This is a genomic window from Roseofilum reptotaenium CS-1145 (assembly GCF_028330985.1).
Classification (GTDB): Bacteria; Cyanobacteriota; Cyanobacteriia; order Cyanobacteriales; family Desertifilaceae; genus Roseofilum; species Roseofilum reptotaenium.
The window spans coordinates 1-57,671 of sequence record NZ_JAQMUE010000105.1; the positions used below are offsets into that span (position 1 = coordinate 1).

Genomic DNA, 57,671 nt, shown 5'->3' on the forward strand with positions numbered 1-57,671 from the left:
GTTCCGATGATCCTGGAAGTAATTTTGGTGAACCCGGTTCCGATGGTCCTGGAGGTAATTTTGGTGAACCCGGTTCCGATGATCCTGGAAGTAATTTTGGTGAACCCGGTTCCGATGGTCCTGGAGGTAATTTTGGTGAACCCGGTTTCGATGGTCCTGGAGGAGATCGCGCTCCTGCTCCAGACCCAGATCCGCAAGAGAGATCGCAACCCCAAGCTGGCCCTGAACCCGCAGAAGACCAACCTGGCCCCCGACAACCTAGTGCTCAGGGAGAAGAAGGCCAGGACGCTGGCCAACCCAGCCCAAATGCTCCTGCCGCTGACCGAGTTGCTCGTGTAGAAGGGTTGAGAGAGGCACGAGCCAATGTGCATACGGAGATAGATGCTGGCTATTTCAATGATGCGGTGTTATCCATTGATGGATTATTTAGTGATGAATTATCCGTTTATACTGGAGAAGAATATGAAGTTGATGAGAATCTTCAATCTGTCGAAAAATTCCAAGAGCGTCTAGCTGAAATTGAGGAACTGACTGGCAAAACAACTGTGATTTCTTATGTGATCGCTCGACCCGATCAACTGGATTTAATCTTAGTCACTCCGAGAGGAGATTCAATCTACACCAGTGTTCCAGAGGCAAAACGAGAGGAGTTACTCGAAGCGATCCAAAACTTCAGAGGCGAATTGACCAATCCTCGTAAACGCAATAGCACCAGTTATTTGCCCTATGCACAAAAACTCTATCAATGGTTAATTGCACCCATAGAAGATCAGTTAGAAGAGGTTGGAGCAGATGTTTTAGTCTTCAGTATGGATGTGGGATTGCGATCGCTCCCTGTGGCAGCTCTGCATGATGGCGAACAATTTCTAGTAGAGAAATATAATTTGGGATTAATTCCTTCGCTATTGCTCACCGATACCCGATACCAATCCTTAGAAAATGCCGAAGTCCTAGCCTTTGGAGCCTCTCAGTTTAGTCAACAAGCACCTTTACCCGCAGTTCCTATCGAGCTGGATACGATCACGAAGGATTTATGGAGAGGCAAATCCTTTTTAAATAACGACTTTACCCTCAATAACTTGATGTCTCAACGCCAGTTTTCCCCTTCGGCGATCGTGCATTTAGCAACCCATGCTGAATTCAAGCCTGGATCTCCTCAAAATTCTTATATTCAACTGTGGAATGAACAACTGACCTTAGATAATTTAAGAACATTAGGATGGGATAATCCCCAAGTTGAACTTTTGGTGTTAAGTGCCTGTCGTACCGCAGTTGGCGATCCATCCGCAGAGTTAGGATTTGCAGGATTGGCCGTACAAGCGGGGGTGAAAACGGCTGTAGCGAGTCTTTGGTATGTGTCTGATGAGGGAACATTAGCCCTGATGACCCAATTCTATGATTACTTGAGGAATGCCCAGCTTAAATCCGATGCTCTCCGAGAGGCACAGCTTGCTATGCTTAGGGGTCAAGTGAGTATTGAAGGAGGACAATTACGGGCCACTCGAGGTGGAAATGTTTCTCTACCTTCGGTATTAGCCGATGTGCCAGAGCGACATTTAGCCCATCCCTATTATTGGTCGGGGTTTACGATGATTGGTTCGCCTTGGTAATTGGAGTATTATATTTGATGGCTGAGGGAATGACACAGAGGTGTTAAAAGTTAGCTTAATCTCGAAAAAAAGAGGATAGAATGTGGCATTCTATCCTCAAAGACAGGAATCTATGTGGGTCATCCATCCCTTTTCCGGTAAAATGGGGTCTCTATTCGTATCTTTCCAGAAGATGACCGTTAGCTGACTGAGTAAACAGATGTCTGAAGTCTCTAAACCGGCTGGATCGCTAGTGATTATTGGGGGGGCACTCCGGTATAATAACCATGAAGTTTGGCAGCGAATTGTGGAATTATCCGGGGGAAAAGGGGCTAAAATTGCAGTTTTTCCCACAGCAAGTCGTAATCCTCAAAAGACCAATTATACAGTTAATGCTTTAAATGAACAGGGTGCAGAGGCGATCGCCATTCCGGTGGCGGTAAAAAATCGTGATGTAGATTACCGAAAAGCCGTTTATGACCCCCAACTGTTAGCTCAAGTTCGTGAATGTAATGGAGTTTTTTTCACGGGTGGAGATCAGTCCTATATTACCCAAGCTTTGTATGCAGAATCGGGTGGACATACCCCTATGCTCGATGTCATTTGGGAGATTTATCGTCAAGGAGGAGTGGTTGCAGGAACCAGTGCGGGAGCAGCGATCATGAGTACTACCATGTTTCGCCATCCTCCTGATATTTTAGATGTGATGAAATTTGGGGTTCACTGGGGAAGAGAAATTAATCGAGGGTTAGGCTTTATTGGCCCAGATTTTTTTGTCGATCAGCATTTTTTAGTCCGAGGACGGTTAGGGCGATCGCTCGTCATTATGCAAACTATTGGTTATAAACTGGGATTTGGTATTGATGAAAATACGGCTCTCGTAGTGCAAAATGATGAAGCCGAAGTCATTGGCGATCAAGGGGTGCTAGTAATGGATTTATCAGAGGCCTATGATGACCCCAAAATCCCCGAATTCAATCTTGATGGCATTCGACTCAGTTATTTAGGAAAAGGCGATCGCTACCACTTGCAAACCCAAAAAATAAGCTTAAGCCAAATTAAGTTAAATGGTGATAAAATTGACCCGAACGATCCCTATTTTCAGCCTTATATGAGCGGCGATCGCTTCTACCCCGATTTATTAGCTCATAGCGTCCTTGATGATCTCCTTGCTCACCTTATTGATAGTCAACAACAGGAAGCGATTGCTCTAGCGTTTAACCCCTTATCCTCAGATCGCAAAGCCTGTCTAGGTTTTAAGTTTACATTTTGGAAAGGACAAGATAGTCTAGGATATTACACGGGTGCATTGGGCGTAACGAGCTACACAGTTTTAAACATCTATGCTGCGGTAAAACCCATACAGATGAAACCCGTTTTATATGACGAACTGAAGTCACCTTAGATGTTAAAAAGCCCTTTAGAAGTTGGTCGAATTGCTCAACAAAAAAAACGTCGCCAAAACCTGTGGATCGAATTAGGATTGGTCATTGCTATTGCCCTAATCTTAATGATCCTCATGCCGTTTATCCTGCCTCCCTTTCGGTTAAACCTATTGGGGCGATTTCTAGCTTTAGCTATTGTTGCTCTCGGTATCGATGTCATTTGGGGCTTCACGGGACTGTTGAGTTTGGGGCATGGTGTATTTTTTGCCCTGGGAGGTTATGCGATTGCCATGCATATGAAACTACAAATTCCTCCCGACTCCAGTATTCAACTGCCCGAATTTATGACTCTCTATGGAGTCACAGAACTTCCCTGGTTTTGGGAACCCTTTGGCCCCTTTCCAATCGCTGCTTTAGCCGTTATCTTGGTTCCGGCATTATTAGGAGGATTTTTAGGTTATTTAGTCTTCCGAAATCGCATTCGCGGAGTTTACTTTTCTATCCTCACCCAAGCCTCAACCATTGTATTCTTCAACTTTTTCAATGGTCAACAAAAACTGATTAATGGAACTAATGGCCTCACCGACTTTAAAACTCTCCTGGGCTTTACTGTCAACGACCCGAAAACTCAAGTCGGATTTTATCTGATTACTATTCTCTTTTTAGCCCTAACTTATGCCCTGTGCCGTTGGCTGACAAGCGGTCGCTTCGGTCGTCTCTTAATTGCTATTCGCGATGATGAAAGTCGAGTGCGTTTTTCTGGTTATAACCCGACCGGTTACAAAGTTCTCGTGTTTGCTATTTCTGCTGGATTAGCTGGATTAGCTGGGGCCTTATTTACCCTACAAACCGGTATCATTTCTCCCAAAGCGATGGATATTGCTTTCTCAATTGAAATGGTGATCTGGGTTGCTGTGGGAGGAAGAGCGAGTTTAGTCGGTGCAATTTTAGGGGCGCTTTTGGTTAACTTTGCCCGCAGTGGATTAAGCGAACAATTTCCAGAAATTTGGCTTTTTTTCCAAGGAGCATTATTCTTAATTGTGGTGATGGTATTGCCTAGTGGGGTTGTGGGGTGGTTGAGAACCGATGGCTGGAATTGGATACAAGCACGTTTGGGCAACACAACCGTCGTGACTTATCCCAGTTTAGACCAAGACCCGGAAGTGCAAAGAGAGCGGGAACAGTTTGAAGAAAAATCATGAGCAACGCTATTCTAGAGATTGAAAATTTAACTGTTGATTTTGATGGCTTTAGGGCGCTGAATCAACTTAATTTTAGTATGGAACCCGGGGAACTTCGGGTGATTATTGGTCCGAATGGAGCGGGAAAAACTACGTTTCTAGATGTGATTACAGGCAAAACTCAGCCCACAACCGGACAAGTTCATTTCAAAGGTCTGAATACTCGCCGTTTAGCTGAACATCAAATCGCCCGTTTAGGCATTGGTCGCAAGTTTCAAACCCCACGAGTTTATCTGAATCTCACCCCAAGGGAAAACCTGGAACTAAGCTGTAATCCTAATAAGAACGTATTTTCGACGCTCTTGAGTCGTCCTCCAGGGAGCGATCGCCAGCGCCTGAATCACCTGCTCGATATTACCGGACTTTCCCTGAAGGGCGATATTCAAGCGGCTCTCTTATCCCATGGGGAAAAACAACGCTTAGAAATTGGCATGTTAGTCGCCCAATCCCCCGATCTTTTATTAGTCGATGAACCGGTTGCGGGGTTAACTGATGAAGAAACGGAACAAACCGGAGATTTATTACTGAGTTTAGCTGAAAGTCACTCTATTATTGTCATTGAGCATGACATGGAATTCGTCCGCCAAATTGCCCGTAAAGTCACCGTCTTACACCAAGGTTCTGTACTTTGTGAAGGCTCCATAGAAGAGGTGCAAAACGATCCACGGGTGATTGAAGTCTACCTCGGACAATCAGAATCAGACGATCCGAAGTCAATAGATTCGCTATAAAGCAGGACATCACAGATCATAGGCGATCAATCTAGACAGTTTCCCCATTACCCCTTACCAGCTTGAAGCACTATAATCATGAACCAAGACCTATCCTCCCAACCCATTTTAAAGGTATCTGGCTTGAATGTTTATTATGGAGAAAGTCATATTCTACGGAATGTGGACTTAGGAGTGAAACCGGGCCAAATGGTCTGTTTAATTGGTCGTAATGGGGTGGGGAAAACGACCCTGCTCAAGACCATTATGGGAGTGTTAAAACCTCGCAGTGGCGATATTTATCTAGAAAAGCAAAGTATTGTCGGTCTGTCCCGCGATCGCCGCGCTAAACTCGGTATTGGGTATGTGCCCCAAGGTCGGGAGATTATCCCCAGAGTCACCGTCAAAGAAAACCTGCTCCTAGGTTTGGAGTCTGGACGTGCAGGGAAAAAGAAGGAGATCCCCCCCTATATTTACGAGCTATTTCCCGTCCTAGAGAGCATGTTATGGCGCATGGGAGGGGATTTGAGTGGAGGACAACAACAGCAATTGGCGATCGCCCGCGCTCTCATGGGCCGTCCGCAACTCCTGGTTCTTGATGAACCAACTGAAGGCATTCAACCCTCGATTATCCTCGAAATTGAAGCAGCCGTGCGTAAAATTATTGAAACGACAGGGATCTCTGTACTCCTGGTTGAACAGCATCTGCACTTTGTCCGTCAAGCTGACTGGTATTACGCCATGCAGAAAGGGGGGATCGTTGCCTCCGGGCCAACTGAAGAACTCAGTCAAGATGTGATTCAGGAATTTCTAGCCGTTTAGAGAAACGACCAGACTAAAATGGCGATCGTCACTATAAACGCAATATGATTAATCCAATCATCAGAAGTCCAGTCTTTAAACATAATCAGTCTTCATTTAAGGTCTAGAGTCTACAGCGTAGATTATAGCGCTCTGTGATAAGTTAGGGAGGAGATCCTCTAGCAATAGGCAATAGGGAAAATCTGATTTTCCCCTTTTCTTAAACTCCTTAATATTATGGCGATTGAAATTGAACGCAAATTTCTAGTAAATGGGGAAAGTTGGCGTGGATTAGGTACAGCCACCCACTATCACCAAGGTTATATTCGCACTCAAAATCATCAGACCGTTCGTGTGCGGATTGCTGGCGATCGCGGCTACTTAACCCTGAAATCCTTAGCCTCTGGGTCTTCTGGCATTCATCGCTTAGAATATGAATATCCAATTCCCTTAGAAGATGCTCAGGAAATGCTAGAGTATTTGTGCGATCGCCCCCAAATCGACAAAATTCGCTATACCCTAAATTGGGGTGGCATGGTTTGGGAAATTGATGAATTCGCTGGAGAAAATCAAGGATTAATTCTGGCAGAAGTTGAACTCGCCGATGCCAATCAAGACATTGAATTACCCGAATGGGTCGGTCAAGAAGTTTCCGAAGATCACCGTTATTTTAACTCTTATTTAGCGAACCATCCCTATAGTCAATGGAAACCTTAAGGAATACCCTAATATTCCAAGTTTTACCCGACTCGATCGATCAATAGTATGCAAGCGGAAAAGCCTGAATCTCACTTAGATGTCAAGAGGGCACGATCGCAGTGCATCAAAAAGCCCAGAGAACGGGGTCATATTCTAGGTAATCTGTAACGGTGGAGCCGATCGCCTCAATCTCCTCTAGTTCTGCCTCAGAAAGCTGTATTTCTGCGGCGATCGCGTTATCTTGCACTTGTTGGACATTGCGAAAACCGGCGATCGCATGGGTGCGCGGTTGAGCCATGACCCACGCCAGAGCCAGTTGTGCTAAAGTACACGCTTTTTGAGCAGCGATAGGGCGTAATTGTTCTAGGGCCTGTTGTACTCGTTGGTAGTGATCTCGATTGACAAACAGCTTGTTTTTCGCCCGATGATCGCCAGGAGGAAATTGATGATCCGGACCGAATTTACCCGTGAGTAATCCTTGGCAGAGGGGAGAATAGGCAAGAATTGACCAATTCTGCTCGATGCAATAGTTTTGAATTTCCCCTTCAATGGCGCGCCAAAACAGGGAATAGGGGGGTTGTAAACTGTCAATGGGGCCATATTGCCGTGCTTCTTCCATTTGCGCCACAGAAAAATTAGACACCCCGATCGCCCGAATTTTGCCCTGTTGCTTTAACTCGACCATGGCTTGCATCGTTTCGGCGATCGGTACGATCTCACTTCCCCAACTGCCAGAGGGCCAATGCAATTGATACAAATCAATATAATCCGTTTGTAAATTCCTTAACGACTGCTCGCAGGCCGCGATCGCTGCATCATAGCGAAAATCACTCACCCATAACTTAGTCACAAAAACCATCTGATCTCGCACATCCCGCAACGCTCTGGCTACCAGACGCTCAGAATCCCCATTCCCATACTCGGATGCCGTATCGACCGTCGTTATTCCCGCCTCGAAACCCGCTCTTAGCCCTTCAATCAGCTCCTCCTCATCCGTACCGGCCCACATGCCTTTATCCGCTTGCCAAGTCCCCAGAATAATGGGTGTAATCTCAATCTCCGTATTGCCTAAAACATAAGTTTGCATGATTCTCCCTCCTTCACTAATTTAGAACCGGTTGTTTTCAGCAACTATGTCCTTCATTGTTGTGCTTTAGCGCAGCAACAAACCTAGTATTCTTAAGCGCGAGAAGCCCTCAATTGCCCACAAGCAGCATCCGCCTCTAAACCCCGCGAATAGCGCACACTCACCGCAATATGGTGCTTCGTCAAAATCTCCTGAAACTGCTGAATGCGCTGGCTATTGGGACGCTGATAATCAACTTCACTAATGGGATTGTAAGGAATTAAATTAACATGATTTTGAAATCCCCGTAGGAGGTGGGCCAATTCCACAGCATGTTGGGGCAAATCGTTCACGCCTCCCAATAAAATATATTCAAACGTAATCCGCCGGCCAGTAAGCTTAACGTACTCCCGACATTCATCCATTAATTGGGGCAGCGCATATCGCAGAGCGCTGGGAATTAATTTTTCTCTCAACGCTTGATTTGAGGCGTGGAGACTGACGGCGAGGGTAATTTGCAGTTGAGCTTTGGCGAATTGGCGAATCCGTTTGGCAATACCGACCGTAGAAACAGTCATTTGTCGTTGGCCAATCCCCACATCTTTATTTAAACAGTGGAGCGATTTTAAGACAGAATCCAAGTTGAGTAGGGGTTCACCCATTCCCATAAAGACAATATGACTGACGCGCCGCCCAAAGTCATTTTGTACCGTTAAGACTTGATCGACAATTTCGTGGGATTGGAGATGGCGGACAAATCCCCCTTTACCCGTAGCACAGAAATCGCAACCCATGGCACATCCAACTTGGGAGGAAACACAGACGGTGAGCCGTTTAGCAGTAGGAATACCGACGGTTTCAAGAATTTCTCCGTCTTGGAGTTGCAGGAGATATTTAATCGTGCCATCGGGGGCGATCGCCCGATAATGGAGCGTAGAACGACCGATATTAACCTGAGCCATTTCCTGTCGCCAAGCTTGGGGAAATACCGTAATTTCTGGCAGCGATCGCGCCCCTTTTTGATAAAGCCACTGGTGTAATTGGCGGCCTCGATAGGCAGGTTGCCCGCGATCTTGAACCCAAGTGGTGAGAGACTCTAAGGATTGACCGAGTAAGGGGGAGTCTAGAACAGGAGATGATATAACTGGAGAATTGATATTAGATGCTTTCGGGGAAAGAGACATTGATGATTGGTCTTGAGATTGGGTGGAATAGTTCTATTTTGCCCTTAGCCTTTGAATTTGCCTCTCCTGGCCCGATTATTTTCCAAATTGGTAATTTGGCGATCCGTTGGTATGGCTTGTTAATTGCTTCGGCAGTCTTGTTGGGAGTAACCTTGTCCCAGTATTTGGCTCAACGTCGTGGTGTGCATCCCGATGCGATCTCAGATGTAGCGATTTGGTTAGTGCTGGGGGCGATTCCTGCGGCGAGACTGTACTATGTGTTATTCCAATGGCCCAATTATGCTGACCGTCCAGGGGAGATCTTCGCTATTTGGAAAGGGGGAATCGCCATTCATGGAGCGATTTTAGGAGGACTGTTGGCTGTATTGATTTTTGCACGACTGAACCGGATTTCGTTTTGGATGTTAACGGATTTAGTTGCTCCGTCTCTAATTCTGGGACAGGCGATCGGGCGCTGGGGTAACTTTTTTAATTCAGAAGCCTTTGGTAAACCGACAGATTTACCCTGGAAGTTATTTATTCCCGTCGATCGCCGTCCCCTAGAATATGTTGAATTTGACTATTTCCACCCCACGTTTCTTTATGAATCGCTCTGGAATCTGCTAGTTTTTGCTCTGCTTCTGGCACTATTCTTTTATAGCTTAAACCGCAAACCGCCCCTGAAACTGGGTACGATATTTATGGTGTATATGATTGCCTATAGCCTAGGTCGGGTCTGGATTGAGGGACTGCGTACCGATAGCTTAATGTTGGCAGAGTTCAGAATTGCCCAGTTGGTGAGTTTAGGGGCAATTTCTTTGGGGGTTTTGGGCTTGGTTTGGCTTTATGGCTTCGATCGCCCGTTGCCGGATGTAGTGTCTACGACAGATAACAATGCCTAAATTGCAGCAAATGAGCCAAAAAAAGCCCCGGAGGCTAACCTCCAGGGGCTGGATCAGGGTGCATCTACCATTTCTTTATTCCCTTGAATCCCAAAACCGATCCGGAAGACTTGACCGATTTTTGTTCATTTGTCTGTTCATAACCTAGGAAAAGAGCACGTGGAATTCTTATTACGTCTATCTCGGAATATCGATCGCCTGAATGAGCGCATTGGCAGAGCGGCCTATTGGCTCACTTTGGTGATGGTCGGAGTCGGTTCTTGGAATGTCTTTGGACGCTATGTGGGGCGGGCAGTTGGGCAAAATCTTAGCTCCAATGCCCTTTTGGAAATTCAATGGTATCTGTTCGATTTGGTGTTTCTTTTAGGCACAGCTTATACCCTGAAACACAATAATCATGTACGGGTGGATGTGATCCAAAGTCGCTTAACTCCGAAACAAAAAGCCTGGGTAGATTTAGTGGGTTCCCTACTCTTTTTAATTCCGTTTTGTACGATGATTCTCTTCTATTCTACTGGGTCAGTTGTCAACTCTTGGAAACTGCTAGAAAACTCCCCCGATCCTGGTGGTTTGGTGCGCTACCCGATTAAAACCATGATTTTGGTGAGTTTTGGTTTACTGATTCTACAAGGAATTTCCCAAGCAATTAAAAACTTAGACTTTGTTGTCAACCACTCCGACAAAACCGACTAATAACCAGTTTTCCCTATTCTCGATTACCGATTACTAGCCCATTTGATGATAGGGTATTCACATTCTGTTTCCCCTCATCTGACATGGCTTTGGATTGGCTTGGCCCTCTTATGTTTGTCGGAGCGCTGTTTCTGCTGGCGATCGGTTATCCGGTAGCTTTTTCCCTTGGCGCTACTGCTCTTCTGTTTACCCTCATCGGTATGGCAGTGGGGACGTTTGACCCTATCTTGTGGTCAGCGATGCCCGAGCAGATTTTCGGCATCATGAAGAATTTTACCCTGCTGGCGATTCCCTATTTTATTTTCATTGGTTCGATGCTGGAAAAGTCCGGTATTGCCGAGAATTTGCTGGAAACCATGGGGATTTTGTTTGGCAGAGTGCGGGGGGGTTTAGCGATCGCCGTTATCCTAGTTGGAGCGCTTTTAGCTGCAACCACCGGAGTCGTCGCAGCAACCGTCGTGGCAATGGGTTTGATTTCTTTACCGACAATGCTGCGCTATGGGTACGATCGCTCCCTCGCTGCAGGAGTGATTACAGCATCGGGAACTCTAGGACAAATTATCCCCCCTAGCGTCGTGTTAGTGGTACTCGGAGACCAATTAGGGGTATCCGTTGGGGATCTATTTATGGGGTCATTAATTCCCGGTTTGTTGATGACCACAGCCTTTTTAATCCATGTATTGGTTATTGCTAATATCCGTCCCGATCTGGCTCCCCCCCTTCCGGCTGAAGTCCGCAAAGCGCCAGGGTTGGGAATGCGCGTCCTCAAAGTGATGATTCCGCCCATTTTACTGATCTTCATGATTTTGGGGAGTATCTTCTTTGGCATTGCCACTCCCACAGAAGCGGGTGCAGTGGGCTGTTTAGGGGCGATCGCCTTAGCCTCTGCCAATCACCAACTCACTTGGACCAGTTTGCAGGAAGTCTGCGATGTCACCTTACGCACCACTTGTATGGTGGTATTTATCTTAATCGGCTCCAAAGCCTTTAGTTTAGTCTTTCGCGGTTTAGGGGGAGAGCGTCTAGTCCGGGAATGGTTTACGAATCTACCGGGAGGAGCGATCGGATTTCTCATCATCAGTATGGCGATCGTCTTTATCCTGGGCTTTTTCATTGATTTCTTTGAAATCGTCTTTATCGTCGTTCCCATGTTTGTCCCCATCGCCCAACAATTTAACTTAGATTTGGTTTGGTTTGGCGTAATTTTGGGGGCTAATATGCAAACCTCTTTTCTCACCCCTCCCTTTGGCTTTGCCCTCTTCTATCTACGCGGTGTCGCCCCCCCAGAAGTGCGAACGGAGGAAATTTACCAAGGAGCTATTCCGTTTATTATTCTGCAATTAATTGTGATGGTGTTACTGATTCTTTTCCCTGGTATTGTGAGCTTTTTACCTTCGTTGAAGTTGTAATCCCATTTCTCTTTAAGCTTGCCACTAATGTATCCTGAGGAAACAAGGGACTTAGAGCAACCTATTAAGGGCATCTTCATAGAGAAATGGGATTAGGGCCAGAACACTAACCGTTGAATATACGGCTGCGCCATTTATTCAAGCGAGCTTCTCCAATAGTGGCGTAGCGTCGGGTTTCAGCAAGCTGTTCTTGCAACAAGGCAATCAGAGCTGATTGTGCATCTGCCTGTTGTTGCAGGGAAGCCGATGTCTCCTCAGAAGCAGAGACCACCGAAGAGCGCCAATCACTTTTGGCTTGTGTTGCTCCGATCGCCGCAAAGGGGCGTAAATCGGCCAATTGCTTTTGCAAGCGATCGATTTCCTCCGCTTGCTCCTGCATCCTTTGCTGCAAAGCCAGGTCGTTAGCGGCTTGCTCTGCTGTAATGCGTGTTGTCGTCATGAACTGATACTTAGGTCTGAGCACCTCTGCCAGGATTTCACTGACATCCTTGACCTTGAGCTGTCCATAGGGCGAATTTTGGATCAGGGCACGGGTCAATTGTGGTTTATTTTGAGTGGCCAAATCCTTATCGCTACTCGAAGCACTCCGCAGTAATTGCAACATATTCGTAAATTCCAGCATCGATTGCCCTGGCTGGGTGCGATAGCCCCGATAATAGGGTACAATGCTTTCCCCAAAGGTCGTCTGATACTCATCGCTATCCAAATAAGTATCAATATCGGCCTCAAACCCGCTCTGGTCCAAAACGGTGCTGTGGTAGCGCATTTCCTCGAAATTATCAGGCGCGCGTCCGAGTAGATGCTTAAAGTTCAGCTCGATTGCCCGGTATCGATAGCAATTTTCAAAGAAACGGGAACGATAGAGATCTGACTTGGCCACCTGGCGGACAAATTCGCGCACACTCAATTGTCCCCGTTTCAGTTGGGACTCAGGAACGGTAAGCCGCTCGCTTTCCATCACATGGGCATTGCCCAACACCTGGCGGTAAACTGCTCGGATCGCGATCTGGGCATCAGTATCCGAGAAACCAGAACACAGTTCAACCGGTGCGGTTTCCTTAAAAGGCTGGTATGCCTGATAGAATTGCGCCGATCGATCCTCTGATGGTGCGATAATCCCCATGGAATTCCTCCAACTTAATATAAAATGTGAATAAACTTTTGTCTGCTTATTAAAAGTCGCGCAAGACAAGCTTAACAGCATGGCATGACAATATCAATGCTTAAAAGCTGTAAGGATCTGCAAAATCATTTATTCTCAAATAAAGCATTCATACCAATTCTCTATTTTGATGAATATCTTGTTTTTAGGTGCGGGTGTCATTTTAGCGTTAATGACGATCTCCATTATCCTCGATCTGGTTACCGCTCGTCGCTATGAGTCCTCCGCTTCCGTCGCCAACACCTACGACCAATAGACAGAAGAAGGGATATTAGAATTTTACTGGGGCGAACCTCAAGGGGTTACAAGGCAGCTCAAAGGTCGCTATAGCGACCTTTTTCGGTGGTATTTTGCTGAAAACATCAACTGAAAGTTGGCGATCGCTAAAAGAGGTAAAGTAGTTATGAGGAGATAATGACTTGAGAATGGGTTTGACAAGATTGGTAAAAGAATCTACCATAGGCGAGAATATTATTTAAATATTTGATGATAGAATACCATATTTTATCCTCTTTTTTCCGGCATTAAGCTAACATTCAACACTTCTGGTACATTGGCTACCAAATTAGATGAGCTTACCCTGTGTTTTATGCCCCGTTTTATCCTTAACTATCTCCCTGTGTTTTTCCGGCAACCATTCCTGAATTTATCCATAACTATTAAATCCTTTTGCTTCCTTAGAATTTGGAACAATTGAAAGACAGAAAAAACTCCAGGACAGACTGATTTTTTGACCTTTAATTAAGTTTCCCCTTACCCACCCTCACAGTCAAACGATCGACACTTGGTTCTAACAATACACTTTACTCTGTACACGAGTGACGTTGCACAAGCATAAGATGTGTAGCTGGGGAATCGAACCCCAGAGCCGCTTGTTGCTCTACCAAGGAGTCCAACTTAACCCAGTTGGAGAGGGTTGTGCCCGCTTCAGTTTGAGTGCTACCAACTTGTTCTATTTTAATTCTTTTGGGTTCATTCGATCAAATCATGAGTCCAATTAGCCTGTTGGATTCTTGCATCTAAGATCCGATACTCCTTGGCTAATTTATCCGCAGATTTTTGGATATCGGCAACGGTAACAGAACTAACAAATTTAATTTCGGTTTTACTATACCGATTAGACGTAGGGGTGGCTTCTGCGGCTAATCTAGTATACAAAGAATGTTTGAGTTTGAGATTATCTCGTTGAGCTAATGCCTCTATCATAGAGAGACCATTGTCCAATTGGATTGCATTATTGGTTTGGGTTATTTTGACGACTAGCTTGCTGAATGCTTTTGCCGTTTTGTCATATTCCTTGAGTAGAGTATTGGGGTCTTCAGCAGGAGTATCTCCTTCTTGATGTTTGGCATTTCGTAGAATGCGATCGCGCAGTTCTTGCAACTGACGACTCAGTGCGGCTCTCTCTGTTAAGGCTTCTGCTAATTTCATTTTGATATCGCTGTATATTTATATATCTTCTGATTCTAGCAAACATTGATGAAAGAGAGCGTTTATAACAGCAAAGAGTCGATCTAAATCACTGGTAATATAAGGAACTGAGTTACGGGTAAATTCATCTCCTTTGAGTTGTCCAAACTCCCAGACTCGACCATTAGAAACAATGCCAATAATTTTCTGTTCCCAATCTTCATTTATTTTCTGAATAGCTACCAATTCAGCCAGACATTGCCCCCACCCTTCCTCAAATTTATCTTGTTTGGCTTCGATAACCAGAAAATAGGGTTTATCAAAAATGAGATGACCTAAAGGATTGAGTCGAGCAACCACATAATCGGGTTGCCCGTAAAGGGCTTCATCATAAGTGAGTGTGGGGTGACTCCACAAGACTAATTTATCATAATAGGCTTTCCAAACTTCTTTTAAGATGGGGTAAATTAAGTTTTCACAAATGGCATATTCGGAATGATAAATGGCTCCATGGGTGAGGATGAAATCTAGGTCTTTGCGAAAACTTTCCTTAACCGTAAAGGGTACCTCTTGTACAAAGTTGGCGATACGATGCTTGATTTGGAATTTTTGGGCGACATCAGCGATACTTTTATATTGGCTAAAAGGCATAAATACAGCCTCCTATAGCGCGTAGCTTCATTCTTGTATCATACCTTGGCCGGCTAACCAGCCAGTTGTCCAAGCATTTTGGAAGTTGAAGCCGCCGGTAATGCCGTCGATATCGAGAATTTCACCGGCAAAATGCAGGCCGGGACAACAGCGACTTTCTAGGGTTTTAAAGTTGACTTCTTTGAGGGGAATGCCGCCACAAGTGACAAATTCTTCTTTGAAAACGCCTTTGCCACTAATTTGATAGTGGTCTTGAGTAAGGGTTTGTAGGAGTTTATTCAGTTGTGTTTTGGAGAATTGCGCCCACTGTAGACGATCGCCAATTCCTCCTTTTTCCAGTAAATATTGCCACAGACGACGAGGAATCGGAACGGGACAATTCGCCCATAGGGTTTTTGCCCCTAATTGGGATTTAACCTTTAGCAGCAGTTCTCGCACATCATCCGGTCGAGATTGGGGTAACCAATTGACCCTCAAAGAGGTTTGATACTGAGTTTGTTTTAAATCTCTTGCGCCCCAAGCGGATAGCTTCAAAATTGCTGGGCCGCTGAATCCCCAATGGGTGATTAAAACCGGGCCGGTTTGGGTTAATTTTAGGTCTGGTAATTCGACTCGCGCTTCGGTGACCGAAATTCCGCTTAACTCGCGCAGTGCCGAATCATTAATTTTGAATGTAAACAGGGAAGGAACGGGAGGAATGAGGGTATGGCCGAGACGTTGAGCGAGTTGATATCCGCTCGGATGACTTCCCGTTGCGAGCAAAAGGCGATCGCCCTTCAGTTCCAGCAACTCTTGACCCGACTTCACCTGTACCCGAAACTGACGATCTTCTATATTCACTCCCAGTACTGGGGAACGGGTATGGATCTCAACTCCCAGGGTTTTCGCTTGTTGGATTAAACAATTGGCGATCGTCTGGGAATCATCGGTGACGGGGAACATGCGGCCATCGCTTTCCGTTTTTAGAGAAACTCCGTGTGACTCAAACCAGGCGATCGTATCGCTCGGTTGAAACCGGGTAAACGCCCCCCGCAAGGCCTTTGCTCCCCTGGGATAGGACTGCACCAGAGCGGCCGGATCGAAGCAAGCATGAGTCACATTACACCGGCCTCCTCCAGAAATCAGCACCTTAGATAACAGGGTTTTGCCCGCTTCCAGGAGCATCACCTCAGTGTGGGGATGAGCAGTTTTGCAGGATATGGCTGCAAAAAAACCGGCCGCTCCCCCTCCAATAATCAAGATCCCATCATTACCCATTAATCTTCTGGTTCAAAATCCTCTTTACCCACACCACAAACTGGACAGACCCAATCATCGGGAATATCTTCAAACGCTGTACCAGGTTTAATCCCACTATCGGGATCTCCTTCTTCGGGATCGTAGACATAGGCACAAACCGTGCAAACGTATTTTTTCATAACTCCCCCTTGAGTCTCTGAATAATCCCGATTCTAAGCCTTCACCATCTCCGTAAACCGAATCTTAAGATAATCTTCCTCCATTTTCGCCCCGGATGGATTTAAAGCGGCCAAAGATTGGGGTAAAACCAAATTGCGCCGATGGTTACCAATGCGTACATTTAACTCATCTCCGGTTTTATTCAACTGGATTTGGTCTTTGGGAATACCGGGTAAATATAATTCCAGGCTATAGTGATCCTTATTTTGTACCACTCGAATCGTATTTTCTTCGTAGTAAACCTGAGTCGGGTCTTCCTCTTTATAGAGTGTTTCCTTCAAGCGCTCCAAGGATTCTAAGCCACACATTTCATCAGAGAATAGAGGCACTTCTTTGACGGGAAGCGGACTAAAATTTTCATGGATTTCTTGGCGATATTCCTGTTGATGAGCTTTCCAACGTTGGAAAAAGGGGTCATTGACTTCATCGGGAATAATGCGATTAGCCACAACCATATCAGTAGAAACATTATACAAACTTAAATAGGCATGGGCGCGTAAAGATTCCTTGATTACCATTTTCTCTGGATTGGTCACCAAGCGTACCGAGGTTTGCTGATTATCGGTTAAAACGCGCTCTAGTTCTTCGATCTGCTCGTAAAATTCATAGGGCGCATCCATCACTTCTTTATTGGGTAGGGAAAATCCGGCGATGGGCTTAAACAGGGGTTCAACAAGGGGTCTAAGCGCTACAGACATCCCCTGCAAGGGCTTGTAAAACCGTCTCATGTACCACCCCCCAACTTCGGGAATACTCAGCAATCTGAGGGCCGTTCCAGTAGGAGCAGAGTCGATAATGAGGACATCATATTTGCCTTCGTCATAATGGCGTTTCATGCGGACTAAGCCAAAAATCTCATCCATTCCCGGCAAAATAGCCAGTTCTTCGGCTTGTACCCCATCTAAACCTCGCGCTTGCAGGACTTCGGTAATGTAGCGTTTCACGGCTCCCCAATTGCCTTCTAGCTCCATCAGAGCGTCGAGTTCTGCCCCCCAAAGGTTGGGTTTGACTAATCGCGCTTCGTGACCTAATTCTAGATCGAAACTATCGGCGAGGGAGTGGGCAGGATCGGTACTTAAAACTAGGGTTTTATAGCCGAGTTCTGCACAACGTAAGCCAGTTGCTGCTGCGACGGAGGTTTTCCCGACTCCGCCTTTCCCGGTCATTAAGATTACACGCATGGGTGGTTTGGCTTTTTCTGAAAATGGTTTACACTTCTTTACTTTACCGGGTTTTACCAGCGATCGCACCCCTTAGCGATAGACAGGATTCATCCAAGATGCGCCCCAGTTCTATTTAATCCCTCTTCTGTCAAACTGGGAAAACACTTGTCTTGACTGAATTCTAGAACTCTTGCCGCATCCGCGATCGCGACGTTTTTTCCTAACAGAAACTCAAAAATCTAGTCAGATCGGCAAATATCTCTGTCTATAAGGGGATACAGCGATCGCGAGATCCGAAAGTGACAGAAGAGGGATATAGTGATTTCAAATTCTAGTGAGACATCAATTACTGAGCACTATGAGCAACTAATCCCATTTCTCTATGAAGTTGTGATTAATAAAGTATCAACCAAGTAGTCCCATCCAATATCGAGGCGATCATTATAAGTTAAGTCTTAGTGTCTCCCTATATCCGTATCTCCCCATCCCTGCGGGAACTGCTATAAAACCTGCACTCGGGCATAGCGTAGTCCATCCACACCTTGTAGGGGAGCGACGGAACCGGATAGGATTTCTGGGGCAATCCAGCCTTCTCGCTGGAGATAATCGAGATAATGCTCGTATTCTTTCCACTCATCATCGGTAGAATAGACAAGGGTGAGCATTCCAGGGGCAGTAATGCGATCGCCAGTTTCTAAATCGACTCCCTTATCAATCCGTTTTTTCACGATTTCATAGCGGGTATCTCGACTCCCTTGCACGTCAAAGATTTTTTCTGTATTTTCATCATGACAAATATCGATCGTCACATCTTGCACTAACACCAGATGGGTAAGCTGTAAGGAAATTTTATCCACTTCATGCAGTTTTATCCCCGTGCGCGCCGCATCACACAGAGCGCAAAGTTGCTCGTAGCGCAAACTGTGCAAATGAAATGCCGTAAAGCTATGATGAATCGATTTCCCCACATAAATCATATGATCGATGCCATCGGTAGATTCGAGATCGCAATAGTGGGGAATAATCGCTTGCATTCGCTTTTGCCAACGCTCCCACGTCTGTAGTAAATTCTCGTTAATCCGATCGATCGTCCGATCGTAGGCTCTACGGGCAGTATCTACTGAATGGCGATCGTTATTGGCACATTTACGATACCAATCGATCGCGTTTTGTGCAGATTCTCCACATTGATAAAAGTAATCAAAATAAATCTCAAAATGCTCTTGAAGATACTGAACTGCCGTCACCTCTGAATCAACCGTTACTTTGCCTTCAATACGCGTTTTGTACGCCTCTAAGTCAATTTTAATCTGCTCAATCAATCGATTTTTTTGACCCTCTTCCACTGCCTCTAAGATCGCCAATCCCAATTCAAATTGTTGAATTAAATCCGCTTGAATTGCCCGATTTCGCTCATTAGAAGAACCGCGAATATCAGAAATGCCAAAGAGGGGATAAACTTTTTCACAGACAATGGGTGCGGGTTCAAAACCCCAACTGCGTCGTTCTGCTTCCTGGGTAAAGCGCCAAGCCACCGCTGGATGGATGGGGTTTAACTGATTGTGGTTCGTTTGCCGCATGGCGCAGGCAAAAGCTGGAATAAGTTCTCTGGCATAATGGCAATCTTGAGCTGTAAAATTATGGGGGCGATCGCTAACTAACCCAATCAGTCTTAACATTTCTGGATGATTTCCCTGTTGCTCATAATCCCATCGCAGGGGAATCAGTAACAGAGAGCGTACCCCCTCCTCCCATAAAGTACGCTCACACTGCTTTTCGCTTTGAGGATTGATTTCTCCCACTCGCAATACTTGGTTTTGTTCCAGAGCCGTTATGAAATAAGGGCTATCTAGCTCCTCCCTAGGAAATACATAGCTCTCTAGCGTTCCACAGACTTTCCCTACCAAAAGGCGCACTTGATTCATATCTACATTTAAAATCATCAAATAGCTGGCACGGAATAGCTCCTGTAACTGGTAATTAATCAATTGCAGTTTATTCCCTTCTAAAAGAGAATCTGGACTGGTTAAAAGTTTAATTAGCCGTTGTTTTCGTTCCGTTTGAGTCACTTCAATCCCTTCCAGGATCAGCTCTCCCGTGACGGTATAGTTTTCTAGCCATTGCAAATCATCAAAAAGATTGTCCCCCATCGGTTGCCGGCTAAATACAGTCCATTCGTCCAGTTTCGGATGAACTCCACTAATTTTAAGTCCTTCAGAATTGAACCACAGTTGTAACCAACCCGGAGCTTGGGAAGGGCGGTTAAATTGAACGACGATAGGAGTATTAACGATCTGCTCCAGCTCTCGAATGTGATAGTTAAGGCGATCGAGTTCTTCCTTCTTGCTGGGGGTGCTTTGCAGTTGTGTGAGTAACTGGGACAGCAATAAAACCAGCAAATGACAAGAATAATAGTGTTGTAGGGTGGAATATCCCGAAGCTGGCAAAAAATCGAAAAAGGGGCGATCGTAATATTCTGTGGGGGGTTCTGAGGTATTGAAGCCAAAACCCTGGGAAAATCCAGAGTTAAATCCAGCTAATGTCCAATTCTCTAAATGGGCAGATTGATGCCCGCTGCATCGTAGTAAGGCTAACATTACCCGCTTAGAGAGGGTTTCATGGGGAGATAAATGATTGTCAAAGACAACCGAAGATGGCGAATCTTGGAAAGGTTGATCCACTGAAGTCATATTGGGTAAGTTCCTGCATCTGTTTATCGCACCCTCAATCCAATCCTAATCTTTACCCGGATTAACGATTTTAATCTGGTATTACGATTTAGGCGAATTTATTCTGCTATTCCTATAGCCCTGTTATGAGTTTAACTGCTGATCGGTGAATAGTGGAGAGTTGATATTGATTTCAGGCTTAAATCTTATGGGGATTCTTTCAAAATCTATGCGTGTTACTACCCTTTCTCTATGGCTGTTAGCGACTTTAGCCTCCTTTAATTTAATGGCGGTTGCTTATGGGGCGAATCCTTCAGAAGTAAGGCTTGCCCAAACTCAAGCGCAACCGAAACCTTCGCCTGCACCAGCACCGGCACCCGCTCCTGCTGCTCCCCAGGGAAATGCTGGCTTATCGGAGCAAGATTTAAACACCCTCAAGGAGGTGATTGAGCAAACGGTGGAGCAGACAGTAAATGAGAAGTTTGCCCAAGAACGTGCCAGACAAGAAATTGAGTGGCAAGCGCAGTTATCGGAGGTAGATGATATTCGATCGCGCCTCAATCAGTTGATGCTGTTAATGGTAGTATTTATTGGCGGAACTGTGGTTTTATTGCGCTTTATGCGGAGCAGTATGATTGGGCAAATCGTTACTGAGGTGAATCGCCGCTTTGAAGATCTCAATCAGCCAGAAGGCCATCTTCAACAGTATACCGACATGGCTCGCCAGTTGGTTGAGGATTTGACGACTCAAATTGAAGCAGCAAAAACCGAGCGTCAACGGGGATACCAGAATGTCAATCAAGAGGTTTTGGAATTAAAAGAGTCTGCTGGAACTATCCAGGAAGTACGCCAAGATTTGGTTAAACAACTGCAAGGGTTAGGAGAGGATCTAAACCGAGAACTGGGTAAAATTCGCCAGGAAATCAGTCCTCGTCCGGTGTCTGGGGTTTCGGAAATTGCTTTTTTAGAGGATTTAGTAGAATCAGATCAGCAAGAGGGAACCGTTTTATCTTTTGATTTAGAGAAGTTGGATGAAAATCAGCTTTTTGTCACGGCTCAAGAGTGTGTAGATCAGGGGAATTTATTGGCAGATGAGGGGTTATATGAGGAAGCTGTAGCCCTTTATGAGCAGGTGCTAGAAACCCAACCGGAGTCTTTTGAAGCGTGGTATGAGCGGGGAAAGACGTTGGTAAAGTTGCATCGTTACCAAGAGGCGTTAACGTCCTATGAGCAGGCGTTATTTTTAGAGTCGGATAATGGTGAGGTTTGGTATCACAAGGGGTTAACGTTAATGCTAACCGATCGCCCCTTAGAAGCGCTAGAGGCATTCAATCGTGCTCTGGAATTGAATCCGGACGGAGCAGAAATCTGGTATTGTCTAGGAAATACGCTGCTGAAGTTAGACCGCCATCCGGAAGCTGTAGAAGCCTATGAGCGGGCGATTTCCCTGCAACCCGAAGATACGGAAGCTTGGCATAATCAGGGGGTAGCGCGGGAAAAGTTAGAGCAGTTTCAAGAGGCGATCGCCTGTTACGATCGGGTAATTGCGTTGGATGGGGATAAAATCGAACCTTGGTTTCATCGGGGTAATGCTCTAGAAAAATTGGAAGAATATGAAGGGGCAGTTGAAGCCTACGATCGCGCAATTTCACTGTATGAAGAACAAGAAGATCGCTCAGAAAAGACGCTCTTAAGCACTATTTGGTTTAATCGAGGCACAACATTAGCTCAGTTAAAACAGTATGAGCAAGGTTTAGAATCCTACGATCGCGCACTTCAAGTTAACCCCGACGATCCGCAAATTTGGACAGCGCGAGGGGAAATGTTAGAGCGCATTCAACGATATGAAGAAGCCGTGGATGCCTACGATCAGGTATTAACGTTAGAGCAACATAAACATCAAGCTTGGCGACATCGGGGCATTTTATTGGAAAAGTTACGCCGGTTTGAAGAGGCAATTTCGTCCTACGATCGCGCAATTCAGTTGGAAGAAAATGATTATGAAGCTTGGCGCGGGAAAGGGACAGCTTTAGCGGAATTGCAGCGCTACCAGGAAGCAATTTCTTGTTTTAGCCAAGCCTTACAGATTCAACAAAATTTGGGAATTACGCCCACAGAAGAGGATATTATCCAGCCCTTTTCTCCTAGGTTAGGTTAACTGTACAGCGCTTTGCGCTGGGAAATAGGGAATAGGGAATAAGGAATAGGTTGATGGTACATGGAGAGAGAGGATTCAAGCTTGTGTTTCATAACGCAAGCAAAGCACTGTATGAATTGATTAATTATTAATTGGATTGGCTAACCTGTCCTCGACTAAATGACAGGCAGCCCCATGTTTGTCTGATATTTGTGTCCAAATGGGTTCAACGGTTTTACACCGAGATTCAGCTACGGGACAACGGGTATGAAAACGACAGCCAGAAGGGGGATTTACCGGAGAAGGAATTTCTCCCAAAAGGCGAATGCGCGATCGCTCATCATCGGGATCGAGGGGCGGAATGGCTGACAGTAAGGCTTGCGTATAGGGATGACTGGGGTTAGAAAACAGTTGGTGTGTGGGAGCGATTTCCACAATTTGCCCCAAGTACATTACCGCCACCACATCACAGAAATGGGCAATCACGGAGAGATCGTGGCTGATAAACAAGAAGGTTAAATTCATATCCTCTTGTAGTGCTTTTAACAAATTAAGGATATTGGCTTGAATCGAAACATCGAGGGCTGCTACTGACTCGTCAGCGACCAAAAAACTGGGCCCGGAGACTAGGGCGCGGGCGATCGCAATTCGCTGTCGCTGCCCCCCTGAAAACGCATGGGGAAATCGTCGCAAATGCTCTAAATTTAGCCGACAACGCTCCGCAACCTCTCTTACCCTCTGATTCGTCTCTTGGCGAGTTTTCGTCAGTTGCATGGCTTCTAGCGGCTCGGCAATAATATCCCGTACCGTCATCCGAGGAGAGAGCGCCGCATAGGGATCTTGGAAAATCATCTGAGCCTCGCGGCGCAAGGCTTTCAATCGTTCCCCTTCCAGCTTGGCGATACTTAAAGGCAAATCTGCCACCTTAAACGTAATCTCGCCCCCCGTAATCGGAGCCGCCTTCAGAATCGCCCGTCCTACGGTTGTTTTCCCGGAACCTGACTCTCCTACTAAGCCAAAAATCTGACCGGGCATAATATCAAAACTGACCCCATCCACCGCTCGCACGATTTTGGGTTTACCATGCAAAAATCCCCCGCCGACGGGGTAGTGAACTTGTAAATTACGAACCGATATGAGTGGAGTCATGATTCAATTAAAAATTACAATTAGAGATTTCCTTAGACATCTTCTTTTCATTTGATGTTAACATACTACTATCGCATTTTATCTAAAATGTAAAAAACATTAATTAAAAACAATGAAACAAGAAATGAAGTTAGATTTTTTTGAATTTGAAAAATTGGAAATAATTGTTGAAGATTTATCTCCTTGTCATCAAATTGCTTTTTCGGCAGCTATGTGCGAAAGAATGTTTCCAATTTATGAAGTTTTTTCACAAGAAGAAGGTGTGGGTAGCCCCCAAATTTTAAGAAGATCATTAGACGAGATTTGGAAGATTTTACACGGGAAGCTAGCAGAAGTAGAACTCATTAATACACTCATAAAGGAATGTGACGAGGAAGTTGTGGCTTCAGAATCAATAACAAAATCTCAATTTGATCTAGAGCAGATCTTAGCTATTGAGGTCATTTGTGTTACTTTAGATTCATGTCTTGAGCCAACTACAAAAAAAATAGTTCGAGTTGCTGCTTGTGTAACAAATGCTATCTTTGCTTTTTTTCAACTTAGACAAGAAGAAGCAGATCCAACCTGGGAACAAAAGTCCTTCATAGAACAAAAAGAATTTATAGTTAACCATCAACTTACCCAGCAAGAAATACAAAAGCAAGAAGAAGACTTGCTGAAGTTACAAGATTCCAAAACTTTGGATAATGAACTTTTAGACTGGCTTCGGAATTCTTCTAGTAATAGATGCATAGTTGATCTCTCTTGGAATTTAAATTAAAAATAGCATTTTAATTCAGTAAAATCTGACCGTTTTCAAGGAGTTAAGATGACACAAATCCTTACCCAGACCCTTACACTGCAAGAATTCTTGCAGCAGCCAGAAACAAAACCAGCGAACGAATATATTAATGGAGAAATTATCCAGAAGCCCATGCCCAAAGGAAGATATAGCCGTTTACAAGGTAAACTTTGCGCGACGATTAATCAAGCCTGTGAAGAAGCACAAATTGCCTATGCTTTTCCAGAATTAAGGTGTAATTTTGGCACGCGATCGCTCGTTCCAGATGTCTCCATATTTCGTTGGCATCGAATCCCCTCTACCTCTGATGGTGAAGTTCCCGATAACTTTAATCTTCCTCCAGATTGGAGCATTGAAATTCTTTCCCCCGAACAGCGTCCGAATAAAGTCTTGGGTAATGTTCTGTATTGCTTAGAGCAGGGCAGTGAGCTAGGCTGGTTTATCGATCCCGGAGATCGCAGTATCTTGTGTTTCATTCCTCAGCAACAACCGATTTTATGTCAAGGCGATCGTGTGATTTCGGTTCTACCCGATCTCAACATAACGCTCACAGTTAACGAAGTGTTTAGCTGGTTAAAAATGGTGTGAATAGATCTGCCGGTTAGGCACTTTCTTCTAACACTTTTTCTTCCAGTAAATGACAGGCGGCGTGATGGTTAGGATGGGCAAGAGTTGTTCTTGGGACATGGGTTTGACAATGGGTAGTAGCTTGGGGACACCGGGTGTGGAAGACGCAACCAGTGGGACGTTCGAGAGGGCTGGGGATATCTCCGGGAATTGGCATGAGGGGCGCATCGCGAGCATCTAATCGAGGAATAGCTTCAATTAGACCTTGGGTGTAGGGGTGTTTGGGTTTCCGGATAATGGAGCGCACGGGACCAATTTCCATGGCTTTACCGAGATACATCACCATCACATCGGTGGAAATCTGGGAAATTACGGCTAAGTCATGGGAGATAAAGATAATTGCCATGCCAAATTCTTGTTGTAGTTCTGCCAAGAGGTCTAGAATCTGAGCTTGAATGGTAACATCAAGGGCTGTGGTGGGTTCATCAGCAATGAGTAAAGCCGGACGCATGACTAGAGCAGAGGCAATCATGGCGCGTTGGCGCATTCCTCCAGAGAGTTGAAAGGCATATTGGTCAATTCGTAACTCTGGGTTCGTCATTCCTACGCGGTCTAACATGGCGATCGCCATTTCTCGCGCCTGTTTCCGATTTACCTTATGATGGAGACGAATTCCCTCGATCATTTGATTGCCAATAGTGTACAAGGGCGAAAACGCTGCTGAGGGTTCTTGGAAAATCATGGCAATTTCACCGCCACGAATTTGATTTAAAGTCTTGCTTTTTTCCGGCAGGTTGGCAAGATCAAAGGTTTCTCCCTGTTTATTGCAGTAGAAGATATGGGAGCTGAAGTCAATTTCTGCATTTCCTGGCAGTAGGCGCATCAGGGCTTTGGTAGAAACTGATTTACCCGAACCCGACTCGCCCACAATACCCAGGGTTTGACCCGGTTTGAGGGAGAAGGACAAGTCATCAACGGCGGTTATTTTACCTTCATCGGTGCGAAAGTGGATGGAAAGATTAGAAACAGTGAGTAGGGAGTCAGTCATGGTGTTGGGGAATGGGAGAGTGAAGGATAGGGAGATAGGGGGATGCGAGAAATTACATTACCTATTACCTAATTACCGTCGAATGCCAGAATAGGGGTCTGCGGCATCTCGCAAACCATCACCGAGGAGGGTGAAGGAGAGGACAGCGACGACGAAGAAGATTAGGGGAATGAAGAACCAGGGAGTAAGTTGAATGGCTTGAACAGTAGTCATTTCTTGCAGGAGAACGCCCCAGGACATGGTTGGTCGTCGCAAACCTAGGCCGACGATGGAAAGGGCAGTTTCATCGAGGATGCGGTAAGGGAAGTTAATCACCAGTTCGACAATAATGTAACTGGCAAAACCGGGAAGAAGATGACGGGTGACAATGCGCCAACCACTTGCTCCACAGAGTTGGGCAGCCAGGACGTATTCTTCTTCGCGGGAAGCAAGCAGGTAGGAACGGATACGCCGCGCTAGGGTGGGCCAGTTAACCAGTCCCATGACTAGAGTCATGGCAAAATAGACTTGTTGGTTTGACCAGTCGCGGGGAAACATGGCGGTGAGGGCCATATATAGAGGTATGGGAGGGATGACGCGCACTAAGTTAGTAAAGGCTTGAATGACGGTATCTACCCAACCGCCAATATAGCCAGCCACTCCCCCAAAGAAGAGGCTGAGAATAAAGGAAATCATGATGCCTAAGAAGCCGATGGTGAGGGAGGTGCGGGTGGCAAACATGACGCGACTGAAGAGGTCGAGACCGCTAGAGTCTGTACCAAAAAGATGCACTTTGCCTCGATCTGTGCCGAAAAGATGGCGATCGCCCGGTATAATGCCGAAAAGCTTATATTCGCCTGCCTTGTGAAAGAAGCGCAGGTTACGCCGCACGGGTTTTCCGTCTTCTTCAATAATCTCAACGATATAGCGCTTTTCCAGAACATTGTAGCCACTAGTCATATCATGGACAAACGGCCAAGCTTGACAGCCTGCACTGTCGCATAATCGGATCAGTTGGGGCGGACCGGCGGTATAGTCAGAATTACGGTCATTTGCCAGTCCGGAGTAGGGCGCAATAAATTCGGCAAATAAGGCAATGAAGATAAAGAGACTCAGAACTGCTCCCCCCAAAGCTGCCAGGCGGTTGGTCTTAAATCTCGACCAAAAGAGTTGCCATTGGGACGCGGTATAGTAATCTTCTTTTTTCTGTTTAATGTTAGTTATCGGTTGATTCATCGTCCTTTTAACCTCACCCTAGGGTCAATGGCAACTACCAGCAGGTCAGAGAGAAAATTAGCAGCGATAATAATGCTGGTGACACAAACTAAAATTCCGGCGGCTGTATTTTGGTCAGCATCCAGGAAGGCGAGCAGGAGTTCTTGACCAAGTTCTCCTAAAACGAGAATAGAGGCCACGATAGGAAGTTCGTTAAAGGAACGGGCAAAGTCGAAGCCAATAGTCGAGACAATGGGCATCACCGCATGACGAGCCGGATATTTAATTAACATGGGCCAACCCGATAATCCTTTCGCTCGTGCAGCCGTAACGTAGAGTTTGCCCAATTCATCTTTCATTAACCCGCGCATGGTTTGCAGTTGGAAGGCGGTGGTAGACCAACCCAAGACCAGCAGAGGAATATAGGCATGGCCGAGGAAGTCGAGGAATTTGGCCATTGACCAAGGTTCATCGCGATAGGCTTGCGAGACTAAGCCGGTTACGTCTAGGTTAAACACAAAGGCATTAAGCATCAGGAGGACAAGGGCGATCGCAAAATTCGGCAGCGCCAGTCCCAAATAAGACAATAGAGTCACCAGGCTATCCGCAATTCCCGATTTTCGAGTCGCGACCCAAATCCCGACAGGAATAGCGACAACATAGGAAAATAACATTGCCCCTACGACCAGGACAAAAGTATAAAGAAACTTCCCTTGAATCAGCGTATTAACTGACGTTTCCACCCGAAACGCAGGGCCAAAATCGAAGCGCGTTACCACATTCCACAGCCATTCCCCATAGCGGACTAAAAACGGTCGGTCTAATCCCAAGTTCGCGCGCACTTGGTCAATTTCCGCTTGGGTAATCGTCACTCCCGTCCCCGAATATTTGCGGAATAGCTCCCGCTCGGCATAGTCTCCCGGCATTAGCTCAATCAGAGCATAAATCATAAAGGAGACCGCCAATAACGTTAAAATTGCTACAATAAGCCGTCCAACCAGAAAGCGCCAAAACGCCTCATTGTTCGCACCAGATAACAGCATCAATTCTCAATAACCCTGTTCGGCTTCGTCTCAGACTCCTATACATTTACCGCACGAGTTTAAACAGAGCGTAAAGAAAAGGTTAATATTAGGCTTTGGTGGGGCAATGGAAGGTATAGATAGGTTTTTGGTTTCCACTCTAATCTAAGATACACAAAGGTTTTCCAACAGTGCGCGATACTATGGAAGAGTCCTTAGCTGAAGAGCTTCATCCTTTCATCCATGGTCAACTCAACCCATTCTTCTCCCTCTCTCTCTTCTGAAACCTTTTCTGAAGTCTCCAAGTCTCTCTCTCCCCTCATTCTCGAGGAATGGCCGGTTTTAGACTCTGAGCAATTATCCGAAAGCCAAACAGATTTAGAGGCAACGATCCAATATATTGCCAGTCGTACAGAACGGACAAAAGCTTTAATTCGCCGCCATTTAGCGGAACTTTACCAGGTTTGGCAAACGGACTCGGCTAACGGACAGGATAACCCTTCCACCTCAGAACCCTCCAAATCTCCAGTTTTATCCCAGGTCGATCAAACCCTGAAACTCTTGGAAAAACGTACCGAAAAACTGGTTGCTCAATTTGAAGAGGATGTTCTCCCGAAGGTGAGTGAAAAGGCTAAAGACCATGTGGGAACCAGTTTATTAACCGCGTTGGGTGTTGGGTTTATTCTGGGATTACTGGTCGCAGGGGGTGGGCGTGGCCGTTCATGAACTCTTAGATGGTCTGCATGTTTACCTTACTCGTGGGGTCCGTTTGCTGCGAGTGCTGGTTGACATGCACCAAGACCTAGCTGTACGGGAAGCGACCCAAGAACAGCAACGGTTAATTCAGGGACTGTTGATCTTGCTGGTGGGAACCGGCCTATTAATGACTGGAATTGCCCTATTGCAAGTGACCGTTGTGGTGACTTTACAGCATTTAGGACTGGGTTGGTTGGGTGCTATTGCTCTGACGGCCTTGGTGGACTTGCTATTTGGCCTGATCTTAATGCAATGGGGGTCTCAAAGATTACAAGGTCCCTACATGCGTGAAACCCGCGATCGCCTCCTGAAAACGACTCAAACGTTACTGCAAGATGACCCGGATGCCGGCCATTTCTAGTCCTGTAATGGGCTGTCTTATCTAAAGTAAGGTATGGGGTGCGCGATTTGTTGTAGGGCTTTAGCGCTCTGAACACTTTAGCGCTAAAGCCCTACTCTCAGAAATCAGTTTAATTACAGACTTTGTACAAATTTACTTAACCGCTCCATGCCTTTTTCGATCGAAGTCATATCCGTGGCATAGGAGAGGCGAATATGATCGTCTGCACCAAAGGCAACACCGGGAATGGTCGCTACATTATAGTTATCTAGGAACTGAGTGCAGAAATCGGTGGATTTAAGACCCGCTTCGCCGATGTTGACATAGACATAAAACGCGCCTTTGGGTTCACGTACTGATAACTTGGGAATGGCTTGAATGCGCTCAATAATGACTTTTCGGCGTTCATCAAAGGCAAGGCGCATTTTTTCTACACAGTCTTGGGAAGATTCCAAAGCGGCGATCGCCCCATATTGGGCAAAGGTACAAACGTTTGAGGTACTATGACCTTGAATGGTATTGCAGGCCTTAATCAGTTCCACAGGGGCAGCCAAATAGCCAACTCGCCAACCCGTCATGGCATAGGCTTTAGCAAACCCATTACTAATAATAGTGCGCTCAAATGCTTCTGGACTGGCAGCGCCAATACTCAGATGAACGGCTCCATCATAGAGAATTTTTTCATAAATCTCGTCGGAGACCACCCACAGATTATTTTTGACCACTACTTCCGCTAAAGCCTTGATTTCTTCTGGAGTGTAAACCATTCCTGTAGGGTTCGAGGGGGAGTTGAGAACAAATAGTTTGGTATTGGGGGTAATGGCGTTTTGAAGTTGTTCTGGCGTAATTTTGTAGCCGGTAGCTGCATCTGTCGTGACTAAAACCGATTTTCCTCCGGCTAAAGCGACCATTTCTGGATAACTCACCCAATAGGGAATGGGAATAATCACCTCATCTCCCGGTTCAATCAAGGCCATCATCAGATTATAGAGAGAATGTTTCCCCCCATTGGTGACAATGATATTTTCGGGTTGGTAGTTGAGATGGTTATCTTTCTTTAACTTTTGGGCGATCGCCTCTTTCAGCTTGGGTTCTCCTGATGCTGGGCCATATTTGGTTTTCCCTTCATCAAGAGCTTTTTGTGCAGCCGCTTTAATGTGGTCGGGGGTATCAAAGTCTGGTTCTCCAGCACTAAAGCTACACACATCTAACCCGGAAGCTTTCATTTTCTTGGCTTTAGCGCTGATCGCTAAGGTTAATGAGGGGGTTACTTGTGCTACACGAGATGCTAACTTCATAGTTGCTCCAGATCCTTCTTTTATGTTGATTAAGGGCGATACTCCTGCCCAGTCGCTTCGCGACCGCCAACTGTCTATTCTGGCAGAGAATATCACTTTGCCTAGAGAGATTCAACTTTTTTTAGCCTTTGAGTTTGTAACGTAATTCTTACATTCGGTAATCCAAGTTACTAATACTTGTGTGAAGTTAATTTAAATAAAAACTGGAAACGCAAGGTTTTTTGAACTGATGTGTGGAAAGTCCCTGAACTGACCCAATTTGCTGCACACTATTGTTTATTTCTCGACAGGAGTTGTCGTTATGCGTCACTTACATCACTGTTATGAGATTTTAGAAGTGGCTCCTAACGCTAGTTTGGAGGAAATTCACCAAAACTACAAGGATTTAGTGATGGTCTGGCATCCCGACCGTTTTGTTCATAATCCCCGCCTTTATCACAAAGCCCAAGAAAAAATAAAACAACTCAATGAAGCCTATGAGCAGTTGAAGTCTCAAAGAAATTTAGTGATGGCATCAGTACATCAGAGCGATCGCGCCTGGGCAAGGACGAAACCCTCTGCACCAAACCCTTATGAGCCATCTGGCTTTTCCCAAGCTAGAAGAGAAGATTATAACCGGGCATTAGATGACTATATTCGTCATCATAGCCGAGATATGCAAAACTGGTTAGATTAGACTTCGTGTAAAAGTCAGGCAATAGAGAGGGAATAGGCAAGAGTCTATTCGTAGCGCAATGGTGATGTCAGAACTCTGGGTAACGATCGCAACGGAGAATGTAGAAACCTTAAGGGATTTTTATCGTTGTGTGCTGAACACTCAAGCACAGCGAGAAATTCCAGGGGTGTATGCGGAGTTTATCATCGGGGGGTTGCGCTTGGGATTATTTCGACCCCGCGATCGCCAAGAATTTCACTCTTCTACCCCAGGATCCATGAGTTTATGTTTAGAAGTCGAGGATATTGAGGACGCGATCATCGGTCTGAGTCATTTAGGCTATCCTCCTCCTGGAGCCATTCAAACTGCTTCCCATGGCCGAGAAATTTATGCCTATGATCCCGATGGAAATCGACTGATTATTCATGAAAATCGGTAAGTCAAAAGGCAACAGGTAAGAGGCTAGGTTAGGTTTTTGGAGCATTGAGTAAACGATGTAACACTTTTGTGGGTTGGTTTGAGATCTAAGTCTAGTTCGTGAGCTTTCAATAATGAGGATGAGGATTGAGATAAGTAAATGAGGCGATCGCCCTTAGTCGATATGATTCTAATCGAGTGAAAAGACCTGGCCTGCGAGCGAGAAAATGTTTCACCGAAAGAAGTCAGAAGTTACCTCCTGAAATCGTCTTAATTATGAAATTGAAAAATCGGGCTATTGAGAAAAGTCCAGTTTCAAGCTAGAATTGTTATATAGTCGGTGGGTAATATTCACCTGATGATTCTAGGGAAAAGTTTGAATTAGGGTAGATTACACCTTAGTTGCAAACAAACGACAAACACAACGAGGTCAACACTAATGAGTACAACGCCTTCTATAATCAATGGAAGTTTTTCTTGGTCATCTAAAACTATCAGCGATCCGGTCATTGAGATTTACTACCAGTACTCGAACAAGCTCTTGATTGCTGACAGTAATGGGTGTGTATACACAAGTTACTTCTGGCTAAAAAATTTACTGCCTATTCCCATTGTATTGGATTCAGTACAAATCACCACAGGAGAAACTCCAACAGAGCCTATTGTTGATACTGAACTTCTCGTTCCCTCCACTACTAATTGGGCAGACTTTATTGAGTTCACTAACTTGGGCAATATTTCTCCGGGTTCCTGGAGTCGTCGGTGTCAATTTACCATGAAAATCGTCCGTGCGATTGAAGGTCCTCCACTGCCTGATAATTACACTAATAATGTGTATTTCTTCCCCAAATACACCGTTGACTACAAGAACCAGCCTACCTTCACGTTTGACACTCAAGTTGTCAAAGCGTAGTTCCTAAAATGCTTGTAGAAAAGTGGTTTGAGAAAAAAATGCACTTTTGCAGGTAACTGCAAGTGCATTTTTTTGTGTATTTTAACAAGAACAGACCTCTGGCCGAGAAATTTATGCCTATGATCCGGATGGGAATCGCTTGATTATTCATGAAAATTTGTAAATTTCCTTAAGAGATTTGGGGGCGATCGCACCTACAGATTAGTTTTTGCACTTTAGTAAATGCTGTAACACTTTCTGACCAACCAGGCTGGGATAATCAACTCATACCTAATCCTAAAACATAGGTTCGGAGCGATATTATATGTCCACAGAAAATGTAGAAAAATTGCTCGAGGCGGGCGGACAAGATCCTAAAATTCGGGAAGAATACGACAAAACTCAGAGTAAAGATGAATTTGTCGAGAAGGCCAACAAGGATGGATACAAATTTACAATCGAGGAACTGAATCAGGTACTCAAGGAGTACGGCAATTCCTTTGAACTTTCGGGCTTCCCGCCCCGACGATTCATTTGGTTGAAATAACATCGAACGATTTGTCCCCCCTAAAGACTGGCTTCTTAAACAAACCTCAGTTTAATACCGCTTTACAGGAAGCCGCAGGGACGATAGCGGTGGAAATTGGGTTAATGGTTCATCAAGATCTGTAATTTTCCTTAAGACATTGGCGACCCAACACTCTTACAATTGAGTAAAACCGTGAATCTAGCTCCCTTTGATTAAAATGCCCAATTCTCCTGTCGTCTCTTATCAAATTCTCAGCGATCGCAGTCAGTACAAACCGTGTAAGATCAATGTCCCCGATCTTGATCGTCCCATTGCTGCCATTCGAGTCAACCAAACCTACTATAGTCTCTTTCAAGTTATTCAAGACAGTGAACGCGCCGAAACCATCGCCGAACGCCTCACTAAGCGAGGAGATGAAGTTATTATTACTCCTACTCCAAAAGGAAGTGCCCTTTGGGTCAAAGAAGCTCAAGGGTCTCCCGTTTCCCGTTCTACCCAAAAAGCACAGAACGCTCAAACCCCTGCCAAGCCTCCAGAGCCACCCTATAAAATTCTCAATTCTCCAGAAGATTATCAACTTGGGTATATTCAAGTCCCTGACTTAAACGATTCCCTAGAAGCAATTGAATGTGAGAACCAATATTACAGTCTCTTTAAGAGCTTTCCTGATATTCATCAAGCCTCAGAAATAGCTCTGCGTCTAGCCAAGAAGGGAGATAAAATCTTGATTATCCCCAACTCTCCCCAATTTACCCTTTGGATTTTAGAGCCAGATGCCCAGTGGTTAGCTTCTCGATAGACCGAGTCAGCTAGAGTAGACGCAACCTTTAACTATCCTCTAAAATTCCCGGTAATACTTCTCCTACTTGGGTATTTAGCACTTCCATATCCTCTTGATCTTTCGCACTAAAACTGGTCTTAAATTGCTCGGGTGCTTGGGGCCAAGTGCTAGGATCGTAGGCTGGAAATTGTCCGGATTTGCGTTTATTCACTAACTGGGTGACTCCCAAGGGTTCCCCATCTTTGGATAACACGGGCATACAAAGCAAACTAGACGTTCTATAGCCCGTTTTTTTATCCGTTTGTTGAGCAATTTCCGACCCCGGATAATCATATAAGTCAAAGGGAATATTCAAGGGTTGTCCTGTCAGGGCAACACGACCAGCAAACCCTTCTCCCATGGGAATGCGAATATCAATTAAGGAGCCATCGCTTTGAGGTAATTTAGTCCATAGCTGTTTATTGACTCGATCGATTAACCAAAGGGTAGAGCGGTCAGCATCAGTTAGGGTTTTTGCGGCTTGCATTACATTACGAATAATCTCTTCTGCGGAACTACTACTGCTTTTAATCAGATTAATTGCGTGAGTTAATGGATCAACGGTTAGACCCGATTTTCTCAAGGTGGGGATGTCAGTATAGAAGGATTGGAAGCCTTGGAGAATGGGGGAGATTAATTGGGTATACTCTTGCAGGCGATCGGCATCGGTACGGTTAAAGCCTTTGGGATCGAGACGACCTTCGGTCTGTTTGTTAAATAAGCGAACGACTCCGACGACTTCCTTCTGATCGTTGACTAGGGGAAATAAGAATAACTGGCTATAATTAGCGATTTTACCAGCTCCTTGAATGACTAAGGGATCGGCTAAATTTCCCAGTTTATTAGTTCCTTTAAAGTCTTGGCTACTGACGATGGTTTTGGCTAACCCTTGCTCTGTCGAAACAGTAATCAATTTAGGTTTTTTCTGGGCATCTAAAATGGCAGACCAGAGGTTATTCCGGCTAGAATCCAGAATAAATAATGTGGCTTTGGCTACTCCGATCGCCTGTTCTACAGAGGTGTGCAGAGGTTGGAGAAAATGAGCTAAAGAATGGTAAGCAGCTTCCTGGTTAGATGCTCGATCCAACTCCATTTGACTCAATAAAACTAAGCTTTGCTGGGTTACCTCAGTGGGATCAATTTGCGCTTGTTTCTTCAAGTTTTCATGGCTTCTAATAAACTGGAGTAGTACCGCTACCCGTTCATTAAATAACTGCATAGTTTGTTGATCGTTGCGGTCAAAACTGGCTTTTAAATAATCAGGAACTGCGGGCCAATCTTCTTTGTTATATTCGGGATGATTGCCTGGCTTACGCTTATTGACTAATTGGGTAATACCGAGTAATTCACCTTCTGGACTTTCGATGGGCATACAGAGTAAACTACACGTCCGATAGCGAGTTTGAGAATCGGTGCGTTTTGCATTTTCAGCGTTGGGGTCATTGTAGAGGTCAAAGGGAATATTCAAGGTGTGCCGGGCTTGGGCAACTTCACCAACAAATCCTACTCCGATCGCACATCGAATTCTCCCTTTTCCGGGTAACTCTGTCCATAAATCCCCAGCTTGAGGGTCATGTAACCAGAGGGTGGAGCGGTCAGCATTCATCAGTTTTTTGGCCGTATTCATCACCCGATGTAATACGGTTTGAGTATCGAGGTTAATCTGATCGAGCGATCGCGTTGCTTCCGTAAGTGCCGCCGTTGCCCGTAACTTTTTAGTCGCTTTATAGGATGATTGACACGCTTGCAGAATCTGACGAATGGGAAGCACACATTTAACCAAGCGCTCTAAATCTTTGCGGGTAAACCCTTGCACTGGACGCGAGGGACTATTGGGAGTTTTGGGTGCAATTTTATTGAGCAGTTGAATCACCGCTACCACATTCTTTTGCTCATCTAAAATTGGAAAGGCTAAAATATTGCGAGTGCGATAATTATACTTTTGATCGTATTCTTTCACCAACTTACATCTCGGATCGTCATACACATTGTTGGGAATATTAATTACCCGCTTGAGTTGGGCAACTCCTCCAGCAATGCCTTCGCCAACTCGGACATGAATATCGAGGAATTCACCCTGTTCATTTTGAGCTACCAAAGACCATAACTCTGTTTTCTCATCATTAAGCAAAAAGATGGTAGTCCGCTCGGCCCGGAGCAACTGCCCCACCGTAGAAGTCACATCTCGCAGCACCTCATATAGGGCTTGGGCTGATTGATGGCCTTCTTCGGGGGTTTGTCCTTCTGAAAGGAAATCTACTTGAGAAACCAGTAATTTCCGCTCCAGTTGGGTAAAGGTTTTCAGGAATTCGGTTTCATCGACTTCTAACTCGGTTTCAATGGTTTCGATCGCCTTCTCGACCCATTGAGCATTAAAAATTCCGGCATAGATACGGTTATGGATTAATAAACGCCCTTGTTCGCGCATCGCTAATCCCATAGTCCGTAACTCGCGCTGTTCCGGACTCTCATTAGCCGGTATCCCTTCGTCTGCCAATACTTGTTCATACAATCGAAGCAAGTTCAAGGTTGCCGGTTGGGGTTGTAAGAGGCGATCGCGAATACTGCGTAAATGTTTTAATTCTTCATTGTTTTCCCAATTCTGAATTAATTCCCTTTGCACTAACTTAGAAATCCATTCTTCTTCGCGACCCACGATGGGTGCATCCTCAGAATCTGCGATCGCCTGGCAAACGGCTATTGTCAGCAGGGGGTGGGCAGCCGTCCAGAAAAATATCGTCGAAATCAGAGTACGATAATTTCGGGTTTTGGCTTTCATTCCCCTGGCCAAATCCAGGCCAGTAGCGTATTTTGAAGAAGGAGTCAGGGAGTAGCTCTCGTTGGCGATCATATCGTGCAACCCGATCTGAATGGATTTAGCTATGCAATCAATCTCAATGATACCCTGATTGTACAAGGCCTTCTTTTGGCGAGAGATTAAACCCATGCAAGAGATTCAAGGAACCACCCGTTTACTGGGTATTATTGGCGATCCGATTAAGCATTCGCGATCGCCGGTGATGCAAAATGCTGCCCTTTCCCATCTAGGTGCTGATTATGTCTATGTCCCCTTTCCGGTTACCCAAGACCAATTGGAGGTTGTCCTAGAGGGATTTCAAGCGGTTGGGGTGGTTGGGTTTAATGTCACTATTCCCCACAAAAGAGCAATTATGCCCTACTTATCCCAAATTTCCCCAGTTGCCCAAGCCGTGGGTGCAGTGAATACAGTTTGGCGAACGGAACGGGGATGGGAAGGAACCAATACAGATGTTTTGGGATTTATTGCTCCTTTGAAAGAGGAGCATCAGAAGTGGTCCAATGCACAAGTGGTGATTTTAGGCAATGGCGGATCGGCCCGAGCAGTGGTTGCCGGTTGTTTGGAGTTAGGGGTTGAGCGCTTGCATGTGGTGGGGCGTAATCTTGAGCGTTTGCAAGCTTTTCAACGGAGTTGGTCCAATCCTGTAATGATTCATGAATGGCATGAGTTACCGGATTTGTTACCTGAAACCACAGTATTGGTCAATACTACACCCATCGGTATGTCTCCCAATGTCAATGAGACTCCGGTAGATGGGGAACTCTTGGCTCGTTTGCCTCAAGGAGCCATATTATATGATTTGATTTATAATCCTCGTCCGACTCGTTTTTTACAATTGGGACGGGAGATCGATCTGCTCACGATTGATGGTACAGAAATGCTCGTTCAGCAAGGAGCAGCCGCTCTACAATTGTGGCTTGATGAACCCACTCCCGTTGGGGTGATGCGTCAAGCACTTTTGGATGCGCTGTAATATCAATTAATAATTAACAATTTTCATGTCGGCGACAGCCGAAACAATTAACAATTATTTTAAGAGGACTGAGTATGACAGTTGCTACTGTTGCTAAAGTCTGGACAGATGATGAGTTTATGGCGCTATCCAGTGATGGGCATCGTTACGAGTTGGTGGATGGGGAGTTAGTCGATATGGGAAATTCGGGAATGGAGCATGGCTATGTGGCCTGTCTTTTGGTAGCCGAATTGATGGCTTTTGTACGCCAAAATAAATTAGGGGCAGTGTGTGATTCGAGTACAGCGTTTACCTTAAAAGAGGGTAATCGGCGATCGCCCGATATTTCTTTTATCAGTCGTGACAGATTGAAGGGATTAAGCCGTCCGCCCCGGGGATTTTTTCAGGGATCGCCAGATTTAGTGGTGGAAATTTTGTCCCCAGGAAATACAGTAGAGGAAATGCATACCAAGATCGTAGAGTATTTCCAGAATCAGACGCGCCTGTTGTGGATGATTCATCCTGATGAACGGTATATCTTGGTTTATCACTCTCCTGAGCCTGATCGTCTCTTGCGGGTAGGAGATACACTTGATGGAGAGGATGTGATAGTGGGGTTTTCGATGGCAGTATCAGATTTATTCGAGCCATGGGATTTTGAATAAAGTTTTAGAAATTGTGAATGTTACGAATAGATGGAGAAACTGTGTAATGAGGTACAGTTGGAAAAGATTCTCTCATCTCCCCAAAAAGCATGGGGAGAATCCCACAGTCCTACCTTTTTGAAGGAGGATGGAAATGTACCTCGAAAAGCAATGAATAAAGATGCCCTAAATTATTCCTTAAATAGACTCAGTTGTTGGTAGCGATCGCCCTCCGACTCCTCTACCTTAGTTAGATCGGGAAGCGTCAACGGGATGCGAGGATAGGTATTTCGATCCGTGAGATCGCGCTCTAACCATTGCTGAAACACTTGTTCTCTGGGATCTTCAGGACAAACTAAGCCATAGATGCGTAGGCGTTTTTGCGAACCCTTGAGACTCGTGCAACGTTGATATTCTAGACTATAGCCTAAGAGGTTAATGAAACGGCGCATAATCATAATTCCAGAGGAATTTTTCGCTAGTCCAATACCGAAGAGCGATCGCACTTCCTGACGGTTCGAGAGAGCAATGTCCTGTAACTGCTGCAAATCGATATCGGTATTCATAAATACGCGCTCTGCATCGGCAATTAAACCGGGAATGCCTAAAAGTTCCATCGCACCAATCTTTGACCCCAATTGAGAGCCGTTGAAATCGGGTAAAAAGAGACCACCGGATCTCCGTGATAGTAACTCCCGTGCCATAGCCGTATCGCGATCGGCTAAATAGGGACGGCCGACGGTGAGAAAATAATGATACTGCAATTGCTCGTACCAGCCGCGATCGTCTAAGCTGACTAACTCCGGAGTCACGGGAATTCCATACTTTTGCCACAATTCCTGATGGCGAGATCGGTGTCGTTGATCGGGGGTTTGACTACTGCGATGGCACATCTCTTGCGGGGAAATCACGGAAGTCAGTTGAACCGTGGAATGGGCGATCGCTTCACATTCTGCCTGATAATTTTGCGCCAACACGCGATCGATCATAGTCTTTAAGCTCGGTTCGCTCTCCTCTTCTGGCGCTTGCGTCTGCTCTACTGCGGGTTGACAAACATGACCTTCAGCCATTAATCCGCCGATCGCCGCTTCGCGATACCGCGCCATTCCCCCATTAAACCGTACTGCCAATTTGGCCCAAGTCATGAGGGACTCTGCTTGAAATCCTAAGTCTAAACCATCCAACTGGGTAAAATCGGACTGTTGCAACAGGCGAATATTCATCTGAGTTAACCGATGTTCGCAACTGAGTAAACTGGCAAGAGAGGTAGATCCATTTCCCACCCGGTTAAAGCCATAGGGAGCCACCCAGAGATATCGAGGCACAGTTTCCCTGACTCGTGACAGAGCTTGGCGGACAGAGTTCTCGGCTTGGATGCCTTGGGCGATCGCCCACACCGAGGTAAAATGACCCCGAAGATCGATACTCACGCCGGTTTCAATGGCTGGAGAAGCCAAAACGCCATCATACTGACTCAACAATTCATCTAAACTCTGGCCGCGATCCATACAACCATAAGCGGGATGAGTTGGATCGGACAACGTTTCCGAATCAATGCGCAAAAACCGATGCTCAGGAAATCGCTGCTGTAGATAGCTCTCTAGGGTAATGGTTCCCCACTTACTGCCCCGTTTCTGAGCCGATAAACAGACCATTGGTCGTCCCCCAGCCGCAATATGATGGGCTAAATCTTGGACTAGGCGCTCTGGGGTTTTATCCTCATAGCTATATACCCGCCAAGCCTCTTGGGCGCTCGGTTTCCAGGTATTTTCCACCACCGCTACATCCGGGTCAATTCCAGAGAGGGCAATCAAATAATCTAGGGCAATATCACTTAAGTCTGCATCGGCTACCCAAACTTGACCGCTGCCCCCTAAAACGTTTTGGATTAAGGTTTTCAAGGTATTGAGAATAGCCACCCGGTGACGACGACAGGTGCTGGAATTTAAACCATGCCACAGTACTTGCTCGATTTCATCAATCACCACCAGGGCATTTTGCCACTCTTGGGGATTAAACTGGGCGCGGGAGTTGGGATGCAGCGAGTCAATGCACAGCACCACCCCCGGATCTGGAGAGGCTTCACCCGCAAGCGTTGGAAGGCCAAACCGAGTCGCTAAAGATTCTACCAGTTGCACCCGATGACTGATGACAAGGACGGGTTGTCCTGCGCGTTTGGCTTGATTAACGATGGTTTCGAGTAGTTGGGTTTTCCCGGTTCCTTTCGCAGATTTGATCGCTACCAGTTGGGCGCTTTCCGGTAGGGGAAGAGTGGCCGGAAAATAGCGGTCATTGAGGGTGAGGGTGCGGGGATAGGTGAGCTGTTGGGTGATGGTGGCTTTCCAGCGCTCAAAGGGGATGGCTTGGCTGTAGGCTTGGTGAAAGCGGGCTGAACTTTGGCTGGCGATCAGATCGTCTACTCCTTTTCCCCATTCTGGGTTCCAGGTGACGATCTTGACTTGACATCCGGCTTGTTGCAGGAGATACCCCATGCGGCGAATGGCGGTTTGAACGGCGCGTAGGGTTTGGGGTTTGGTGTCTTGGTCGAAGACCATATATATGGGTCGGTTGGCAGCGATAAAGGGTTGCAGTTCAGGGATAAGATGGGGATGACCGATGCGCCGACCTTGGTTATTTTTGGGGATACGATAGCCACTATGGATACCGGGAAGGGCGATCGCTCCATAGCCTGCGGTGAGCAGAGCGCCGGCTTTTTTGGCTCCTTCGGTAATGCACAGGGGAAGGCTGGGATTATCTTTTACCCACTGCCAAAAGCCGCGATCGGAGTGTTCGGGCTGGATCTGTTCGGGGGTGAGGGGGACGTTTCCCCGGTTGGCGATCGTTTGCCAGATGGACTGGGTAACTCGCAGGGCAAAGAGTCGGGTGGGGGTTTTGGGGGGATGTTCGTATTTGATCGGTTTGCCATCTGCATAGCGCGGTTGAGCGGGTTTGAAGCATCCCCAGTCCTCATCTTCTCCAGTAATGGGGTTAATACCGGAACACCACCATCCCCCTTGCCGAAGATGTTGATAGCGTTGCATAATGGTAGCTCGCAACCGGCCATCTTTACGGCGGGGCAGGTCGTCTGCGTACAAGAGATAGTCGTAGGGGGTTTGTCCTTCGAGGGGGATGACATTCAGGCGGGTAAGCTGGAGATCGACTCCACTGGCTTCCCATTCAAGTAGGTGGTTCACGGCGGTTGCGTTGGCTTGACTAGAGATAGGGGTATTTATCGTAAACCACACTATCTGTAGTTGGCAAGTCAGTTAACGAAGATTTATGACTCTAGATGTAGGGGGCGTTTGGCGATCGCCATAGAGAAAGGTAGCGAGCAAGATGCTCACACTGCTCTATGACCTCATTTTTAGCTGTGTCACGGCACTACTGCTATGGTGAATATGGGGGCAATGAATCGATATTTCCTAAAGCAAAATTCAGCATTTCTTCCCCCTGAGATACCAGTTGTTCCACATCAGTTTCTGAAATATCGAGTTCGGTGTTGTAATCAGCTCTTAATCGGATTCTTTCCGCATCAATGAGATAGCGATGTAGCTCAACCGGAATGCGATTAGTGCGAGCAAATATCCTACCAAAAGCGGCGATAACTGCTGAATGTTTAGAGTAGGACAACCCTTCGCCTTCTAAAAATGCTGTGGCAATGTAAAACATAGCGTAGTAAGTGCGCGATGCCGCAAAATCGGGAAAACCTGTACGGTTTAACTCTCTGGCAGCTTGTAGACTGCGATTCGCTTTTTCCAGCAATTTTTGCTGTTCTGGTGTCATAGGGGTATTCCTTCTCGGCGGATGTTACGAAAGAAGCTATTGTTATACTCTTGGAATTGGCGACTACTGGCTAAAGCACAGCTTATCAAGGTATTATGTTCTAAGCATAAATCGGCAATAGTTTTGCTAATTCTGTTGCTCTCTTCAGAATATTGAAAGTCTTGTTTCAGAATGATTAAAATATCGATATCTGAGTCAGATTCTGCATCCTCTCTTGCTTGAGAACCATAGAGAATAATTTGGTCAATTTGCTGACCATATAGGGTTTTCAGTTCTTGACAGGTTTGGTTTAAGATAGTGTTAAGAGTTTCTTTGGTCATCTTTGATTTCAACCGGTGATCTTTCCAATTGTTTATCATTACCGTGCAAAGCGCTATAGTGTTTAATTACGGGTTCTAGAATCAACTGGAGGTGTTTAGAGTCTAGAGATTTTTGAATAAAGCCCCGTTTTCTTAAAGAGTAAATGGTGGCTAAAAGATTGAGGTCTGAGGGAAATGGTTCTGAAGGAAGGTTAGACAGATCGCTGATGTACTCTTGATGAGCTAAGTAGGATAATAGAGATTTTTCAGAAGCAGATAAACGCTCATAATGGTCTCTGATAATAATTTCTATATCGCCTAAAAATAGCTGAGAATAAGATAGGAATTGGACGACACTACCATTAAATAGGTCTTGGATCGTAGCAGCAATAATGTTAAGCCATGAAGGATTTTGACTGTAGCGGTTGATGAGTTCTAACCATTGCTCTGGATCGTTTAATCCTCTATTTTGTAAGATCTCTTGCGCTAGTTCGATAGAACCGGATAATAGGAGACTATGACCAGGACGATTTTCGGCTTCTAGGGTGGCTATTTCTGGGGGTTGTTCCCAACTGAGGAGCAGTATGCAACTGTTGTGGGGCGATCGCCCAATATCTTGCAGCAGTTTACCATAATTCTGGTATTCGGGTAAGTAGCGACCAACGAGTTCCCCAGGGGTGAGGGTTTCGTGGAAGTCGTCAAGGATAATGAAACAACGGTGCGATCGCAAGTAGTCCAGTAGTGAGCGATGTTCGCTTGTTTCTCCTTGGGAGAGGAATTGGATTAAGCCAGTTGTGAGGGCGTTAAGATTGGGAAAGGTGCGGTGACTATACCAGATTAGGCGATCGAAATGCTCTGCGATCTCGTCTACGACTTGGGTTGCAAGGGCGGTTTTTCCCATTCCCGATAATCCATAGATGGTGATAATGGCGCTATTTTCGTTGAGTATCCAGTGTTTGAGCGTGTTGAGTTCCTCTGTACGGTGGGGATAGAGGCGATCGTATTTGGGGATGTGGGTGCGATCGTGAATTTTATTGGGTTGATTGACTATAGAATGTAATTCCTTTTTTCCATTTTTATCAGAATTCCCACTTTTACTACAAAGATGGATCTCACTTCCAAAAATTTTACTTTGTGCAAAATTGCCAACGCTTGAATTGGAAATATAGTATCTTTCCATTGCAGCGCGGAGATTAGATTTATTAACTTTTTCCTCCAACTCTTCCGATAAAAACTTGTACAACTCACCCGCCACCCTCTTCACATTCGCTTCCGTACAATGATATTCCTCCGCTATTTCCCGATACTTCTGGTTATTCCACACCCCCGTTAACACTGCCTGCTCCAGATTATTAAAATGCGATCCCGTTTTCGCCAGCATTAGCTCATCAGCCCAGTCAACAATTTTTTCGACATCCATTACAAACTTCACACATAAAATTTTGTACATTCTACCGCTTTTGTGATTCCTTTACAACTTTTCTTGACTAAACTAGACTTTTATATCACAAAATAAAACAACTTAGAAACTGAAATTATATTCTATAATAGTCTTTTTTTGACTTGAAAAAAGTTGAATAAAGTTTACCATAAGATTGAAGTATTAAATACAACGATATCCTAGCTTAGGGTTCGATAGACTATGCATTACATTGCAGTAGCTGAGAATGCACATGATTCTTGTATCACAATTGCCAATGATTGCAATATTATTTTACATTTAGAGATAGAACGCTTTTTCAACCACAAGCGCTACAGATTTAATAAAAGTTCTACATTGTTTTCCATTATATCTCTGCTTATTCATGAACTTAAAATTAATGATAATATTACATTTATCATTAGCAGACATAATGGAGAAAAACTATATCCTGAAATCATTGAATACATTTATAGAAATTTTCCCAAATCACAGATAGAAGAAGTGCAACATCTAGATTGCCATGCATCCTTCTGCTACCTTACCAATTTTGATGATGCCTTGGTTTTAGCAATGGATGGTGGTGGAGACTATCGAATACCCCTACATAAAGCAAACTCTTTTATCTATCACTACAAAGACAAAAAGTTAAACTTTATAGAATCTCCATTTAATCAAGGTTTTGATGGATTTGATGGCAAGCTCTGGGCAATCATTGCTTATAAACTATTTAATGATGTCAACGCTGCTGGCAAAGTAATGGGTTTAGCAGCATATGGTGAATTTAGCGAACAATATAAAGAGGTATTTTTAAATAATAAGTTTTCTCATTTAGGATGGGTATTTGATCGGGAGTCTTTAGATAGGCTTTGTAGTTATTTAGATGTTCAAACCCCACATGATGCAGCTTCTCTAGCTTTTACACTGCAAAAAATGTATACCGAAAACCTAATTAGTACACTACAAAATTATAGACATTACTCAGATAATTTGGTTCTAACAGGAGGATGTGCGTTAAATGTGATCGCCAATACTAAGCTAGGCGAAGCATTAGGATACAAAAATATTTATGTTCCATCTTGTCCAGGAGATGAAGGACAGTCTCTAGGGGCATTATTATACTACTTTAGTTCTCAAAATAAAAAAATGCCTATTACTAACCTTCCGTATTTGGGTCGGGGAATTGAAAATAGTCCTATTTCTGATTCAATTTATAAAAAACTAACTGAACTAATGCTAAATGGCAAAGTTGTTGCTTGGCATATGGGACGCTCTGAAACTGGCCCTAGAGCGCTAGGACATAGAAGCTTATTAGCCATTCCAACGACAATGGAATTAAAAACTATTGTTAGTGAAAAAATAAAAAAAAGAGAATGGTTTCGACCGGTTGCACCAGTTGTGTTAGAAGAGTATGCTTCGGACTGGTTTGATGTCCAATATAGTTCTCCTTATATGTCATTTACCGCCAAAGCTAAACCCAAAACCAAAGAACTTGCTCCTGCAATAGTTCATGCAGACGGTACAAGCCGTATTCAAACTTTATCTCGATCCCATAATCCTGAACTACATGAGTTGATTTCAAGAATCTATGAAATCAATGGAATCCCTATCCTTATGAATACCTCATTAAATTGTGCTGGTTTTCCTATTTGTGATACAGAAGAACATAGTCAAAACTTCTTTGTTTCTACAGATGTTCATATCTTGAATATTAATGGCAAGGTTTATATCAAATAACTAATCTAAATTTTTGAGGGGACTAGAAACTCAATGAAAAAAATACTGATCTATGCTGCTCCTTTTTCTTACGGGCCAACCGGCAAGGCATTATCTTTAGCAAGCCACTTAAAAGATGATTACAATATTGATTTTGTTGCCTATGACACTAGCTGGGAACTAATTGCCTTAGATGGCATGAGTATTTCAAAACAAAGTCAGCTTATCCCACTAGAGAATTTAGACGATCAAACACTGTTACAATATTCTTTGATTATAAGCTGTAGTGATTTAAGTTTAGCATTAAGAGCTAAAAGCTTAGGAATCAAATCAGTTATGTTTGACTCTGTTTTTTGGTGGCGCTCCCCGAATATAGAAGACATAATTTCCATAGATGCTTATATAGTTCAGGATTTTTTGGGTGTTGACCATGAAATTAAATTACTTGGCAAACAGCCTTGTAATCTTTATAAGGTAGGTGCAGTACATCGATAAAATCGAGAATAGATCTAATTCCAACAAGCAAATACTTATCAATTATGGTGGTATTGAGTCACCATATATTAAAGTTCCTAAAAATTCAAAATATCCTTTCATGATTACAGACTCTTTATCACAGTTATTCACAGATAAATCAGAATTTAATTTTATTGTAACCGGCAAAAATCATATAATGCAAGCATTGGCTAATAAATACAAAGATTATAGGAACGTTCGATTTGAAACTCTAGAACATCATATTTTCCTGTCCTGTATTGCAAGTAGTGATTTAGTAATTACAACACCAGGAATTGAAACTTTTTATGAAACTGTTTACTTTGGAAAAAGATCTGTACTACTACTGCCACATAACTCTACTCAATATTTACAACTTCTGGCATTGATAGATGCAGGAATTGAAAGTCCTGTATGTAATTATAATCATTATGGTAAAAACTATACATACAAACGACATATTAATGAATCTGAAGAAGTCAAAGCTGTTCTTAAAAATTTTAACGATCTTTATTCTTATTCGCTACATTTAAATAAATACATAGATAACTTATACCAATTAATTGAAACTCGATTGATTGAGCCTGATATTTATGAAATCAATAAACAACAATATTTAAAAAATATTGGAACCAATGGTGGTCAATCAATTGTGAAAATTGTTGAAGAGCTAATTAACTAAGATTTTAGTTCAATCAGGAAATTTTATGAAAATTTTATTGACAATGCATATGCCTTATTTGCCTCCATTAGGTGGAGCAAATAAGACTATCCGATATTTAGCTGAGGAATTAGCATTACGAAAGCATTCAGTAGTCGTTATTGTACCTGCTTTCGGAGACCCTCCGGGTGGCGTGACAAAAGATCAATTTTTCAATGAGCAACAAAAACTTAGTATCTGTTCTCATCTCAATCAAGGAGCATATATATTTTCTCTTAATTATGTCAAAGTTCATGCTGTAGCAGATACCATAAATCTTAGTGATTATTTAAATAATGAAATACAGAAATTTCAGCCTGATTACATAATAGTTACGGCTGAGGATACTACACAAGAATTACTAAAAACGTCTCTAAATCTTAAAAAATATCCTGTGATTTGTTTGGCACAGACACCATCATTATTACCCTTTGGTTCTCATTCTTTCTATCCAGATAGACAAAAAATATCTGTTTTAAAACAAGTAGATGCATTTATAGTTAATAGCTACTTTCTGTCTAATTATGTTCGTCTGTGGGTCGATATTCAAGCAATTCCTATCTATTTACCTGCTTATGGCAAACCACCCTTTCCAAATTTTGCTAATTTTGAAAAGGGTTTTATAACCTTGGTTAATCCATGTGACTTTAAGGGGATTTCAATATTTATAAAACTAGCCAATCAATTTCCTGATTTAAAATTTGCAGGTGTTCCAACATGGGGAATAACTGATCGTGAACTATCTCTCCTTCAAGCAAATTCAAATGTTTCTATACTTCAACCATCTTCTGATATCAACAAAATCTTATCTAAAACTCGTATTTTATTAGTTCCTTCACTATGGCTTGAAAATATCCCACTGGTTATCATTGAAGCAATGCTTAGAGGTATTCCTGTTATTTCTAGTCAAGTTGGAGGAATTGAAGAAATTAATCTAGGAACTGGTTTTATACTACCAGTGAATCCAATTACCAAAGTTACTCATGGTTTCAAGCAAAATAAAACTATGATTCCGGTTGTACCCACTCAAAATATTAAACCTTGGTCTGACGCTATTATTCAACTTACTTCAAGTAGAGAATTATACTATAGTCAATCTCAGTTGGTCAGAATTAGAGCTAATAATTTTATTGATTCAATTAAGATTGAAAATCTTGAAAATCTCCTAAATTCACTTGATTAAGTCCGATTTTTTTCTAACGTTTGCAAAGTTTTTATATCCTCTTCAAATTCTTCAACATCATAATCAATACAAATACCGCGACTAGCAATTTCTTTCTGAAACTCTAACAAGTGCATTCCGGCTAAATGACGCGCTTTGCCTATACTAATTCTATCTTGTTGGAAGAGCCTAATCGCAATTTCCAGCTTCAACTGTGCTTCAGACATTTCAGAAGCTTGGAGAATATCATCTGGAATGAGAACAGCCATGTTTTAATTATCCCGTGAATGGTTTAGACTCGATCGTAGCTTAATCTATAGCGATCGCCGATCGCACCGGCTCTTGGCTTAAGGGTGAATAATCGGCTACAATTCCTTCTAGGGTCAATCTGGGCGATCGCCTTTTTGCGCGATTAATCTGTATTACAGGATACTCTGGACTCCTTGGGTTCAATTGCCTTGGCTAGACGGAGCGATCGTATCGTATTCTAGTTTAATACTCATTTATTCCATACTTCTGGTTTAGGTTAACATACAATGACTCTTCCCAACTTTATCCTTCTAGGGGCAGCAAAATCCGGGACTAGCTCTGTCTGGAATTACCTCAAACAGCATCCCCAGGTGTTCATGTCTAATCCTAAAGAACCTAACTTTTTTGTCTTTGAAGGGATGAAGTTACCCCCATTTATCGGGCCAGAACCTCCAGAAATTTTGTGTAAAAGATTATATCAAAACACGATTACTGATTGGCAAAGCTATCAACAATTGTTTGATAGGGTCTCTGGAGAAAGTGCCATTGGCGAAGCCTCAGTCAGATATCTTTATTTTCCCCAAGCCCCGGAAAAGATTAAGAACTATCTTCCGGATGTAAAAATGATTGTTATGTTACGAAATCCGGTGGATCGGTTGTATTCTCATTATGTGATGAATCTCCGGCATTTACTAGAACCTTTATCCTTAGAAGATGCTTTAGCCCAAGAGAAAGAGAGAATCAATAATCGTTGGGGTTGGGATTGGCATTATACTCAAGTGGGGATGTATTCAGAACAAATTAAGCGATATTTAGATTACTTTCCCCCAGAACAACTGAAAATTATTGTATATGATGATTTTCGCCAAGATCCCCTAGGGACAATGAAGGAAGTGTATCAGTATCTAGGGGTAGATGATACTTTTGTCCCAAATGTTGAAGGACGAAAAAATCAAGGATATTGGCCGAAAAATAAATTAGTCCATCAGTTTTTATATACCTCTAATTCCTTAAAGTCATTTCTAGAAAAATGGCTCCCACGGTCTTTATCTCAGAAGTTAATCAAAAACTTGAAGCAATGGAATAGTGCCCCTATTCCCGCCTTATCCATGGAGTTAAGACAATCTCTGAATGAAGTCTTTCGGTCTGATATTATCAACCTTAAAGAGATTTTGCATCGAGAGATTGCTTGGTTAGACTCATGAGCTTAGACTTGCTGGATAATTAAGAGTTTATCAATTTCTGGGTTGGGAATGTCTTGAGTTTTTCCATTGGGCCAAGTGACTTGAATGGACTCAACTTTATCTTGCTGTCCTAAACCAAAGTAGAGTCGGTAGTGACCTTGAGATCGCCAAGCCCCATCTGCTTGACCAACTTGCTGGAATTGAGTCCCATTTTCGGTAATGACTTTAACTTTACCACCAATAGCGACTGTATTGCCCGCAGCCCCTTTCAATTCTATTTGTAACCAATGGTTCTCATTTCCAGGATTTCGATAGAGCAACACTTTAGACTTGCTAGATTTGCTTAATTCAGCAATATCCTCGGCTTTCTTTTGTTGTTTTTCCCACCAAGACATTTCTTCTGATTTACCGATCAGTAAGTCGCGATCGCCATCATTATCGGCATCAAACCAAGTACAATAAGCATATCCTCCAAATGTCTTAGGTGAATTAACCTGTAATAGATTAATTTTCTCAAAGGTGTGATTAGGACGTTGGCGATACATTCCATACCGCAACGTATATAAATCAGTTAACCCATCATTATCATAATCGACCCAGTTAGCAGCAAAGGCTCTAGAAGGAAGTCCAATAGATTCGGGATCGGTAGCCGTATATTCACCTTGATTATTTGTAAATAATACACTTCCTCTTCTAGAGGCGGCAAATAAATCTAAGTCTCCATCATTATCATAATCGGCGATCGCAAGTTGATTGACTGAACTCTCCTCTTGCCCTAACTCTTCTGCAACAAAGGTTCCCGCTTGGTTTCTGTAAAGCCAAAACGTGGTTTCATCAGCCCAAAACAGATCCATATCGCGATCGTTGTCAACATCTAACCATACAAACCAACCCATATCAGACATAGCTAAATTTTTCTCTTGTGCCAGATCAATGAAACGACCTTCAGAGATTTGGCGATAGAGTTGATTCGCTTGCAAAGAATTTGGCGGCCAATGCCGTCCACACATAGTATAAAGATCCAGCAGATTATCTTGGTCAAAATCAACCCAAGCCACTTGTCGTGCTGCACAACCTTGTTTTTTTAACCCAACTTGTTCAGCAATATCTTCAAAGCCAGATCGGGTTTGCAACATTAATTCATCAGTAGCATTAGGTGCAAGTTCTGGCATCTTCCCAACCATACCACCCCGTACAATCACCACATCTAAATTTCCGTCATTGTCATAATCATTCCAAGCCATACCATGCCGATCCATATGAGGTAAGGCATTAATCGGAGGTAGGGAAAAATCATGGGAGGGGGGAGATCCAAACTTAGAATCGATATAAACCTGGGTTAAATCCGATTCAGAATTGAGTTTGAAAAATGGTGGGAAAAAAGGATAAGATGCGGGAAAGGCGATCGATAAACGACCATTGCCTTTGATCTGGAAGTTCACCAACCTGACTTTATCGAGTCCCCCAGATAAAGCATTCGTATCATTGATTTTAATGGATAGATCGCCCGAAGTTACGGGAGTCGCTGATAGAGGGACAATGACTAATCCACTAAAGTCTTCTGGATTGGAGAGATTTTGGGCAGCGATCGTTAATTGATAGTTATGCCAATAAATGTATAATCCAGGATCTTGTCTATTCAAAAGCAGATCAGAAACAGGTTGCTCTGTAACTTCATAATTTTGAGGAAATCCTAAATCATAAATTTTATTTTCAAATCCTTGACCTTGCTGATTAATATCGAAAATTTGCCGGGCGTTATGATTGGCAGAATAGATATCTAAATAGGTATCTTGATTAATATCAGCCACCCCTAAATCAAAGAGAGAATAGACAGAGTCCAGATTTTCTTGAGTATAACCAGAATCAATATTTAATGGATACTGATCCAGATCTCGCTGTGTCCATAGGATAATAGATAAACTCACTAATCCAAGAATAAATAATATAAGAATATTGCGTTTCATGTTCACACTCTCTGTTTATGTTTATTTAGGATTTATTTTCTCGATAATTTCTCTAGAAATCATCCGACGACGACGATACCATGTCGCCATACCAATTAATAGGCCAGAAAGAGCAAATGCTGCCAATAAAGGCAAAATTTCTCCAGTTTGAATTGCCTTAACACCTTCACTTCCCAATAGAATAAAAGGAAACAGACCCAATATCGTTCCGATCGCTGTGCCTAACAGATAATCTTTAAAACTGACTGATGTTAAACCCGCCGCAAAATTAACGATTCCGTAAGGAATAACCGGCAGCAGGCGAATAGCAAAAATATAGAATACACCTCCTTGATAAATTTCCGCATCCATAGCTTTCCAATAACCTTTAAGCTTATCAGACACCATTTTTTGCCCGTTTATTCGAGTAAATCCAAAGCCAATTAAGGCAGAAATAATGGACGCTAAACTCGTCCAAAATAATCCCAACCAAGGCCCAAATATTACTCCCCCCATCAAATTTAGAGGTGTAGTTGGTAAAATTAGCAAGGTTGAGATGATATAAATCATCATAAAAAAGAGTGGAGTCCAAAATCCTGTAGATTCTAGCCAAAGCTCCAGTTTTGAAGAATCAACTCCCGCCAACCCGTAAACCCCTGCTAGAGTCACAATAATACTAATAACAAAAATAATCAGAAAAATACCTTTCATTCAACCTAATAAAGATCGGCTATCTATTTTGGCTTTCAAGACTCGCCAGGACATCCAATTTTATTGAATTCACAAAGTCTACTTCTTGACGATTATTTTTTGCCCAAATTTCTCTATTGATACGATCTTTATCCAGAACATCATCTATATTTTTAGGAGTTAAAAGAAGCCCAAAATCATCAAACTCTTTTTTCTCTTCATTACCTAAAACACGATTCACAACCAAGTCCCCAATCGGCTTTATATAATGAGAGTCATCAACATAATTATTCATAGTTTCAGATAGGGGTTCAGTCGTAATACTATTATAATTGAAAAAATCCCAAACAGGCGCGATCGAAACCATTCGTCTTTTCCAATCTTCCAAAACACTCCATTTCCCACTGGCATAAATTGATTCTAGTCGAATCGCATGAGCAGGAGAAAAATAAATAATCAATTCTACATTATGTTTTTGACACAGATCAACAATTTTTTGAAACTCGTGAATATATTCTTCTGATAGTTTATAATCATGATGTAACTTAAAATAAAGTTTTGTAGATCCCTCAAATCGAATGGTTGTATTACCGTCCTCTTTCTTGAAGTAAGGCAAGAACCCCTGTTGTGATAATGCTTCTTCATTCTCCGATCCTTCTACACTTGCTTCAATAGTTTCTTGGCTCGCTTCCAGGGTATCTAAAGATAACAGAGTATTGAGAAAATCTTCAAAAACAATATGTTTTTTTTCTAAACGAGACTCAGTAAAACTGGGCTGATTGTCTAAATTTTCATTAAACATAAAGAAATCCAACCCTAAAATCACTCTCTGTAAATTTGGATTATTCACGAGTGTGTGCTCAACATATCTCCTCAGTTCATAAATATTTGCACCATTAAGACCTAGGTTATAAACAGGGGCAAAAGTTTGTAGGGATGGATGATTGGGATCTAAAGCTCTTTTCATTCTGGATGAGCCAAGTAAAATAGTATTGGGTTTAAGATGAATAATCTCTATGGCTTTATAGAGCCTATCATTATTTTCCTTGTTGGGTTTATGATGATTTAATCCATAAACCACAAATTTTTCATCATATACTCCGTAGGGATCAATTATCATATTGAAGCTCCCCACGACAATTAACGGTAGGGCCATAAATGAAAAGAATAAAATATTAAAAAATATGTGCTTTTTGTCTTTTCTTTTAAAAGGCAGATTACTTTTATAGATCATTTTTGATTCATCGGGAATAAGTTAGAACTGAAAATACAAAAATTCTGATACACGATTCATAGATAATAAGCAGATTCCGGTTAATAAACCCAGGCAACAAGACCAGATAAAATCAGGTTTAAATTTGTGCATCAATTCTTGGGTATTTGGCATATATTTGACAGCAATGGTTAAGAGGACTAGAATTACAAATGGTAAGCGATCGCTATCCCAAAACTCTGGCAAGTAATTCAACGATCGCCAGGATTGAACTTGAATTCCAAATTGAGTTAATATAGCTAATCTTCCGGTTGGCTCTCCAGGTAAAACCAATCCATTTCCAGCCATCATAACTTGTAAAATTTTCAGCCCGTTCGATAGGGTATCGGCTCTAAATAAAACCCAGGCTCCAATAACAGACAAAAACGTAATTAACCACGATAGAAGCTTAGGTAGAGAAATATTTAACTTACGCCAACCATGATTAACACAAAGATAGAAACCGTGCAGTCCTCCCCAAATCACATAAGTCCAACCTGCACCATGCCATAATCCCCCAAGCAACATGGTCATCATTAGATTAGTATAACGCTGAACTTCTCCTTGACGACTACCTCCTAGAGGAATATAGAGATAATCCCGCAGGAAGTTAGATAAAGTAATGTGCCAACGTCGCCAAAAATCACTAATGGACGTGGCTTTGTAAGGGGAATTAAAGTTAATGGGTAAGTTAATATTAAACAATAATCCTAAACCGATCGCCATATCAGAGTAGCCAGAGAAGTCAAAGTACAGTTGATAGGTATAACTGAGCACACCAACCCAGGATTCAATGAAAGTAATTTCATTGGGGTGATCGAATACGGTAGCGACCCAAGGGGAAAGATTATCCGCGATTAAAACCTTCTTACATAATCCCAGGCTAAATAATACTAGACCTCGGCTAAAATTCTCATGGGAAAAAACATACCTTCTAAGGTTCCGTAATTGCGGGATCAATTCATCATGACGAAGAATAGGACCAGCAATCAATTGAGGAAAGAAGACGACAAATAAGCTATAGGTTAAAATATCATAGTTGAGGTCTTTCGTTTCTCCTCGATAGGCATCGACCAGATAAGCAATTTGGGTAAAGGTATAAAAAGAGATTGCTAAGGGTAAAATAATTGTAGGAATAGAGAAGTTAGCCTGAATAACTTGGTTGACAGAAGTGATGAAGAAGTTCGCATACTTGTAGTAACCAATCGTGACTAAATTGAGAGTAATCCCGATCCAGAGTAAGGTTTTAGCAGATTGACTTTTGGGTTGAGCATAGGCAATGCTCTTTCCCATTTGATAGTTAAAAATAACGGATATGAACAGGAGGGGCAAGTAAGCAATATTCCAATAGGCATAAAATGCAAAGGAAGCCGCAGTTAACCAAACTTGAGATGCTTTGATCAATTTGAATTGATTTAAAGTCAAAAATACCGTTAAGGTTATCGGTAAAAATACAAAAATAAAAATGTAAGAGTTGAACAGCATTTTTGTTTTTGAGAAAAGAGAACTATCAAAACTGAGTTAACTTTGGTTACTCATTAGAACAAGATTGATCCCAATGGGTTGTTTGTTCAACAGTTTGGTCTTCCCCTGGGGGGACAGTGCGCTCATCCATAAAATAGACTGTGATTTGATCCATTTGTTGTTCACCGGTATGATTTTGATTCCAAGTTCGGCATAAGTAGTCACCGAAATAAGGATAAAGACGTTTACCAATCGATCGATTCAGGTTGATATAATAGGTTCGCCACTGCATGTTCGGATACCAGCGATTCCGTTGTTTGAGAGTTGGTTTTTCCCAACTTACTTCCCCTGTTTTTCGGTTGAGAAGATCTACGGATGTGCCATCTTTCAGTTGGCCTTGAATGATGTGCCAGCCATCATCTTTAGGAGGAGAGGGGGCAAAAATACTCCATCCTTGATCTAAGCGAGTTAAACCTCCAAATCCTTCTATTCTCTGAAAAGTTCTTTTGGATAGAATTCGATTGATGGTATGGTCTCGACTTAGGGTTCTGTTGGCTAATTTTTTAATGTTCCAAAAGGTGGCATAAGCAAATAGCAAGATCGCCACTACACTTAAGAAAGAAGATGGTCGAACAACTAATGGACGGAATTTAAAGGGAGCGGTAAACTTACCGGCAAATTTACGGTTATTGGCAATAGTCTCATAGAATTTATTACCCAAATTCATTAAGGGTTGCCAACGTAAAACTCTGGCAAAAGGCTTGAAGATGGGAGATAAACTAACTACATAGGCGATCGCGTCCCACTTAAAACGGCGCTTCTCTTGCCAATCTACCACTACCCAAGAATTGTAGGCTTCCATATCAGCGTAAATTGAGGGTTCATTTTGAGCGCAGATGAGGGGAGTAGTACCGGGTAGAACTAAGAACGTTCGCAGTAGATAAACCACTTTTTTGCAAAAACCACACTCTGCGTCATAGTAAATTTTTAATCCCATGCGTTGTGGAGTGGCTACACGCTTTTCGAGATAATCCCAAAATTCACTCGGAAGAAAAACTAACCAGCTTGCACTGCTAAGAAATGGAAAAATTCCAATTTCAAATCCTAAGCCAAAGCTAATATGGAGAAGAATAAACGTTATAACTGTGAGCGTTCTAACGATAGGAGTCCGAAAGGGGACAAATAGCAATAAAGGGCCTAACCATTCAATCACTAATGTGGCATGAGTTGCCAGAGTCATGAGCGGGGGGAAATTCAAACCCCATTCAGCGACTGGAGTAGCATATTGATCAAAACTAAAAGCGTAATAAACTGCATCGCCGTCAGGGAACCAAATTGAACTACTGACTTTGAAGGCAGCAGAAAACATATAGATATAGCATTGCTGAAAATGTAAGGCTAAGGTTGCTCCAGTTAAAATTCGTTTGGGAAGTTTTTCACGTGAAGAGTTGAGCGCACTATCGATGGAATAGGTAGCTCCTAAAGGTAAAAACATTGCCCAAAACATTAGTGCCCTAATTACATCATCAGCAGCAAAAATAACAAATGGATGGCGATTATGAAGAGAAATTAATAAGGCCCAAGATGCAATGGTGGCTAATCGAGTTCTGTACCCAACCAGCATTCCTAATGCCATGAGTAAAGCAAAGGAAAATAATAGGGCTTGAACAATGGTTTGACCGCTGAGAGCATGAATTGACCAATACCCAGGTTTGAGAAGTTCAAATAAGACAGGTGTGGGCAAAACACCTTCATTAGAGTATAGGTCTCTGATATCTCTAGAGCGGATCAATAAATCGGCGATTAAGACGAGGGATAAACCGATTCGGAATAAGGCAAAAGAGCGCAAGTCTAACCCAAATATCTGTTCTAGTTTATTGCGCCAGGGAGATAAGACTGATTTGCTTTCACTCACCATTGTATGACCCTCTATTTTAAAGTTCTATTGAATACCTGTGGGATAGTTTTTAGCTTTACGTTTTCGAGTTTTAAAAATCCAATTTACCCATCCCATCCACCATCCTTGTAACCAACTGAGGAAAACTTGTAGGCGATGAGAGATTGTGGGCATCCTAATTAAATAAACCAGATTTCTAAATAAAAAAGCAAGCGATCCATGAAAATGTAGACCAAAGCTAGATACTGCTGCGTCATTCACTCCTACGGTTATCATTTCGCCTAAATGAAGATACCGAAACTTTTTGAGTCGTTTTTGGTGGACTCTAGACCGGAGATTTTTGGCTGCAACTGGTGCTTGTTGATATGCAGCTTGAGCTGTCCGGGGAATTTCTGAGTTACTGGGGATATCGGCAATATCGCCCAAGGCAAATACTTCTGGATATCCTTTTAACTGAAGGGTAGGTTCGACTAATAATTGTCCATAACGATTATGTTCACAGTCTAGATCTAAAACCCACGATCGCGCTTTAGTCCCTGTTGTCCAAATCACTAAGTCAGTCGGCAATGTTATGGTTTCATTGGCTTGTTCGACGATTAACCGATTGGCTTGGACTAAGTTAACTTGGGTTAGGAAACTAATCCTTACGTTTCTTTCTTCCAGTGCTTTTTCAGCGGTGAGGCGAGTTGCTTTGGTAAAAGATCGCAGAATTCTATCTCCCCTCGTAATTAAACGGACTTCTGCTTTCTGTCCTAAATAGTCTGCAATTTTCGTGGCTAATTCGACTCCAGAAGGACCCCCTCCGACAATGGCTATTTGGACAGGAGCTTTGCTTAGACTCCGAAAATCCTGTAATTTCTTTTTTAAAAATTCAGTATCCTTTAGAGTCCGAAAACTGACAGCATGTTCTTTGACTCCAGGGACATTATCGATCAGACTCTTTACTCCTACTGCAATAATCAAATAATCATACTGAAGTTCTCCCCTGTCTTGTAGGTAAACTTGCTGTTTTTTTAAATCAGTTCCTAGGATATGATCTTGATAGAATTTGATTTTTTTCTGGCGAATTAACTTCGAGAAGGGGGGGGCAATTTCCCAAATTTGAAGTTCATTGGTAATTAATTCATAGAGTAAAGGGGTAAATAAAATATGATCGTTTTGATCGATGAGGGTGACTTGTAGTTCAGAAAAGCGCTGGAGATATAAGGCCGCATAGAGTCCTCC

At 43.5% G+C, this 57,671-nt stretch carries 54 protein-coding genes (1 of these 54 running past the window's edge); 27 read left to right on the forward strand and 27 right to left on the reverse strand.

What is annotated here, in order from left to right:
• The 6 genes from PN466_RS23430 to PN466_RS23455 form a co-directional block, all read left to right on the forward strand.
• On the forward strand, positions 1-1,610 hold a 1,610-nt coding region (locus PN466_RS23430), incomplete at its 5' end, for a CHAT domain-containing protein (protein ID WP_271944544.1).
• Between the two features lie 199 nt (positions 1,611-1,809).
• Entirely contained in the window at positions 1,810-2,994 is a 1,185-nt protein-coding gene (locus PN466_RS23435; RefSeq protein ID WP_271944546.1) for a cyanophycinase, read from the forward strand.
• The gene (gene urtC / locus PN466_RS23440; protein WP_271944548.1) at positions 2,995-4,176 is read left to right on the forward strand and encodes an urea ABC transporter permease subunit UrtC; all 1,182 of its coding nucleotides are present in this window, start codon (positions 2,995-2,997) and stop codon (positions 4,174-4,176) included.
• Positions 4,173-4,946 carry an urea ABC transporter ATP-binding protein UrtD gene (gene urtD, locus PN466_RS23445; RefSeq protein WP_271944550.1) on the forward strand — a complete coding sequence of 258 codons (774 nt, stop codon included), beginning with the start codon at positions 4,173-4,175 and terminating at the stop codon, positions 4,944-4,946. The genes urtC and urtD overlap by 4 nt, the downstream gene beginning before the upstream one ends.
• A 78-nt stretch (positions 4,947-5,024) precedes the next feature.
• Positions 5,025-5,747, forward strand: coding sequence for an urea ABC transporter ATP-binding subunit UrtE (gene urtE / locus PN466_RS23450; protein ID WP_271944552.1), 723 nt, complete (start codon positions 5,025-5,027; stop codon positions 5,745-5,747).
• A gap of 216 nt (positions 5,748-5,963) precedes the next feature.
• On the forward strand, positions 5,964-6,443 hold the full coding sequence (locus tag PN466_RS23455) for a CYTH domain-containing protein (protein WP_271944554.1): 480 nt from the start codon (positions 5,964-5,966) through the stop codon (positions 6,441-6,443).
• A 106-nt stretch (positions 6,444-6,549) separates the two neighbouring features.
• Here the strand turns inward: PN466_RS23455 and PN466_RS23460 are convergent, their stop codons facing one another.
• Both PN466_RS23460 and rlmN read right to left on the reverse strand, forming a co-directional pair.
• Entirely contained in the window at positions 6,550-7,512 is a 963-nt protein-coding gene (locus PN466_RS23460) for an aldo/keto reductase (protein ID WP_271944555.1), read from the reverse strand.
• 92 nt (positions 7,513-7,604) lie between these two features.
• The gene (rlmN, locus tag PN466_RS23465; protein ID WP_271944557.1) at positions 7,605-8,675 is read right to left on the reverse strand and encodes a 23S rRNA (adenine(2503)-C(2))-methyltransferase RlmN; all 1,071 of its coding nucleotides are present in this window, start codon (positions 8,673-8,675) and stop codon (positions 7,605-7,607) included.
• 2 nt (positions 8,676-8,677) lie between these two features.
• Here rlmN and lgt point away from each other — a divergent pair, with 2 nt between their 5' ends.
• From lgt to PN466_RS23480, 3 genes are all read left to right on the forward strand, one after another.
• Positions 8,678-9,556 carry a prolipoprotein diacylglyceryl transferase gene (lgt, locus tag PN466_RS23470; protein WP_271944559.1) on the forward strand — a complete coding sequence of 293 codons (879 nt, stop codon included), beginning with the start codon at positions 8,678-8,680 and terminating at the stop codon, positions 9,554-9,556.
• A gap of 159 nt (positions 9,557-9,715) precedes the next feature.
• Positions 9,716-10,249, forward strand: coding sequence for a TRAP transporter small permease subunit (locus PN466_RS23475; RefSeq protein ID WP_271944561.1), 534 nt, complete (start codon positions 9,716-9,718; stop codon positions 10,247-10,249).
• Positions 10,250-10,332: 83 nt separating this feature from the next.
• Positions 10,333-11,658, forward strand: a complete 1,326-nt coding sequence (locus tag PN466_RS23480) for a TRAP transporter large permease (RefSeq protein ID WP_271944563.1) — start codon at positions 10,333-10,335, stop codon at positions 11,656-11,658.
• A 106-nt stretch (positions 11,659-11,764) separates the two neighbouring features.
• Here PN466_RS23480 and PN466_RS23485 read toward each other — a convergent pair whose 3' ends face one another.
• On the reverse strand, positions 11,765-12,781 hold the full coding sequence (locus PN466_RS23485; RefSeq protein WP_271944564.1) for a phycobilisome rod-core linker polypeptide: 1,017 nt from the start codon (positions 12,779-12,781) through the stop codon (positions 11,765-11,767).
• A 169-nt stretch (positions 12,782-12,950) separates the two neighbouring features.
• Between PN466_RS23485 and PN466_RS23490 the strand changes: the two genes are divergently transcribed.
• A complete protein-coding gene (locus tag PN466_RS23490) occupies positions 12,951-13,076 on the forward strand; it encodes a hypothetical protein (RefSeq protein ID WP_271944566.1) in 126 nt (41 codons plus the stop codon).
• 716 nt (positions 13,077-13,792) lie between these two features.
• Here the strand turns inward: PN466_RS23490 and PN466_RS23495 are convergent.
• The 6 genes from PN466_RS23495 to PN466_RS23520 all read right to left on the reverse strand — a co-directional run bounded on the left by PN466_RS23495 (position 13,793) and on the right by PN466_RS23520 (position 20,192).
• Positions 13,793-14,251, reverse strand: coding sequence for a DIP1984 family protein (locus PN466_RS23495; protein ID WP_271944568.1), 459 nt, complete (start codon positions 14,249-14,251; stop codon positions 13,793-13,795).
• An 18-nt stretch (positions 14,252-14,269) separates the two neighbouring features.
• Positions 14,270-14,881 (reverse strand): hypothetical protein, encoded by a 612-nt coding sequence (locus tag PN466_RS23500; RefSeq protein WP_271944570.1) that lies wholly within the window; start codon positions 14,879-14,881, stop codon positions 14,270-14,272.
• A gap of 27 nt (positions 14,882-14,908) precedes the next feature.
• Positions 14,909-16,138 carry a BaiN/RdsA family NAD(P)/FAD-dependent oxidoreductase gene (locus PN466_RS23505; RefSeq protein WP_271944572.1) on the reverse strand — a complete coding sequence of 410 codons (1,230 nt, stop codon included), beginning with the start codon at positions 16,136-16,138 and terminating at the stop codon, positions 14,909-14,911.
• Positions 16,138-16,299 (reverse strand): rubredoxin, encoded by a 162-nt coding sequence (gene rd, locus PN466_RS23510; protein ID WP_271944573.1) that lies wholly within the window; start codon positions 16,297-16,299, stop codon positions 16,138-16,140. Before rd ends, PN466_RS23505 begins: the two co-directional genes overlap by 1 nt.
• Positions 16,300-16,332: 33 nt before the next feature.
• Positions 16,333-17,520, reverse strand: coding sequence for a TRC40/GET3/ArsA family transport-energizing ATPase (locus PN466_RS23515; RefSeq protein ID WP_271944575.1), 1,188 nt, complete (start codon positions 17,518-17,520; stop codon positions 16,333-16,335).
• A gap of 482 nt (positions 17,521-18,002) precedes the next feature.
• Positions 18,003-20,192 (reverse strand): GAF domain-containing protein, encoded by a 2,190-nt coding sequence (locus PN466_RS23520; RefSeq protein WP_271944576.1) that lies wholly within the window; start codon positions 20,190-20,192, stop codon positions 18,003-18,005.
• A 208-nt stretch (positions 20,193-20,400) separates the two neighbouring features.
• On the opposite strand from PN466_RS23520, the gene PN466_RS23525 reads away from it, so the two are divergent.
• Complete coding sequence (locus PN466_RS23525; protein WP_271944578.1) at positions 20,401-22,329, forward strand: tetratricopeptide repeat protein; 1,929 nt, start codon at positions 20,401-20,403, stop codon at positions 22,327-22,329.
• A 120-nt stretch (positions 22,330-22,449) separates the two neighbouring features.
• Here the strand turns inward: PN466_RS23525 and PN466_RS23530 are convergent, their stop codons facing one another.
• Positions 22,450-23,457 carry an ABC transporter ATP-binding protein gene (locus PN466_RS23530; protein ID WP_271944580.1) on the reverse strand — a complete coding sequence of 336 codons (1,008 nt, stop codon included), beginning with the start codon at positions 23,455-23,457 and terminating at the stop codon, positions 22,450-22,452.
• 112 nt (positions 23,458-23,569) lie between these two features.
• On the opposite strand from PN466_RS23530, the gene PN466_RS23535 reads away from it, so the two are divergent.
• Positions 23,570-24,217, forward strand: coding sequence for a DUF416 family protein (locus PN466_RS23535; RefSeq protein WP_271944582.1), 648 nt, complete (start codon positions 23,570-23,572; stop codon positions 24,215-24,217).
• Positions 24,218-24,265: 48 nt separating this feature from the next.
• Positions 24,266-24,826 carry a Uma2 family endonuclease gene (locus tag PN466_RS23540; protein ID WP_271944584.1) on the forward strand — a complete coding sequence of 187 codons (561 nt, stop codon included), beginning with the start codon at positions 24,266-24,268 and terminating at the stop codon, positions 24,824-24,826.
• A gap of 13 nt (positions 24,827-24,839) precedes the next feature.
• Here the strand turns inward: PN466_RS23540 and PN466_RS23545 are convergent, their stop codons facing one another.
• The 3 genes from PN466_RS23545 to PN466_RS23555 all read right to left on the reverse strand — a co-directional run bounded on the left by PN466_RS23545 (position 24,840) and on the right by PN466_RS23555 (position 28,090).
• Positions 24,840-25,853, reverse strand: coding sequence for an ABC transporter ATP-binding protein (locus tag PN466_RS23545; protein WP_271944586.1), 1,014 nt, complete (start codon positions 25,851-25,853; stop codon positions 24,840-24,842).
• Between the two features lie 72 nt (positions 25,854-25,925).
• Complete coding sequence (locus PN466_RS23550; protein WP_271944588.1) at positions 25,926-27,068, reverse strand: ABC transporter permease; 1,143 nt, start codon at positions 27,066-27,068, stop codon at positions 25,926-25,928.
• Positions 27,065-28,090: an ABC transporter permease gene (locus PN466_RS23555; protein WP_271944590.1), complete on the reverse strand. Its 1,026-nt coding sequence runs from the start codon at positions 28,088-28,090 to the stop codon at positions 27,065-27,067. Before PN466_RS23555 ends, PN466_RS23550 begins: the two co-directional genes overlap by 4 nt.
• A 222-nt stretch (positions 28,091-28,312) precedes the next feature.
• On the opposite strand from PN466_RS23555, the gene PN466_RS23560 reads away from it, so the two are divergent.
• Complete coding sequence (locus tag PN466_RS23560) at positions 28,313-28,795, forward strand: hypothetical protein (RefSeq protein WP_271944592.1); 483 nt, start codon at positions 28,313-28,315, stop codon at positions 28,793-28,795.
• Positions 28,782-29,186, forward strand: coding sequence for a phage holin family protein (locus tag PN466_RS23565; RefSeq protein WP_271944594.1), 405 nt, complete (start codon positions 28,782-28,784; stop codon positions 29,184-29,186). Before PN466_RS23560 ends, PN466_RS23565 begins: the two co-directional genes overlap by 14 nt.
• Positions 29,187-29,299: 113 nt before the next feature.
• Here PN466_RS23565 and PN466_RS23570 read toward each other — a convergent pair whose 3' ends face one another.
• A complete protein-coding gene (locus PN466_RS23570; protein WP_271944597.1) occupies positions 29,300-30,463 on the reverse strand; it encodes a pyridoxal phosphate-dependent aminotransferase in 1,164 nt (387 codons plus the stop codon).
• A gap of 301 nt (positions 30,464-30,764) precedes the next feature.
• On the opposite strand from PN466_RS23570, the gene PN466_RS23575 reads away from it, so the two are divergent.
• The 5 genes from PN466_RS23575 to PN466_RS23595 all read left to right on the forward strand — a co-directional run bounded on the left by PN466_RS23575 (position 30,765) and on the right by PN466_RS23595 (position 33,755).
• Entirely contained in the window at positions 30,765-31,139 is a 375-nt protein-coding gene (locus tag PN466_RS23575; protein ID WP_271944598.1) for a J domain-containing protein, read from the forward strand.
• 64 nt (positions 31,140-31,203) lie between these two features.
• The gene (locus tag PN466_RS23580) at positions 31,204-31,557 is read left to right on the forward strand and encodes a VOC family protein (RefSeq protein WP_313898693.1); all 354 of its coding nucleotides are present in this window, start codon (positions 31,204-31,206) and stop codon (positions 31,555-31,557) included.
• Positions 31,558-31,974: 417 nt separating this feature from the next.
• On the forward strand, positions 31,975-32,448 hold the full coding sequence (locus PN466_RS23585) for a hypothetical protein (protein WP_271944601.1): 474 nt from the start codon (positions 31,975-31,977) through the stop codon (positions 32,446-32,448).
• A 304-nt stretch (positions 32,449-32,752) separates the two neighbouring features.
• Entirely contained in the window at positions 32,753-32,974 is a 222-nt protein-coding gene (locus PN466_RS23590) for a Nif11-like leader peptide family natural product precursor (protein ID WP_271944602.1), read from the forward strand.
• A 199-nt stretch (positions 32,975-33,173) separates the two neighbouring features.
• Positions 33,174-33,755 (forward strand): hypothetical protein, encoded by a 582-nt coding sequence (locus PN466_RS23595; protein ID WP_271944604.1) that lies wholly within the window; start codon positions 33,174-33,176, stop codon positions 33,753-33,755.
• A gap of 28 nt (positions 33,756-33,783) precedes the next feature.
• Here the strand turns inward: PN466_RS23595 and PN466_RS23600 are convergent, their stop codons facing one another.
• The gene (locus tag PN466_RS23600) at positions 33,784-36,723 is read right to left on the reverse strand and encodes a GAF domain-containing protein (protein ID WP_271944605.1); all 2,940 of its coding nucleotides are present in this window, start codon (positions 36,721-36,723) and stop codon (positions 33,784-33,786) included.
• On the opposite strand from PN466_RS23600, the gene PN466_RS23605 reads away from it, so the two are divergent.
• Both PN466_RS23605 and PN466_RS23610 read left to right on the forward strand, forming a co-directional pair.
• Entirely contained in the window at positions 36,722-37,567 is an 846-nt protein-coding gene (locus PN466_RS23605; protein WP_271944606.1) for a shikimate dehydrogenase, read from the forward strand. The genes PN466_RS23600 and PN466_RS23605 overlap by 2 nt on opposite strands.
• Before the next feature lie 74 nt (positions 37,568-37,641).
• A complete protein-coding gene (locus PN466_RS23610; RefSeq protein ID WP_271944608.1) occupies positions 37,642-38,211 on the forward strand; it encodes a Uma2 family endonuclease in 570 nt (189 codons plus the stop codon).
• A gap of 170 nt (positions 38,212-38,381) precedes the next feature.
• Here PN466_RS23610 and PN466_RS23615 read toward each other — a convergent pair whose 3' ends face one another.
• The 4 genes from PN466_RS23615 to PN466_RS23630 all read right to left on the reverse strand — a co-directional run bounded on the left by PN466_RS23615 (position 38,382) and on the right by PN466_RS23630 (position 43,692).
• A complete protein-coding gene (locus PN466_RS23615) occupies positions 38,382-41,384 on the reverse strand; it encodes a plasmid replication protein, CyRepA1 family (RefSeq protein ID WP_271944610.1) in 3,003 nt (1,000 codons plus the stop codon).
• Positions 41,385-41,577: 193 nt separating this feature from the next.
• Positions 41,578-41,973, reverse strand: coding sequence for a HEPN domain-containing protein (locus tag PN466_RS23620; RefSeq protein ID WP_271944612.1), 396 nt, complete (start codon positions 41,971-41,973; stop codon positions 41,578-41,580).
• Complete coding sequence (locus tag PN466_RS23625) at positions 41,970-42,293, reverse strand: nucleotidyltransferase domain-containing protein (RefSeq protein WP_271944614.1); 324 nt, start codon at positions 42,291-42,293, stop codon at positions 41,970-41,972. Before PN466_RS23625 ends, PN466_RS23620 begins: the two co-directional genes overlap by 4 nt.
• Entirely contained in the window at positions 42,274-43,692 is a 1,419-nt protein-coding gene (locus tag PN466_RS23630) for an NB-ARC domain-containing protein (RefSeq protein ID WP_271944616.1), read from the reverse strand. The genes PN466_RS23625 and PN466_RS23630 overlap by 20 nt, the downstream gene beginning before the upstream one ends.
• A 222-nt stretch (positions 43,693-43,914) precedes the next feature.
• Here PN466_RS23630 and PN466_RS23635 point away from each other — a divergent pair, with 222 nt between their 5' ends.
• The 4 genes from PN466_RS23635 to PN466_RS23650 are packed head-to-tail and all read left to right on the forward strand — an operon-like array spanning position 43,915 to position 47,786.
• Positions 43,915-45,429, forward strand: a complete 1,515-nt coding sequence (locus tag PN466_RS23635) for a carbamoyltransferase C-terminal domain-containing protein (protein ID WP_271944618.1) — start codon at positions 43,915-43,917, stop codon at positions 45,427-45,429.
• A gap of 33 nt (positions 45,430-45,462) precedes the next feature.
• Complete coding sequence (locus tag PN466_RS23640; RefSeq protein ID WP_271944620.1) at positions 45,463-45,903, forward strand: hypothetical protein; 441 nt, start codon at positions 45,463-45,465, stop codon at positions 45,901-45,903.
• Positions 45,887-46,585, forward strand: a complete 699-nt coding sequence (locus PN466_RS23645; RefSeq protein WP_271944622.1) for a hypothetical protein — start codon at positions 45,887-45,889, stop codon at positions 46,583-46,585. Before PN466_RS23640 ends, PN466_RS23645 begins: the two co-directional genes overlap by 17 nt.
• A gap of 25 nt (positions 46,586-46,610) precedes the next feature.
• A complete protein-coding gene (locus PN466_RS23650) occupies positions 46,611-47,786 on the forward strand; it encodes a glycosyltransferase family 4 protein (protein ID WP_271944624.1) in 1,176 nt (391 codons plus the stop codon).
• On the opposite strand, the gene PN466_RS23655 is transcribed toward PN466_RS23650, so the two are convergent.
• On the reverse strand, positions 47,783-48,034 hold the full coding sequence (locus tag PN466_RS23655; protein WP_271944626.1) for a UPF0175 family protein: 252 nt from the start codon (positions 48,032-48,034) through the stop codon (positions 47,783-47,785). The two genes, PN466_RS23650 and PN466_RS23655, sit on opposite strands and share 4 nt — an antisense overlap.
• A gap of 40 nt (positions 48,035-48,074) precedes the next feature.
• On the reverse strand, positions 48,075-48,218 hold the full coding sequence (locus tag PN466_RS23660; RefSeq protein WP_271944628.1) for a hypothetical protein: 144 nt from the start codon (positions 48,216-48,218) through the stop codon (positions 48,075-48,077).
• 83 nt (positions 48,219-48,301) lie between these two features.
• Here PN466_RS23660 and PN466_RS23665 point away from each other — a divergent pair, with 83 nt between their 5' ends.
• Positions 48,302-49,219, forward strand: a complete 918-nt coding sequence (locus PN466_RS23665) for a sulfotransferase family protein (protein ID WP_271944630.1) — start codon at positions 48,302-48,304, stop codon at positions 49,217-49,219.
• A 2-nt stretch (positions 49,220-49,221) separates the two neighbouring features.
• On the opposite strand, the gene PN466_RS23670 is transcribed toward PN466_RS23665, so the two are convergent.
• The 6 genes in view from PN466_RS23670 to PN466_RS23695 are tightly spaced (at most 46 nt apart) and all read right to left on the reverse strand, a layout consistent with a single transcriptional unit that may run on beyond the window.
• The gene (locus PN466_RS23670) at positions 49,222-51,165 is read right to left on the reverse strand and encodes a CRTAC1 family protein (protein WP_271944632.1); all 1,944 of its coding nucleotides are present in this window, start codon (positions 51,163-51,165) and stop codon (positions 49,222-49,224) included.
• 21 nt (positions 51,166-51,186) lie between these two features.
• Positions 51,187-51,855 carry a TVP38/TMEM64 family protein gene (locus PN466_RS23675; protein WP_271944634.1) on the reverse strand — a complete coding sequence of 223 codons (669 nt, stop codon included), beginning with the start codon at positions 51,853-51,855 and terminating at the stop codon, positions 51,187-51,189.
• Positions 51,856-51,874: 19 nt separating this feature from the next.
• Positions 51,875-53,068, reverse strand: a complete 1,194-nt coding sequence (locus PN466_RS23680; protein ID WP_271944635.1) for a hypothetical protein — start codon at positions 53,066-53,068, stop codon at positions 51,875-51,877.
• 21 nt (positions 53,069-53,089) lie between these two features.
• The gene (locus PN466_RS23685) at positions 53,090-54,571 is read right to left on the reverse strand and encodes an MBOAT family O-acyltransferase (RefSeq protein WP_271944637.1); all 1,482 of its coding nucleotides are present in this window, start codon (positions 54,569-54,571) and stop codon (positions 53,090-53,092) included.
• Between the two features lie 46 nt (positions 54,572-54,617).
• A complete protein-coding gene (locus PN466_RS23690; RefSeq protein ID WP_271944639.1) occupies positions 54,618-56,468 on the reverse strand; it encodes a DCC1-like thiol-disulfide oxidoreductase family protein in 1,851 nt (616 codons plus the stop codon).
• Positions 56,469-56,492: 24 nt separating this feature from the next.
• A protein-coding gene (locus PN466_RS23695; protein WP_271944640.1) for an NAD(P)/FAD-dependent oxidoreductase crosses the window boundary here: on the reverse strand, positions 56,493-57,671 show its 3' portion. It continues 81 nt past the right edge of the window; only the last 1,179 of its 1,260 coding nucleotides appear in the window; its start codon lies off the right edge, out of view; it ends in the stop codon at positions 56,493-56,495.

Bases quoted from the DNA above. Each gene is read 5' to 3' on its own strand.
- PN466_RS23435 (WP_271944546.1), top strand. From the start codon at position 1,810: ATGTCTGAAGTCTCTAAACCGGCTGGATCGCTAGTGATTATTGGGGGG.
- urtC (WP_271944548.1), top strand. From the start codon at position 2,995: ATGTTAAAAAGCCCTTTAGAAGTTGGTCGAATTGCTCAACAAAAAAAA.
- urtD (WP_271944550.1), top strand. From the start codon at position 4,173: ATGAGCAACGCTATTCTAGAGATTGAAAATTTAACTGTTGATTTTGAT.
- urtE (WP_271944552.1), top strand. From the start codon at position 5,025: ATGAACCAAGACCTATCCTCCCAACCCATTTTAAAGGTATCTGGCTTG.
- PN466_RS23455 (WP_271944554.1), top strand. From the start codon at position 5,964: ATGGCGATTGAAATTGAACGCAAATTTCTAGTAAATGGGGAAAGTTGG.
- PN466_RS23460 (WP_271944555.1), bottom strand. From the start codon at position 7,512: ATGCAAACTTATGTTTTAGGCAATACGGAGATTGAGATTACACCCATT.
- rlmN (WP_271944557.1), bottom strand. From the start codon at position 8,675: ATGTCTCTTTCCCCGAAAGCATCTAATATCAATTCTCCAGTTATATCA.
- lgt (WP_271944559.1), top strand. From the start codon at position 8,678: ATGATTGGTCTTGAGATTGGGTGGAATAGTTCTATTTTGCCCTTAGCC.
- PN466_RS23480 (WP_271944563.1), top strand. From the start codon at position 10,333: ATGGCTTTGGATTGGCTTGGCCCTCTTATGTTTGTCGGAGCGCTGTTT.
- PN466_RS23485 (WP_271944564.1), bottom strand. From the start codon at position 12,781: ATGGGGATTATCGCACCATCAGAGGATCGATCGGCGCAATTCTATCAG.
- PN466_RS23490 (WP_271944566.1), top strand. From the start codon at position 12,951: ATGAATATCTTGTTTTTAGGTGCGGGTGTCATTTTAGCGTTAATGACG.
- PN466_RS23495 (WP_271944568.1), bottom strand. From the start codon at position 14,251: ATGAAATTAGCAGAAGCCTTAACAGAGAGAGCCGCACTGAGTCGTCAG.
- PN466_RS23500 (WP_271944570.1), bottom strand. From the start codon at position 14,881: ATGCCTTTTAGCCAATATAAAAGTATCGCTGATGTCGCCCAAAAATTC.
- PN466_RS23505 (WP_271944572.1), bottom strand. From the start codon at position 16,138: ATGGGTAATGATGGGATCTTGATTATTGGAGGGGGAGCGGCCGGTTTT.
- rd (WP_271944573.1), bottom strand. From the start codon at position 16,299: ATGAAAAAATACGTTTGCACGGTTTGTGCCTATGTCTACGATCCCGAA.
- PN466_RS23515 (WP_271944575.1), bottom strand. From the start codon at position 17,520: ATGCGTGTAATCTTAATGACCGGGAAAGGCGGAGTCGGGAAAACCTCC.
- PN466_RS23520 (WP_271944576.1), bottom strand. From the start codon at position 20,192: ATGACTTCAGTGGATCAACCTTTCCAAGATTCGCCATCTTCGGTTGTC.
- PN466_RS23525 (WP_271944578.1), top strand. From the start codon at position 20,401: ATGCGTGTTACTACCCTTTCTCTATGGCTGTTAGCGACTTTAGCCTCC.
- PN466_RS23530 (WP_271944580.1), bottom strand. From the start codon at position 23,457: ATGACTCCACTCATATCGGTTCGTAATTTACAAGTTCACTACCCCGTC.
- PN466_RS23535 (WP_271944582.1), top strand. From the start codon at position 23,570: ATGAAACAAGAAATGAAGTTAGATTTTTTTGAATTTGAAAAATTGGAA.
- PN466_RS23540 (WP_271944584.1), top strand. From the start codon at position 24,266: ATGACACAAATCCTTACCCAGACCCTTACACTGCAAGAATTCTTGCAG.
- PN466_RS23545 (WP_271944586.1), bottom strand. From the start codon at position 25,853: ATGACTGACTCCCTACTCACTGTTTCTAATCTTTCCATCCACTTTCGC.
- PN466_RS23550 (WP_271944588.1), bottom strand. From the start codon at position 27,068: ATGAATCAACCGATAACTAACATTAAACAGAAAAAAGAAGATTACTAT.
- PN466_RS23555 (WP_271944590.1), bottom strand. From the start codon at position 28,090: ATGCTGTTATCTGGTGCGAACAATGAGGCGTTTTGGCGCTTTCTGGTT.
- PN466_RS23560 (WP_271944592.1), top strand. From the start codon at position 28,313: ATGGTCAACTCAACCCATTCTTCTCCCTCTCTCTCTTCTGAAACCTTT.
- PN466_RS23570 (WP_271944597.1), bottom strand. From the start codon at position 30,463: ATGAAGTTAGCATCTCGTGTAGCACAAGTAACCCCCTCATTAACCTTA.
- PN466_RS23575 (WP_271944598.1), top strand. From the start codon at position 30,765: ATGCGTCACTTACATCACTGTTATGAGATTTTAGAAGTGGCTCCTAAC.
- PN466_RS23580 (WP_313898693.1), top strand. From the start codon at position 31,204: ATGTCAGAACTCTGGGTAACGATCGCAACGGAGAATGTAGAAACCTTA.
- PN466_RS23585 (WP_271944601.1), top strand. From the start codon at position 31,975: ATGAGTACAACGCCTTCTATAATCAATGGAAGTTTTTCTTGGTCATCT.
- PN466_RS23590 (WP_271944602.1), top strand. From the start codon at position 32,753: ATGTCCACAGAAAATGTAGAAAAATTGCTCGAGGCGGGCGGACAAGAT.
- PN466_RS23595 (WP_271944604.1), top strand. From the start codon at position 33,174: ATGCCCAATTCTCCTGTCGTCTCTTATCAAATTCTCAGCGATCGCAGT.
- PN466_RS23605 (WP_271944606.1), top strand. From the start codon at position 36,722: ATGCAAGAGATTCAAGGAACCACCCGTTTACTGGGTATTATTGGCGAT.
- PN466_RS23600 (WP_271944605.1), bottom strand. From the start codon at position 36,723: ATGGGTTTAATCTCTCGCCAAAAGAAGGCCTTGTACAATCAGGGTATC.
- PN466_RS23610 (WP_271944608.1), top strand. From the start codon at position 37,642: ATGACAGTTGCTACTGTTGCTAAAGTCTGGACAGATGATGAGTTTATG.
- PN466_RS23620 (WP_271944612.1), bottom strand. From the start codon at position 41,973: ATGACACCAGAACAGCAAAAATTGCTGGAAAAAGCGAATCGCAGTCTA.
- PN466_RS23625 (WP_271944614.1), bottom strand. From the start codon at position 42,293: ATGACCAAAGAAACTCTTAACACTATCTTAAACCAAACCTGTCAAGAA.
- PN466_RS23630 (WP_271944616.1), bottom strand. From the start codon at position 43,692: ATGGATGTCGAAAAAATTGTTGACTGGGCTGATGAGCTAATGCTGGCG.
- PN466_RS23635 (WP_271944618.1), top strand. From the start codon at position 43,915: ATGCATTACATTGCAGTAGCTGAGAATGCACATGATTCTTGTATCACA.
- PN466_RS23640 (WP_271944620.1), top strand. From the start codon at position 45,463: ATGAAAAAAATACTGATCTATGCTGCTCCTTTTTCTTACGGGCCAACC.
- PN466_RS23650 (WP_271944624.1), top strand. From the start codon at position 46,611: ATGAAAATTTTATTGACAATGCATATGCCTTATTTGCCTCCATTAGGT.
- PN466_RS23655 (WP_271944626.1), bottom strand. From the start codon at position 48,034: ATGGCTGTTCTCATTCCAGATGATATTCTCCAAGCTTCTGAAATGTCT.
- PN466_RS23665 (WP_271944630.1), top strand. From the start codon at position 48,302: ATGACTCTTCCCAACTTTATCCTTCTAGGGGCAGCAAAATCCGGGACT.
- PN466_RS23670 (WP_271944632.1), bottom strand. From the start codon at position 51,165: ATGAAACGCAATATTCTTATATTATTTATTCTTGGATTAGTGAGTTTA.
- PN466_RS23675 (WP_271944634.1), bottom strand. From the start codon at position 51,855: ATGAAAGGTATTTTTCTGATTATTTTTGTTATTAGTATTATTGTGACT.
- PN466_RS23680 (WP_271944635.1), bottom strand. From the start codon at position 53,068: ATGATCTATAAAAGTAATCTGCCTTTTAAAAGAAAAGACAAAAAGCAC.
- PN466_RS23685 (WP_271944637.1), bottom strand. From the start codon at position 54,571: ATGCTGTTCAACTCTTACATTTTTATTTTTGTATTTTTACCGATAACC.
- PN466_RS23690 (WP_271944639.1), bottom strand. From the start codon at position 56,468: ATGGTGAGTGAAAGCAAATCAGTCTTATCTCCCTGGCGCAATAAACTA.